At 60.8% G+C, this 54,947-nt stretch carries 55 protein-coding genes (1 of these 55 running past the window's edge); 38 read left to right on the forward strand and 17 right to left on the reverse strand.

Features of this window, described 5'->3' with window-relative positions:
• Window positions 1-215, forward strand: partial view of a TetR/AcrR family transcriptional regulator gene (locus SSARUM2_RS12730; protein WP_052475417.1) — the end only. It extends 418 nt beyond the left edge of the window; 215 of the gene's 633 nt are visible here — the last part of the coding sequence; its start codon lies off the left edge, out of view; its stop codon occupies window positions 213-215.
• Between the two features lie 75 nt (window positions 216-290).
• Here the strand turns inward: SSARUM2_RS12730 and SSARUM2_RS12735 are convergent, their stop codons facing one another.
• Window positions 291-1,223, reverse strand: a complete 933-nt coding sequence (locus tag SSARUM2_RS12735) for a LysR substrate-binding domain-containing protein (RefSeq protein WP_039565997.1) — start codon at window positions 1,221-1,223, stop codon at window positions 291-293.
• A 169-nt stretch (window positions 1,224-1,392) separates the two neighbouring features.
• Between SSARUM2_RS12735 and SSARUM2_RS12740 the strand changes: the two genes are divergently transcribed.
• The 9 genes from SSARUM2_RS12740 (at window position 1,393) to SSARUM2_RS12780 (ending at window position 8,824) form a co-directional block, all read left to right on the forward strand.
• The gene (locus tag SSARUM2_RS12740; RefSeq protein ID WP_033634620.1) at window positions 1,393-2,343 is read left to right on the forward strand and encodes a branched-chain amino acid ABC transporter permease; all 951 of its coding nucleotides are present in this window, start codon (window positions 1,393-1,395) and stop codon (window positions 2,341-2,343) included.
• A gap of 10 nt (window positions 2,344-2,353) precedes the next feature.
• Window positions 2,354-3,466 (forward strand): ABC transporter ATP-binding protein, encoded by a 1,113-nt coding sequence (locus SSARUM2_RS12745; protein WP_033648403.1) that lies wholly within the window; start codon window positions 2,354-2,356, stop codon window positions 3,464-3,466.
• Window positions 3,463-4,233: an ABC transporter ATP-binding protein gene (locus SSARUM2_RS12750; protein WP_060452626.1), complete on the forward strand. Its 771-nt coding sequence runs from the start codon at window positions 3,463-3,465 to the stop codon at window positions 4,231-4,233. Before SSARUM2_RS12745 ends, SSARUM2_RS12750 begins: the two co-directional genes overlap by 4 nt.
• A complete protein-coding gene (locus SSARUM2_RS12755) occupies window positions 4,226-4,939 on the forward strand; it encodes an ABC transporter ATP-binding protein (RefSeq protein WP_060452625.1) in 714 nt (237 codons plus the stop codon). The genes SSARUM2_RS12750 and SSARUM2_RS12755 overlap by 8 nt, the downstream gene beginning before the upstream one ends.
• 34 nt (window positions 4,940-4,973) lie before the next feature.
• The gene (locus SSARUM2_RS12760; RefSeq protein ID WP_033634624.1) at window positions 4,974-6,125 is read left to right on the forward strand and encodes a branched-chain amino acid ABC transporter substrate-binding protein; all 1,152 of its coding nucleotides are present in this window, start codon (window positions 4,974-4,976) and stop codon (window positions 6,123-6,125) included.
• Window positions 6,126-6,143: 18 nt separating this feature from the next.
• Window positions 6,144-6,635, forward strand: a complete 492-nt coding sequence (locus SSARUM2_RS12765; protein WP_033634625.1) for an L-2-amino-thiazoline-4-carboxylic acid hydrolase — start codon at window positions 6,144-6,146, stop codon at window positions 6,633-6,635.
• On the forward strand, window positions 6,632-7,858 hold the full coding sequence (locus tag SSARUM2_RS12770) for a Zn-dependent hydrolase (RefSeq protein ID WP_041035231.1): 1,227 nt from the start codon (window positions 6,632-6,634) through the stop codon (window positions 7,856-7,858). The genes SSARUM2_RS12765 and SSARUM2_RS12770 overlap by 4 nt, the downstream gene beginning before the upstream one ends.
• A gap of 81 nt (window positions 7,859-7,939) precedes the next feature.
• The gene (locus SSARUM2_RS12775; protein ID WP_033634627.1) at window positions 7,940-8,287 is read left to right on the forward strand and encodes a metalloregulator ArsR/SmtB family transcription factor; all 348 of its coding nucleotides are present in this window, start codon (window positions 7,940-7,942) and stop codon (window positions 8,285-8,287) included.
• A 3-nt stretch (window positions 8,288-8,290) separates the two neighbouring features.
• Complete coding sequence (locus SSARUM2_RS12780) at window positions 8,291-8,824, forward strand: SRPBCC family protein (RefSeq protein ID WP_033634628.1); 534 nt, start codon at window positions 8,291-8,293, stop codon at window positions 8,822-8,824.
• Here the strand turns inward: SSARUM2_RS12780 and SSARUM2_RS12785 are convergent, their stop codons facing one another.
• The gene (locus SSARUM2_RS12785) at window positions 8,825-9,853 is read right to left on the reverse strand and encodes a transporter (protein WP_039565992.1); all 1,029 of its coding nucleotides are present in this window, start codon (window positions 9,851-9,853) and stop codon (window positions 8,825-8,827) included. It lies immediately after the preceding gene.
• A gap of 186 nt (window positions 9,854-10,039) precedes the next feature.
• On the opposite strand from SSARUM2_RS12785, the gene SSARUM2_RS12790 reads away from it, so the two are divergent.
• The 5 genes from SSARUM2_RS12790 to SSARUM2_RS12810 all read left to right on the forward strand — a co-directional run bounded on the left by SSARUM2_RS12790 (window position 10,040) and on the right by SSARUM2_RS12810 (window position 15,192).
• Complete coding sequence (locus tag SSARUM2_RS12790; RefSeq protein WP_125460733.1) at window positions 10,040-11,650, forward strand: inorganic phosphate transporter; 1,611 nt, start codon at window positions 10,040-10,042, stop codon at window positions 11,648-11,650.
• Between the two features lie 26 nt (window positions 11,651-11,676).
• The gene (ppk2, locus tag SSARUM2_RS12795) at window positions 11,677-12,591 is read left to right on the forward strand and encodes a polyphosphate kinase 2 (RefSeq protein ID WP_033648410.1); all 915 of its coding nucleotides are present in this window, start codon (window positions 11,677-11,679) and stop codon (window positions 12,589-12,591) included.
• A 120-nt stretch (window positions 12,592-12,711) separates the two neighbouring features.
• Complete coding sequence (gene nudI / locus SSARUM2_RS12800; RefSeq protein ID WP_060430305.1) at window positions 12,712-13,137, forward strand: nucleoside triphosphatase NudI; 426 nt, start codon at window positions 12,712-12,714, stop codon at window positions 13,135-13,137.
• A 93-nt stretch (window positions 13,138-13,230) separates the two neighbouring features.
• Window positions 13,231-14,067, forward strand: a complete 837-nt coding sequence (pbpG, locus tag SSARUM2_RS12805) for a D-alanyl-D-alanine endopeptidase (protein ID WP_033634633.1) — start codon at window positions 13,231-13,233, stop codon at window positions 14,065-14,067.
• A gap of 138 nt (window positions 14,068-14,205) precedes the next feature.
• Window positions 14,206-15,192 carry an MsnO8 family LLM class oxidoreductase gene (locus SSARUM2_RS12810; protein ID WP_060452623.1) on the forward strand — a complete coding sequence of 329 codons (987 nt, stop codon included), beginning with the start codon at window positions 14,206-14,208 and terminating at the stop codon, window positions 15,190-15,192.
• Here SSARUM2_RS12810 and SSARUM2_RS12815 read toward each other — a convergent pair.
• Window positions 15,189-16,493, reverse strand: coding sequence for an aminotransferase class I/II-fold pyridoxal phosphate-dependent enzyme (locus SSARUM2_RS12815; RefSeq protein WP_049195508.1), 1,305 nt, complete (start codon window positions 16,491-16,493; stop codon window positions 15,189-15,191). The genes SSARUM2_RS12810 and SSARUM2_RS12815 overlap by 4 nt on opposite strands.
• A 66-nt stretch (window positions 16,494-16,559) precedes the next feature.
• On the opposite strand from SSARUM2_RS12815, the gene SSARUM2_RS12820 reads away from it, so the two are divergent.
• The 3 genes from SSARUM2_RS12820 to pdxY are packed head-to-tail and all read left to right on the forward strand — an operon-like array spanning window position 16,560 to window position 18,373.
• Window positions 16,560-16,814 carry a hypothetical protein gene (locus tag SSARUM2_RS12820; protein ID WP_033634636.1) on the forward strand — a complete coding sequence of 85 codons (255 nt, stop codon included), beginning with the start codon at window positions 16,560-16,562 and terminating at the stop codon, window positions 16,812-16,814.
• A complete protein-coding gene (locus SSARUM2_RS12825; RefSeq protein WP_047567319.1) occupies window positions 16,811-17,527 on the forward strand; it encodes a glutamine amidotransferase in 717 nt (238 codons plus the stop codon). The genes SSARUM2_RS12820 and SSARUM2_RS12825 overlap by 4 nt, the downstream gene beginning before the upstream one ends.
• Window positions 17,528-17,530: 3 nt before the next feature.
• Complete coding sequence (pdxY, locus tag SSARUM2_RS12830) at window positions 17,531-18,373, forward strand: pyridoxal kinase (protein WP_049233180.1); 843 nt, start codon at window positions 17,531-17,533, stop codon at window positions 18,371-18,373.
• 43 nt (window positions 18,374-18,416) lie between these two features.
• On the opposite strand, the gene SSARUM2_RS12835 is transcribed toward pdxY, so the two are convergent.
• The 4 genes from SSARUM2_RS12835 to SSARUM2_RS12850 form a co-directional block, all read right to left on the reverse strand.
• Window positions 18,417-19,130 carry a flagellar brake protein gene (locus SSARUM2_RS12835; RefSeq protein WP_033634639.1) on the reverse strand — a complete coding sequence of 238 codons (714 nt, stop codon included), beginning with the start codon at window positions 19,128-19,130 and terminating at the stop codon, window positions 18,417-18,419.
• A gap of 76 nt (window positions 19,131-19,206) precedes the next feature.
• Window positions 19,207-19,989 carry an N-formylglutamate amidohydrolase gene (locus tag SSARUM2_RS12840; RefSeq protein ID WP_033634640.1) on the reverse strand — a complete coding sequence of 261 codons (783 nt, stop codon included), beginning with the start codon at window positions 19,987-19,989 and terminating at the stop codon, window positions 19,207-19,209.
• Window positions 19,990-20,090: 101 nt separating this feature from the next.
• Window positions 20,091-21,812, reverse strand: coding sequence for an ornithine lipid synthase OlsF (gene olsF, locus SSARUM2_RS12845; RefSeq protein WP_043147518.1), 1,722 nt, complete (start codon window positions 21,810-21,812; stop codon window positions 20,091-20,093).
• A gap of 155 nt (window positions 21,813-21,967) precedes the next feature.
• Entirely contained in the window at window positions 21,968-22,240 is a 273-nt protein-coding gene (locus SSARUM2_RS12850) for a hypothetical protein (RefSeq protein WP_125460732.1), read from the reverse strand.
• Between the two features lie 261 nt (window positions 22,241-22,501).
• Between SSARUM2_RS12850 and SSARUM2_RS12855 the strand changes: the two genes are divergently transcribed.
• The 6 genes from SSARUM2_RS12855 to uspE all read left to right on the forward strand — a co-directional run bounded on the left by SSARUM2_RS12855 (window position 22,502) and on the right by uspE (window position 28,030).
• Window positions 22,502-23,668 carry an SIS domain-containing protein gene (locus SSARUM2_RS12855; RefSeq protein WP_060438619.1) on the forward strand — a complete coding sequence of 389 codons (1,167 nt, stop codon included), beginning with the start codon at window positions 22,502-22,504 and terminating at the stop codon, window positions 23,666-23,668.
• 9 nt (window positions 23,669-23,677) lie between these two features.
• On the forward strand, window positions 23,678-24,532 hold the full coding sequence (locus tag SSARUM2_RS12860) for a tagatose bisphosphate family class II aldolase (RefSeq protein WP_033634643.1): 855 nt from the start codon (window positions 23,678-23,680) through the stop codon (window positions 24,530-24,532).
• Between the two features lie 306 nt (window positions 24,533-24,838).
• Window positions 24,839-25,150, forward strand: coding sequence for a hypothetical protein (locus SSARUM2_RS12865; RefSeq protein ID WP_033648420.1), 312 nt, complete (start codon window positions 24,839-24,841; stop codon window positions 25,148-25,150).
• 219 nt (window positions 25,151-25,369) lie between these two features.
• Window positions 25,370-25,894, forward strand: a complete 525-nt coding sequence (gene ogt / locus SSARUM2_RS12870; RefSeq protein WP_041035243.1) for a methylated-DNA--[protein]-cysteine S-methyltransferase — start codon at window positions 25,370-25,372, stop codon at window positions 25,892-25,894.
• Window positions 25,895-26,175: 281 nt separating this feature from the next.
• Entirely contained in the window at window positions 26,176-26,940 is a 765-nt protein-coding gene (locus SSARUM2_RS12875) for an FNR family transcription factor (protein ID WP_033634646.1), read from the forward strand.
• A gap of 127 nt (window positions 26,941-27,067) precedes the next feature.
• A complete protein-coding gene (gene uspE / locus SSARUM2_RS12880) occupies window positions 27,068-28,030 on the forward strand; it encodes a universal stress protein UspE (protein ID WP_033648422.1) in 963 nt (320 codons plus the stop codon).
• A 53-nt stretch (window positions 28,031-28,083) separates the two neighbouring features.
• Here the strand turns inward: uspE and pntB are convergent, their stop codons facing one another.
• Together pntB and pntA are read right to left on the reverse strand one after the other, a co-directional pair.
• Window positions 28,084-29,478: a Re/Si-specific NAD(P)(+) transhydrogenase subunit beta gene (gene pntB / locus SSARUM2_RS12885; protein WP_033634648.1), complete on the reverse strand. Its 1,395-nt coding sequence runs from the start codon at window positions 29,476-29,478 to the stop codon at window positions 28,084-28,086.
• A 10-nt stretch (window positions 29,479-29,488) separates the two neighbouring features.
• A complete protein-coding gene (pntA, locus tag SSARUM2_RS12890) occupies window positions 29,489-31,018 on the reverse strand; it encodes a Re/Si-specific NAD(P)(+) transhydrogenase subunit alpha (protein ID WP_004938288.1) in 1,530 nt (509 codons plus the stop codon).
• A gap of 537 nt (window positions 31,019-31,555) precedes the next feature.
• On the opposite strand from pntA, the gene ydgH reads away from it, so the two are divergent.
• The 4 genes from ydgH to SSARUM2_RS12910 all read left to right on the forward strand — a co-directional run bounded on the left by ydgH (window position 31,556) and on the right by SSARUM2_RS12910 (window position 35,282).
• Window positions 31,556-32,506 (forward strand): DUF1471 family protein YdgH, encoded by a 951-nt coding sequence (gene ydgH / locus SSARUM2_RS12895; protein ID WP_004938291.1) that lies wholly within the window; start codon window positions 31,556-31,558, stop codon window positions 32,504-32,506.
• Between the two features lie 244 nt (window positions 32,507-32,750).
• Window positions 32,751-34,142, forward strand: a complete 1,392-nt coding sequence (locus SSARUM2_RS12900) for an amino acid permease (protein ID WP_041035248.1) — start codon at window positions 32,751-32,753, stop codon at window positions 34,140-34,142.
• 225 nt (window positions 34,143-34,367) lie between these two features.
• Complete coding sequence (locus tag SSARUM2_RS12905; RefSeq protein ID WP_033634651.1) at window positions 34,368-34,853, forward strand: hypothetical protein; 486 nt, start codon at window positions 34,368-34,370, stop codon at window positions 34,851-34,853.
• A 33-nt stretch (window positions 34,854-34,886) separates the two neighbouring features.
• On the forward strand, window positions 34,887-35,282 hold the full coding sequence (locus SSARUM2_RS12910; RefSeq protein ID WP_043147521.1) for a pyridoxamine 5'-phosphate oxidase family protein: 396 nt from the start codon (window positions 34,887-34,889) through the stop codon (window positions 35,280-35,282).
• 99 nt (window positions 35,283-35,381) lie between these two features.
• Here the strand turns inward: SSARUM2_RS12910 and SSARUM2_RS12915 are convergent, their stop codons facing one another.
• Complete coding sequence (locus SSARUM2_RS12915) at window positions 35,382-35,792, reverse strand: hypothetical protein (RefSeq protein ID WP_033648426.1); 411 nt, start codon at window positions 35,790-35,792, stop codon at window positions 35,382-35,384.
• A 184-nt stretch (window positions 35,793-35,976) separates the two neighbouring features.
• On the opposite strand from SSARUM2_RS12915, the gene folM reads away from it, so the two are divergent.
• The 4 genes from folM (at window position 35,977) to SSARUM2_RS12935 (ending at window position 40,335) form a co-directional block, all read left to right on the forward strand.
• A complete protein-coding gene (gene folM, locus SSARUM2_RS12920) occupies window positions 35,977-36,699 on the forward strand; it encodes a dihydromonapterin reductase (protein ID WP_033648427.1) in 723 nt (240 codons plus the stop codon).
• A gap of 75 nt (window positions 36,700-36,774) precedes the next feature.
• Window positions 36,775-37,500, forward strand: a complete 726-nt coding sequence (rstA, locus tag SSARUM2_RS12925) for a two-component system response regulator RstA (protein ID WP_033634655.1) — start codon at window positions 36,775-36,777, stop codon at window positions 37,498-37,500.
• The gene (gene rstB, locus SSARUM2_RS12930; RefSeq protein WP_033648428.1) at window positions 37,497-38,801 is read left to right on the forward strand and encodes a two-component system sensor histidine kinase RstB; all 1,305 of its coding nucleotides are present in this window, start codon (window positions 37,497-37,499) and stop codon (window positions 38,799-38,801) included. Before rstA ends, rstB begins: the two co-directional genes overlap by 4 nt.
• Before the next feature lie 34 nt (window positions 38,802-38,835).
• Entirely contained in the window at window positions 38,836-40,335 is a 1,500-nt protein-coding gene (locus tag SSARUM2_RS12935; protein ID WP_043147523.1) for a carboxypeptidase M32, read from the forward strand.
• Between the two features lie 169 nt (window positions 40,336-40,504).
• On the opposite strand, the gene SSARUM2_RS12940 is transcribed toward SSARUM2_RS12935, so the two are convergent.
• On the reverse strand, window positions 40,505-41,410 hold the full coding sequence (locus SSARUM2_RS12940) for an alpha/beta hydrolase (RefSeq protein WP_033648430.1): 906 nt from the start codon (window positions 41,408-41,410) through the stop codon (window positions 40,505-40,507).
• 185 nt (window positions 41,411-41,595) lie between these two features.
• Between SSARUM2_RS12940 and asr the strand changes: the two genes are divergently transcribed.
• On the forward strand, window positions 41,596-41,871 hold the full coding sequence (asr, locus tag SSARUM2_RS12945; protein ID WP_041035252.1) for an acid resistance repetitive basic protein Asr: 276 nt from the start codon (window positions 41,596-41,598) through the stop codon (window positions 41,869-41,871).
• 293 nt (window positions 41,872-42,164) lie between these two features.
• Window positions 42,165-42,977 (forward strand): serine protease, encoded by an 813-nt coding sequence (locus SSARUM2_RS12950; RefSeq protein WP_033634660.1) that lies wholly within the window; start codon window positions 42,165-42,167, stop codon window positions 42,975-42,977.
• 96 nt (window positions 42,978-43,073) lie between these two features.
• Here SSARUM2_RS12950 and hrpA read toward each other — a convergent pair whose 3' ends face one another.
• A complete protein-coding gene (gene hrpA / locus SSARUM2_RS12955; RefSeq protein WP_072270124.1) occupies window positions 43,074-46,961 on the reverse strand; it encodes an ATP-dependent RNA helicase HrpA in 3,888 nt (1,295 codons plus the stop codon).
• A 269-nt stretch (window positions 46,962-47,230) separates the two neighbouring features.
• Here hrpA and azoR point away from each other — a divergent pair, with 269 nt between their 5' ends.
• Window positions 47,231-47,836, forward strand: coding sequence for an FMN-dependent NADH-azoreductase (gene azoR / locus SSARUM2_RS12960; RefSeq protein ID WP_033634661.1), 606 nt, complete (start codon window positions 47,231-47,233; stop codon window positions 47,834-47,836).
• Window positions 47,837-47,955: 119 nt separating this feature from the next.
• Here azoR and SSARUM2_RS12965 read toward each other — a convergent pair whose 3' ends face one another.
• The 4 genes from SSARUM2_RS12965 to SSARUM2_RS12980 form a co-directional block, all read right to left on the reverse strand.
• On the reverse strand, window positions 47,956-48,279 hold the full coding sequence (locus SSARUM2_RS12965) for a YdbL family protein (RefSeq protein WP_033634662.1): 324 nt from the start codon (window positions 48,277-48,279) through the stop codon (window positions 47,956-47,958).
• A gap of 8 nt (window positions 48,280-48,287) precedes the next feature.
• Window positions 48,288-48,485, reverse strand: coding sequence for a YnbE family lipoprotein (locus SSARUM2_RS12970; protein WP_025302979.1), 198 nt, complete (start codon window positions 48,483-48,485; stop codon window positions 48,288-48,290).
• Window positions 48,485-51,094: a YdbH family protein gene (locus tag SSARUM2_RS12975; protein WP_060452622.1), complete on the reverse strand. Its 2,610-nt coding sequence runs from the start codon at window positions 51,092-51,094 to the stop codon at window positions 48,485-48,487. Before SSARUM2_RS12975 ends, SSARUM2_RS12970 begins: the two co-directional genes overlap by 1 nt.
• A gap of 317 nt (window positions 51,095-51,411) precedes the next feature.
• Window positions 51,412-52,242, reverse strand: a complete 831-nt coding sequence (locus SSARUM2_RS12980; RefSeq protein ID WP_060452621.1) for a LysR family transcriptional regulator — start codon at window positions 52,240-52,242, stop codon at window positions 51,412-51,414.
• Between the two features lie 139 nt (window positions 52,243-52,381).
• On the opposite strand from SSARUM2_RS12980, the gene SSARUM2_RS12985 reads away from it, so the two are divergent.
• The 3 genes from SSARUM2_RS12985 (at window position 52,382) to hslJ (ending at window position 54,286) form a co-directional block, all read left to right on the forward strand.
• A complete protein-coding gene (locus SSARUM2_RS12985) occupies window positions 52,382-52,672 on the forward strand; it encodes a putative quinol monooxygenase (RefSeq protein WP_033648435.1) in 291 nt (96 codons plus the stop codon).
• Window positions 52,673-52,814: 142 nt separating this feature from the next.
• Complete coding sequence (locus SSARUM2_RS12990; protein ID WP_060438612.1) at window positions 52,815-53,807, forward strand: 2-hydroxyacid dehydrogenase; 993 nt, start codon at window positions 52,815-52,817, stop codon at window positions 53,805-53,807.
• Window positions 53,808-53,857: 50 nt separating this feature from the next.
• Entirely contained in the window at window positions 53,858-54,286 is a 429-nt protein-coding gene (gene hslJ / locus SSARUM2_RS12995; protein WP_060438611.1) for a heat shock protein HslJ, read from the forward strand.
• A gap of 29 nt (window positions 54,287-54,315) precedes the next feature.
• Here hslJ and SSARUM2_RS13000 read toward each other — a convergent pair whose 3' ends face one another.
• Window positions 54,316-54,570, reverse strand: coding sequence for a DUF333 domain-containing protein (locus SSARUM2_RS13000; protein ID WP_015377999.1), 255 nt, complete (start codon window positions 54,568-54,570; stop codon window positions 54,316-54,318).
• Window positions 54,571-54,947: the final 377 nt, after the last annotated feature.

Below are 54,947 nucleotides of genomic sequence, written 5' to 3' on the forward strand. Positions count from 1 at the left end.
TGCGGCAGGCGGTGCAAGCCGGCGAACTGCCGGCCGGCACCGACGCCGACAGCCTGGGGGACTTTTTCGCGGTCTTCCTGCACGGCCTGTCGATTCAGGCGCGTGACGGCGTCACTGAAACACGACTGTTGGCGGCGGTAAAGGTGGCGCTGACGGCCCTGGGCAACGCTCAATCTTCCGGCAAATCGAAAATCACCAGCGCGCCTTCGCCGTAATCATGCTCTTCATCCTCAATGCGGCGCGCGCCCATGCGCAGCGCTTTGATGTTGGCCGCATCGACGGGTTGCAGATTATGCCCCGGCGTTCTGAGCCGCCGCCTCACGGCGCAACCACTGCCGCAGATTTTCGCCTTCCTGCGACAGTTCGCTATCCAGGCGAGCGCACAGGTAATAATCGCGGCCGTCGTCGATCGGCAGATCGAACATTTTGATTAACTCACCGCTCTCAAGGTAGTGGGCGATTAACGGCTCACGCATCAGCGCGCATCCCAATCCCGCCTGCACCGCCGCCAGCGTCAACAATCCGTCTTCGAACATCGGGCCGATACTGCGCAGCGGGCGTTTAACACCGGCCTGCTGAAACCATTGCATCCAGGTATTTCGCTCCTCGTCGTGCAGCAGCGGCAGCGTCGCCAGCTGATCCGGCGTATCGAGCAAACCATGCAGTTTACTGAACGCCCGGCTGCACACCGGCACCATTTGGCCGGACATCAGCTTTTCGCTGCGATAGCCGGTCCACTGCCCAACGCCGAAGCGGATCGACAGATCGGCGGCGTCACTCAGGTAATTGCGGTGGTTGGCGTAAACCACATTGATGTCGATATCCGGATTTTCGCGCAGAAAGCCGCGCAGCCGCGGAATGAACCATCCCATGCCGAACAGCGGGATCAGGCTGATGGTGACCTGCCGCGATGCGGACTGCTCGCGCACGTGTTCGGTCGCCTGGCGCAGCACGTTAAACGCCGAGCGGATCGAACGGTAATACTCCCGCCCCTCGCTGCGCAGCACCAGATGACGCCCCTGCCGTTCTGTCAGCGGCATCTGCAAAAACGCCTCCAGCGTTTTCAGCTGATGGCTGACCGCCGAAGGCGAAATCATCAGCTCCTTCGCCGCCGCGCTGATGCTGCCCAGGCGCGCGATGGCTTCGAACGCCCGCACGGCGCGCAGCGGCGGATCGTTCGGCAGCATCGGCAACGGCTCATCATACTGTTCTGTTTTTTTCATATATCTATTGTTTTATGGAAGTCACGGAGAGAGGATTTATTTAATATACATAAAAATCAACAAATTAAAATCACTCGTTTTTTGTATAAGAAAGTATTTTTCCGTATTTTACAATTTTTTTAAATTCTCTACTGTGAGCCTCCTGACTCATTATCTCCGGACTCTCCTTATGGATACGCTGGTACAGCAGACCGTCAACGGTTTGATGCTCGGCAGCATCTATGCGCTGATCGCGCTCGGCTACACCATGGTGTACGGCATCCTGCGCATCATCAACTTCGCGCATGGCGACGTGCTGATGGTCGGGGCGCTCAGCGCGCTGTCGGCGATCGGCGTGTTGCAGCATCATTTTCCCGCGCTATCGCCCTACGCCACGCTGCTGCTGGCGGCCCTGTTCGCCATGGCCGTCTGCGCCATCACCTCGATGGCGATCGAGCGCCTGGCCTATCGCCGGTTGCGCAATGCACCACGCCTGGCCCCGCTGATCAGCGGCATCGGCGTCTCGCTGCTGTTGCAAACCCTGGCGATGCTGATCTGGTCACGCAATCCCCTGATGTTTCCGCAGCTGTTGCCGATGGCGCCCATCGCCCTGACCGCAGGCAGCGCCGAACATGCGCCGGCGGTGATCACCGGCACCGCGATCGTCACGCTGGCAGTGGCCGTGGCGGTCATGGCCGGCCTCTGGCTGCTGGTCGAACACAGCCGTTTCGGCCGCGCCATGCGCGCCACGGCGGAAAACCCGCAGGTCGCCGGCCTGATGGGCATCAGTCCTGACCGCATCATCGTTCTGACCTTTGCGCTCGGCGGCGCGCTGGCGGCGGTAGCCGGCATCATGATGGCCAGCAACTACGGCAACGCCGGTTTCTCGATGGGCTTTCTGCCCGGCATCAAAGCCTTTACCGCCGCCGTGCTCGGCGGCATCGGCAACCTGCGCGGCGCGATGCTCGGCGGTTTGCTGCTGGGGCTGTTCGAATCGCTGGGCACCGGCTATCTCGGCGAGCTGACCGGCGGCGTATTCGGCAGCAACTACCAGGACGTCTTCGCGTTTCTGGTGCTGATCGCCGTACTGGTCTTCCGCCCCTCCGGGCTGTTGGGCGAACGCATCGCCACGCGCGCATAAGGACATCACGATGACCGTTTTAACTTCCACGCTTCCCCTGGCCACGCCTCGGCGCGCCAGGCTGGGGCTGACGCTGTTCATTCTCGCCCTGCTGCTGGCGCCCTGGGTTGCGGGCGCCGCCGGCGGCAACTACTGGGTGCGCGTCGTCGACTTCGCGCTGCTGTACCTGATGCTGGCGCTCGGGCTGAACATCGTGGTGGGCATGACCGGCTTGCTGGACATGGGCTTTATCGCTTTTTACGCCGTTGGCGCCTATCTGGCCGCGCTGCTGTCGTCACCGCATCTGACGCAGCAGTTCCCGCTGCTGCTGCAGTGGTTCCCCGACGGGCTTCATCTGTCGATGCTGTGGCTGATCCCGCTGGCGGCGCTGCTGGCGGCCGTGTGCGGCATTCTGCTTGGCGCGCCGACGCTGCGGCTGCGCGGCGACTATCTGGCGATCGTCACGCTCGGTTTCGGCGAGATCGTACGTATTTTGATGCGCAATCTCGATCGCCCGGTCAACCTCACCAACGGCCCCAAAGGCATTTCCGGCATCGACCCGGTCAGCCTGTTCGGCCTGAAGTTTTCCGGCATGCATGAGTGGTTCGGCGTGCGTTTCTCCGGTCTGTACCTCTATTACTACCTGTTCGCCGCCCTGCTGCTGGCGATCCTGTTTATCAGCCTGCGGTTGCAAAATTCGCGCATTGGCCGCGCATGGACGGCGATCCGCGAAGACGAGGACGCCGCGCGGGCGATGGGCATCAACACCCGCAACTTCAAGCTATTGGCCTTTGCCATCGGCGCCACCTTCGGCGGCGTGGCCGGCGCGCTGTTCGCCGCGTTTCAGGGCTTCGTGTCGCCGGAATCGTTCACCCTGCAGGAATCGATCGCCGTCCTGGCGATGGTGGTGCTCGGCGGCATGGGACACATCCCTGGGGTGATCCTGGGCGCGCTGCTGCTGGCCGCCCTGCCGGAGCTGCTGCGCAGCAGCATGGGGCCGCTACAGCAGGCGCTGTTCGGCCAGGTGCTGATCGACCCGGAAATCATTCGCCAACTGTTTTACGGCCTGGCGCTGATCCTGGTGATGCTGTATCGCCCGGCGGGCCTGTGGCCGGCACGCCATATAAGGGGGAACGCCGCATGACGCCTTTGCTCACTTTAAATCACGTCAGCAAACGCTTCGGCGGCCTGACGGCGGTGGATGACGTCAGCATGAGCATCCGCCAGGGGGAAATCTATGGCCTGATCGGGCCGAACGGCGCCGGTAAAACCACTTGCTTCAATCTGATCACCGGTCTGTATCGCGCCGACGCGGGCGAATTCCGCCTGTCGGGCCAGCGCTATAGGCCCCAGGCGATCGATAAAGTGGCGCAGGCCGGCATCGCCCGCACCTTCCAGAACCTGCGGCTGTTCAACGAAATGAGCGTGCTGGAAAACGTGATGGTCGGCTACCACGTGCGCACCCGCAACGGCCTGTGGGCGGCGATCGCCCGCCACCGCCGCGCCAGGGAGGAGGAACAGGCGGTGCGCGATAAGTCCCATGCGCTGCTGGAGTACGTCGGCATCGGCCAATTCGCCCATTACCGCGCCGGCGATCTCGCCTATGGTCATCAGCGCCGCCTGGAGATCGCCCGCGCGCTGGCGACCGAACCCCGGCTGCTGGCGCTGGACGAACCGGCGGCCGGCATGAACGCCGGAGAAAAAGTGGCGCTGCGCGAGCTGCTGCTGCGCATTCGCGACAGCGGCAAAACGCTGCTGTTGATCGAACACGACGTCAAGCTGGTGATGGGTCTGTGCGATCGCCTGACGGTGCTGGACTACGGCAAAGCGATCGCCGAAGGCGAACCGGCGCAGGTTCGGCGTGAACCGGCGGTCATTCAGGCCTATCTGGGAGGTGGCGCGCATGTCTGAAGCCCTGCTGAGCGTTAAACGACTCAAAGTGTCCTACGGCGGCATTCATGCGGTCAAAGGCATCGATTTTACGGTCAACGCCGGCGAACAGGTCACGCTGATCGGCGCCAACGGCGCGGGCAAGACCTCCAGTCTGCGGGCGCTGACCGGCCTGCAACCGTTCGAGGGCGACATCCTGTTCGACGGCCGTTCGATTCGCGGCATGGCGCCGCACCGCTTGCTGCAACAGGGGCTGGTGATGGTGCCGGAAGGTCGCGGCATCTTCACCCGCCTGACGGTGCGAGAAAACCTGCAGCTGGGCGCCTATGCGCGCCGTGACAAACCGGCGGTACGGCACGATTTCGAACGGGTATGCGCCACCTTCCCGCGCCTGAACGAGCGCCTGAACCAACCGGCCGGGCTGCTTTCGGGCGGCGAGCAGCAGATGGTGGCGATGGGCCGTGCGCTGCTCAGCCGCCCGCGCCTGTTGATATTGGACGAGCCGTCGATGGGGCTGGCGCCGATTGTGGTGGAAGCCATTTTTTCGGTCATCAAACAGCTGGCGTGTGACGGCGTCACGCTATTGTTGGTCGAGCAAAACGCCCGCCTGGCGCTGGAATCCACCGATCGCGCCTATGTGCTGGACAGCGGCAGCCTGAGCCACAGCGGCCGCTCCGCCGACATGCTGGACGATGAAAAAATCAAACAGATCTATTTGGGTGAATAACCGTTGTTACCTTTAACCGCACCAGGAGTATGACATGCAGCAGAACTTTCGCATCAAGCCGTTGGCGCTGGCCGCCATGACGATGATCCTGAGCCTCCCGGCGCTGGCGGACGACACCGTGCTGATCGGCCTGGCCGGGCCGCTGACCGGCCCTTCCGCGCGCATCGGCAAAGATCTCGAAAACGGCGCGCGGCTGGCGATCGCCGACGCCAACGCGCAAAAGCCGACGCTGAACGGCAAACCGGTCACCTTCAAATTGCTGTCCGAGGACGATCAGTCCGATCCGCGCACCGCCGTGGCCGTCGCGCAGCGTTTGGTCGACGAAGGCGTCGCCGGCGTGGTCGGCCACTGGAACACCGGCACCAGCATCCCGGCGGCGCGCATCTATCACGACGCCGGCATCGCCCAGGTGGCGCCGGTCGCCACCGGCCACGGCTACACGCAACAAGGCTTTGACACCAGCTTCCGCGTGATGGGCCATGACGACGACGGCGGCAACTATGCCGGGCAGTATGCGGTGAAAACGCTGAAAGCCCAGCGCATCGCGGTGATCGACGATCGCACCGCCTTCGGCCAGGGCCTGGCGGACGAGTTCATCAAATCGCTGCAGGCCCAGGGCGTGCAGCCGGTCACCCGCGAATACGTCGACGACAAGACCGTCGATTTCAGCGCCGTGCTGACCACCGTGCGCAGCAAAAACGCCGATCTGATCTTCTTCGGCGGCGTGGACTCCCAGGCGGCACCGCTGGCGCGCAAACTGAAACAGCTGGGCATGAACGCGCAGCTGATGGGCGCAGGCGGCTTTGTCAGCCAGACCTTCCTGACGCTGGCGCAGCGTGAAGGCGAAGGCGTCGTCGCGCTGGAGCCGGGGCTGCCGCTGGAACAGATGCCGGGCGGCAAGGCGTTTGAACAAGCCTACCGCGACCGTTACCACACCCACATCGAACTGCATGCGCCCTTCGCCTACGACGCCACCCGGGTGCTGATCGCCGCCATCGAACAGGCCGGTTCGGCCAATCCGGCCGATTACCTGCCGAAACTGCGCGCCATCCATTATCAGGGCGTGACCGGCGCCATCGCCTTCGATGCGCAGGGCAACCTGCAACAGCCGAGCTTCACCCTGTACCGGGTAGTGGACGGCAAATGGCAGCCGCAAACCGTGTTGGGCGGCGCCAAACCACAATAAATCAAGAGGAGCAAGGCGATGAGCTGTGCAAACAACGAGTTGGGCATTTTGGCCCGCAGAAAGATCGAAGCGGAGATCATCAAACCGATCTACCAGATCCTGGTGCGTGAAATCGGCAAGGCGCGCGCTCAGGCGGTGATCGGCGAAGCCATCGAGAATGCCGCCATCGAGGCGGGCAAACGGTTCGCCGCGCAGGAGCCGAACGGCGCGGATCTGCGCAGCTTCGCCGCCTTGCAGTATCTGTGGGAAAAAGACGACGCGCTGCGCGTTGAGGTGATCAACCAGGACGAACAACACTTCGACTATAACGTCACCCGCTGCCGCTACGCCGAGATGTACCACGAGATGGGGCTGGGAGAAATCGGCCACCTGCTCTCCTGCGCGCGCGACAGCCAGTTTATCGTCGGCTATGCGCCGGAGGTCGAGCTGCAGCGCAGCCAAACCATCATGTCCGGCGCCCCCTGCTGCGATTTCCGCTACACCGCCAAAACGCCGGGAGAAGAACAATGACGTATCGGGTCAACGGCGAGCGCCTGTGGCAAAGCCTGCACGCGATGGCGCAGTTCGGCGCCATCGCCGACAACGGCGTCACCCGCCTGGCGCTCAGCGAAGAGGATCGCCAGGCGCGCGACCAGCTGCGCCTGTGGGCGCTGGAGGCCGGTTGCAGCGTGCGCGTCGATCGGATGGGCAACATGTTCCTGCGCCGTGAAGGCGCGCGGCCCGAGCTGGCGCCGGTGGTCACCGGTTCTCACGGCGACTCGCAGCCCCGCGGTGGCCGTTTCGACGGCATCTACGGCGTGCTGGCCGGGTTGGAGGTGATTCGCAGCCTTAACGATCGGCAGATCGTCACCGAACGCGCAATTGAAGTGATCAACTGGACCAACGAAGAAGGCGCTCGCTTCGCGCCGGCGATGATCGCCTCCGGGGTGTTCGCCGGGGTCTTCGAGCTGGAATACGGTCTGACGCGCCGCGACGAGCACGGCGTCAGCCTCGGCGACGCGCTGGAACGCATCGGCTACGCCGGCGAACACCCGGTGGGCGGCACGCCGATCCATGCCGCCTTCGAGCTGCACATCGAACAGGGGCCGATTCTGGAAGCGGAGCACCTCGACATCGGCGTGGTAACCGCCGCACAGGGGCAGCGCTGGTACGAGCTGGAGGTCGTCGGCTTCAGCGCCCACGCCGGCACCACGCCGATGGATCGCCGCCGCGACGCCCTGCTGGGCTTCACCGAGCTGGTGACGGCGGTCAACCGCATCGGCTGGGATTTCGCGCCCGACGCGCGCGCCACGGTGGGCATGGCGCAAATTACCCCCAATTCACGCAACGTGGTGCCGGGCCGGGTCTTTTTCAGCGTCGAATTCCGCCATCCGCAGGAGTCAATTCTGGAACAGATGGAGCAGCGCCTGCTGGCGGCGGTAAACCACGTCAACGGCGGCGGCCTGACCGCTCGCGCCGAGCGCATTTTCCAGTATCCCCCGATCGCTTTTGATCGGGGCTGCATCGACAGCGTACGTCATGCCGCGCAAGCGTTGGGCTACCGCCATCGCGACATGATTTCCGGCGCCGGCCACGATGCCTGTTACCTTAACCGCGTCGCCCCAACCGCCATGATTTTCATTCCCTGCGTGGACGGCATCAGCCACAACGAGCGGGAAGACATCACCCCCGCCTGGGCAACCGCCGGCGCCGACGTGTTGCTGAACGCCCTGCTGGCGCACGCCGGCGCCTGATCCCCGCCCCGGTTTTCGCCGGGGCAAAAAATATTCAACAAAACGGTTGAATATTAGCCCGCCTGTTCTATATTCAACCATATGGTTGAATTATCTTCCTCACAGCTGGACGCCATTTTTCATGCGCTGGCCGACCCAACCCGCCGCTCGATGTTGCGCGCGCTGGCCGGCGGTGAGCGCAGCATCGGCGAACTGGCCGCGCCGCTGCAGATGTCGTTCGCCGGCGCCTCCAAGCACGTGAAAGCACTGGAACATGCGGGCCTGGTGCAACGCACCGTGCAAGGAAGAAACCATATCTGCCGGCTCGAACCCGAGCCTATGGCGCAGGCCATGCACTGGCTGCAAACCTATGAACATTTCTGGACTGAACGGCTGAATGCGCTCGAACAGGCGCTGCTGCAGCCCGAACAGCTTCCTCCCAAGGAGTGAACCATGAATGATTACGGCATGATTATCGAACCCGGTACGCTGCGCATCCAGCGGCTGCTGCCCGGCCCCATCGAGCGGGTGTGGGCTTACCTGACCGAATCCGACAAGCGCGCCACCTGGCTGGCGGCCGGCGCCATGACGTTGGAGAACGGCGCGCCGCTGGAGCTGGAATTTCGCAACTCCGATCTGGCGGGCGAGCACGAACCCCCGCCGGCCAAGTACAAACAGCACGGCGGCTGCGTCAGCAACCGCGGCCACATCACCTGCCTGTTCCCGCCGCGCCTGCTGAGCTTTACCTGGGCCGAACAGGATCAGGGCCGCCCTTCCGAAGTGACCTTCGAACTGACGGAACAGGGAAGCGCCGTGCTGCTGACGGTCACCCACCGGCGCTTGGCCAACCGCGACGAGATGCTCAGCGTCGCCGGCGGCTGGCACACCCATCTGGATATCCTGCAGGATCGCCTGCACGATCGGGCGCCGCAGCCGTTCTGGAGCACCCATGCCCGGCTGGAAGAAGAGTACCGCGCCCGCCTGTAACTACGACTCGTCCCTGCGCCTGAACGCCAGATAACCGGCGATCAGCGTAAAACTGCCGACCAGCAACACCAGCAGGATAAAACCGTGGTGATTGCTGGCCAGCGGGATCCCCCCCACGTTCATGCCGAAGAAACCGGCGACGATATTGATCGGCAGCGCCAGCACGGTGATTACCGTCAGCGTGTAGAGCGTGCGGTTGTTCTGCTCCATCAGCTTGGCGCCCAGCTCCTCCTGCAGCAGCCGGATGCGTTCGGTCAGGCTGGCGAGATCGTTCAACACCACGGTGAACTCTTCGGTAAACTGCCGCAGATCCTGCACCACCTCACGGCTCAGCCAGGTCGGCGGCCGGTTCAACAGGCGAAACAGCGCGGCCGGTTCGGGCGCCAACAGGCGCTGAAAGCGCAGCAGCATGCGGCGCATGCGCCCCAGCTCGGCGCGATTGCGTTTCACGCGGCGGGTCAGCAGGCGATCCTCGATGGTATCGACATACTGGTTGGCCTGCCGCACCACCTGCTCCAGCACGTCCTCCTGCTCTTCCAGCAGGTGCGCCAGCAGTTCGGTGGACGAGGCCAGCTGCAGCGCCGTCAGGCGGCCGAGCAGCCGTTCAATCAGCCGCACCGGTTTATGGCGCACGGTCACCACCAGCCCGCGGCAGCAATAGAGCCACAGCGTCGCCGTTTCCGGGTTGCTGTCCTCGGGGTGGAAGATCACATCGTTGAGCACCGCGAACAGATCGTCGCCCTGGCGCTCAATGCGCGTGGTGTGCGAACCGTGGCGAATCTCGTGGAAGAAAAAATCGGAAATGGCAAAATGATTTTTCAACCACTTCTCCGCCGCCGCGTGGTTGAGATTGAGGTGCAGCCAGATAAAACCGTCGCCGGGCGGCAACGTCTGATAGGCCTGGCAGACCTGCTGCGAGTTCAGGCGCCTCGGCGGCTCACCGGAACGAAACACATGGCCGTAGATCAGCCCGGTCACTTCATCATCAAAATCCAGCTTGTGCATCTTTTCCGCTAACCGTTGCACCATAACGCCCTATCCTGCCTGTTGCCGTTAACCCAAGACCGTCCCCGCTGTTATAACAATCTTTATTTATCGGCGTTAATGATTTTCGCCGTTCCCGATGATTAATATTTTCGTCATAAAAAAGCCACATTCATTCAGAATACTTTTCAGGCGACAGCTACCGCATCCAATCCTCTCAGGAAGGTCATTATGAGCGATAACAGCGCCGTTCAACCGGACATGCCGGCCGCCTCCAGCCTGCCCAAACTGCATCAAAAGAACAGTCGACTCACTGTTCTTTTTTTTGTGTTCTTATTAATTCTGGGGATCGCGTTCGCCGGGGTGAACTTATTTAACGACGTCAGCGACGCCGGCGCCGTCTATACCAGTTACGTTCCGTTTTTATTATTGGGGCTGGCGCTATTGATTGCGCTGGGCTTTGAATTCGTCAACGGCTTCCACGATACCGCCAATGCGGTCGCAACGGTGATTTACACCCACTCGCTTTCGCCGATGGTCGCCGTGGTGTGGTCCGGTTTCTTCAACTTTCTCGGCGTGTTGCTCTCCAGCGGCGTGGTGGCCTTCGGCATTATTTCGCTGCTGCCGGTCGAGCTGATCCTGCAGGCCGGCACCGGCACCGGTTTCGCCATGGTGTACGCCCTGCTGTTCTCCGCCATCATCTGGAACCTCGGCACCTGGTGGCTCGGGCTACCCGCCTCGTCGTCGCATACGCTGATCGGCTCGATTATCGGCGTCGGCGTCGCCAACGCCCTGATCCACGGCCGCACCGGCACCAGCGGCGTGGACTGGGGCCAGGCGATCAAGGTGGGCTACGCGCTGCTGCTGTCGCCGGTGATCGGCTTCGTGTTCGCCGGCCTGCTGCTGCTGGCGCTGAAGCTGTTCGTCAAGAACCGCCAGCTGTACAGCGCCCCTAAGGGCAATACCCCGCCGCCGCTGTGGATCCGCGGGCTGCTTATCCTCACCTGCACCGGCGTTTCCTTCGCCCACGGCTCCAACGACGGCCAGAAAGGCATGGGCCTTATCATGCTGATCCTGGTGGGCACCATGCCGATCGCCTACGCCCTGAACCGTTCGATGCCGCCGGAGCAGATTCCCCGGGTGGCGGCGCTGGCGGAGGTGACCCAAAACCAGCTGCTGCGCCAGTTCCCGGCCGGCGGCCAAACGCCGCCGCGCGAGGTGCTGACCGGCTATGTGCGCACCAGCGAGCTGACGCCGGAGGTGGTGCCGGCGTTGGCGCAGCTGGCCGGCGCGATCGGCGATCAAATTCGTCAGTACGGCTCGGTCGACAAGATCCCGGCGCAGGCGGTGTCGAACACCCGCAACGACATGTATCTGGCGTCCGAGACCATCAAGCACCTGAAGGCAGAGCATCAGCTGCAGATCAATCCCGACACGCAGCGCAACCTCGACGCGCTGAAGGGCGAACTCGACAACGCCACCCGCTTCATTCCCTTCTGGGTGAAGGTGGTGGTGGCGATTGCGCTGGGGCTCGGCACCATGGTCGGCTGGCGCCGCATCGTGGTGACGGTGGGCGAAAAGATCGGTAAATCGCACCTGACCTACGCCCAGGGCGCCAGCGCCGAACTGGTGGCGATGACCACCATCGGCGCGGCCGACGCCTTCGGCTTGCCGGTTTCGACCACGCACGTCCTGTCGTCCGGCATCGCCGGCACCATGGCCGCCAACCGCTCCGGGCTGCAGATGGCCACCCTGCGCAATCTGCTGATGGCCTGGGTGCTAACCCTGCCGGCCTCGGTGCTGCTGTCGGCGGTGCTGTACTGGATCTTCAACCATTTCTAACACCGGGCCGATACGGAGAAAATCTGATGACCATGCATGAAGTCAACCGCGATGACGGTTTCAACCAGCGCCTGCTGCAAGAGTTTTACGACAGCTACGACGAAGAGCTGGAAATGGAGCTGGACGACCTGCGCTTCGACGCAGCAGAAGTCGACAGCGACGCGAAAAAAGCCTGGCGCAAGCAATACTTCCGCGAGTTGCTGCGCCTGCAGGGCGAGCTGGTGAAGCTGCAGGATTGGGTGATGCGCACCGGCCACCGGCTGGTGATCATCTTCGAAGGCCGCGACGCCGCCGGCAAGGGCGGCGTGATCAAGCGCATCACCCAGCGCCTCAACCCGCGCACCTGCCGCGTGGCGGCGCTGCCGGCGCCGAACGATCGCGAACGCACCCAGTGGTATTTTCAGCGTTATATCGCGCATCTGCCGGCCGCCGGCGAAATGGTGCTGTTCGACCGCAGCTGGTATAACCGCGCCGGCGTGGAGCGCGTGATGGGCTTTTGCAACGACGAAGAGTATGAGGAGTTTTTCCGCAGCGTGCCGGAATTCGAAAAAATGCTGACGCGCAGCGGCATCCAAATCGTCAAATACTGGTTTTCAATCACCGATGAGGAGCAGGAGCTGCGTTTCCTCAGCCGCATTCACGATCCGCTCAAGCAGTGGAAGCTCAGCCCAATGGATCTGGAAAGCCGCCGCCGCTGGGAGGACTACACCGAGGCCAAAGAAATCATGTTAGCGCGCACTAACATTGCCGAAGCGCCCTGGTGGGTGGTTCAGGGCGTCGACAAGAAAAAGGCCCGCCTGAACTGCATCACCCACCTGTTGCAGCAGGTGCCTTATGAGGAAGCCGAAGGCAACGTCATCACGCTGCCGCAGCGCAAACGCAGCCCGGAATACCACCGTAGCCCGGTGCCGGACAACATGGTGGTGCCGGAAATCTACTGACCTTAGCGCAGAGAGGCGGCTACCGCTTCTCTGCGCTAATACAACGCTTTGATTTCTCTCACGCTAAAGGGCTAAACCCCATGTTAAAGTGGTTGCTTTCCATTTTGACAGGAGTCTTCCATGCGCCAGCGCATCATTGTCTGCCCGCTGATTGAAAACGATAACGCCTTCCTGCTGTGCAAAATGGCGGCGCACAAGGGCGTGTTCCCCGGCCAGTGGGCGCTGTCCGGCGGCGGCGTCGAGCCGGGTGAACAGATAGAACAGGCACTGCGGCGCGAAGTGCGCGAAGAGCTGGGCGCCGCGCTGATCCTCGACGCCATCACGCCTTGGACCTTCCGCGACGACGTGCGCATCAAAACCTATGCCGACGGCAGCCGGGAGCAAATCTATATGATTTACCTGATTTTCGACTGCCATGCCGCCAACCGCGACGTGACAATCAACGACGAGTTCGATGACTACGCCTGGGTGCCGCGCGAGCGTCTCGCGGACTACGATTTGAACGAGGCCACCCGCTTCACGCTGCAACAAAAGGGATTGTTGTAACAGTTTGAGCGATTATCGCCCTATTTTCTTCACATTTGCCGGGCAGACTCTTTTGATATTTTTTAATCACTTAGGGTCACTATTGCCGCCGTTATGCTTTTATCTCACGCTTTTCTCCGTCTGCCCGCCCGGCGCTTCGGCGCCGCCCTCCTGTTCAGCCTGCTGTTCGTTTTGGCGCCCGTGCATGCCGCTGCGCCGCCGCTGGTGCTGAACGCCAAATCGGTGCTGGTCGTCAATCAACGCACCGGAAAGACGCTCTATCAGAAGCAGCCGAACCGCGTGCTGCCGATCGCCTCGCTCACCAAGCTGATGACCGCCATGGTCGCCCTGGACAGCAAACGCCCGATGGGCAGCAGGCTGAAAGTCACCGCCGCCGATCGCGATCTGCTGAAGAAAACCCACTCGCGCCTGACCATCGGCTCGGTGCTCAGCCGCCGCGACATGCTGCACATCGCCCTGATGTCTTCGGAGAACCGCGCCGCTGCGGCGCTGAGCCGCAGCTATCCCGGCGGACGCAAGGCCTTCGTGGCGAAAATGAATCAGAAAGCGCGCGCCATCGGTATGAAACGCGCCCGCTTCTACGATCCGACCGGGCTGACGCCGCGCAATGTGGCGACCGCCAACGATCTGCTGAAGATGGTCAATCACGCCTATCGCTATCAATCGATTCGCCGCTTCAGCACCGACAAGCAGCAGATCGTGCGTCCTGGCCGAGGCCAGTTGGTCTACCGCAGTTCCAACGGCCTGATCAACAACCCAGCCTGGAAGATCCAGCTGCAGAAAACCGGCTTTACCGACGAGGCCGGCCACTGCCTGGTGATGCGCACCACCATCAAAGGGCAGCCGGTGGTGATGATCCTGCTCGGCGCGCAGTCGCGCTACGGCCACTACCGTGACGCCATTCGTCTGAAGGCCTGGCTCGAAGGATAATATCGCGGCGCTTTACCGATCTGCGCATATCCAAATTCGTTTTGGATCAATGGAATATCCTATCGCCAATCAGTATTAAGGCGCGCGCCGCCCGCATGGTATTTGTCAGGCATATCTGATGAGGAAAGGAGCGGGAAAATGGCTTATGCCTTGAGCATATTGGAAAAGAGTCCGATCGCCGACGGGGAAAGCGCCGCCCAGGCGCTGGCGCGCACGCTGCATCTGGCGCAACAGGCGGAACGCTGGGGCTATCGGCGTTTCTGGCTGGCGGAGCACCACAACACGCCGCAGCTCGCCTGCCCGTCGCCGGAAGTGCTGATCGGCTACCTGCTCGGCCAGACGTCGCGCATCCGCATCGGCTCCGGCGGCGTAATGCTGCAACACTACAGCGCCTACAAGGTGGCCGAAAACTTTAACCTGCTGGCGGCGTTGGCGCCGGGGCGCGTCGATCTCGGGGTGGGCAAAGCGCCCGGCGGCCTGCCGCTCGCCACCCAGGCGCTGCAGGCTGCCCATGACCGGCAACACAAGCCGGCTTTCCCGCAGCAGCTGTCGCAGCTGACCGCCTATCTGAACGACGACGCCGAGCCCGGCCTGAGCGCCACGCCGCTGCCGCCGCATGCTGCCCAGCGCTTTCTGCTCGGCGCCAGCAAAGAGAGCGCGGCGCTGGCGGCCGAATCCGGCTGGATTTTCGTGTTCGCCGCGCATCTGAACGGCAATCCGCAAGATATCAGCGCGGCGCTGGCGCACTACGCCGCACACAGCGGCGGCCGCAAGGCGCTGCTGGCGGTAGCGGCGATCGTGGCGCCAAGCGCGGAACAGGCCGCGGCGCTGGCGGCGGATATTCAGCAATACCGCGTGCACGTCACCGGTGAGCAGAGCGTGACCGTCGGCAGCCTGGCGCAGGCCGAGAGTTTCGTGCAGCAGGCCGGCGCCACCGACTACCGCATCGAGCCGCGGGAAAGCCATATCCTGCTCGGCACCGCGCCGCAGGTGCATCAACAACTGGCGCAGCTGCAGCAGCGGTACGGCGTGGACGAGTTCATCATCGACACGCCGATCGCCGAACCGAGCGCCCGGCTCACCTCACTGCAGCTGCTGGCGGAGGAGAGCCTGACGCCGGCCTAGTTGATCGCCGTACTGGCCCGCATGGCGTCGGCCAGATCCTGCACCAGAGCCGCCAGTTTCGCCGGCGCCACGTTGGCCAGGCTGACGCGGATCGCAGGATCGCTCTTCAGACGAAAAGGCTCGCCGCCCTGCACCAGCCACCCCCGCTGCGCCATCAGCTGCGCGGCGGCGGTTTCCGACCGCACCGGCAACCACAGGTGCAGCCCTTCACCTACCGCCAGCGCCGTGTGATTCAGCGCGTTGAGCCGTTGCACCAGTTCATCCCTTCTGGCCTGATACGCCTGCTGCGCCCGCTGCAGCTGCCCTTCCTGCAAGGCCTGCCCCCACAGCCTGGCGGCGATCTGCTGCAAGATATGGCTGACCCAGCGCTCGCTGATGTACTGATCGGCGCGCATTGCCTGCAGCAACGTCGGGTTGCCGCAGGCCAGCGCGATGCGCAGATCCGGGCTGAGAAACTTGCTCAGCGACAGCACGTACAGCCCGCGATCGCCGTCGAACGGCAGATGCAGCGGCAGCTGCGACAGCGGCCCCCAGAAGTCGTCGACGATCGCCAGACACTGCGGATTTGCGCTGAGAAAACGCCGCCACTGCTGCGCGCGTTGCGCAGAGAGCGAGGCGCCGGTCGGATTGTGGGCACGCGGCGTCAGGATCACCGCGCCCGCCGCTCCGCTTTCCGGCAACCGACACCCCTGTTCATCCATCGCCAGCGGCAGCGGCCGCAGACGCAGGTGGCGCAGCAGCGTCAATAGCGGCGGCCAGCAGGGATCTTCCACCCACACCGCCGCGCCCGGCTGCATATGGCAGCGCAGCGCCTTTTCCATCGCGTCCAGCGCGCCGGAGAACACCGCCGGTTCCCCCAGCGTGATGCCCTGGCGGCCGAGCCACTCGCGCCCCAGGCCGGTCAATACCGGCAGATCGCCGCTGATGTCATAGCCGTTTTGCTGCGGGAACGCCTCCGCCGCGCCCAGCGCCAACGCCGGCAACAATGCGGCATCGAGGTTGCCGCTGGCCAGATCGCACATCCCCGCCGGCACCTGGCGCGGCGCATAGGCCGCACTCACCGCCGCCAGCGGCGGCTCCAGCACCACCGTTCCCGCCCGCCCGCGCGTCACCACCAGACCGGCATCGCGCAATCGGGCGTATGCGCTGGCGACGGTATTCGGATTGACCTCCAGCTCCGCCGCCAGCTGGCGTACCGGCGGCAACAGCTCGCCCGGCCGCAGCGCGCCGTCTTTGATGCGTGCGGCGATCTGCTCGGCAATCTGGACAGCGCCGCCGCCTTTTGCATACAATGAAGTCATACATAAATCCTTTTGTACTAGTTCAAAATAGATTAACAGCTTCTGCGGCCAAAAGTAAGGGGTTCCATGGATAAACATTACGTGCTCGACATTCAGTATGCAGGAAAGGCCTTTGCCCGCCTGCAGATGTTCACGCCCTGGGCGGCCGATCAGCTGGAGCAGGCGTGCGCGCTGTTCCCGGCCGCGCAAGGTTATCAGGTGCAGCTCAGCCAGGTCAGCGAACGCCGCATCGTCTACCAGAGCGGCGCGCAAGGCATCGCGGTGCTGGGCGAGTCGCTGGCGCTGACGCCGTTCACCCACGCTCACGAGGTTAAACAATGAAGAAAGCCGTCGCCATTCGACACGTCAATTTTGAAAACCTGGGCATCCTCGGTTCCCTGCTCTCGCTGCGCGGCTATCAGATCGACTATTACGATGCCGGCCGCGATGATATTCGTGCTATCAATAATGAAGAGACCGATCTGTTGGTGGTGCTCGGCGGGCCGATCAGCGCCGCCCAACACTTTTCCGGCGCGCAGCGCTATGATTTTCTCGACCATGAATTGGCGCTGGTCAAACAGCGGCTGGCGCAGCGGCGGCCGACCCTTGGGGTGTGTCTCGGCGCGCAGGTGATCGCCCAGGCGTTGGGCGCCGACGTGATCTCGCTCGGCGTCAAAGAGATCGGTTTCGCCCCGCTGACCACGCTCACGGCGCAAGACGACTCGGTGCTGGCACCGCTGGCCGATACGCCGGTGCTGCATTGGCACGGCGATATGTTCACGATCCCGGAGGGCGCCCGCTGCCTGGCCGGCACGGCGGTTTGCCCGCATCAGGCCTTCGACTATCAGGGGTTCGCGCTCGGCCTGCAGTTCCATCTGGAGGCGGATCATCGCGATATCGAACGCTGGCTGATTGGCCATGCCTGCGAACTGGAACTGGCCGGCATCGCGCCCCAGAGCCTGCGCGAACAGGCGGCGCGCCACGGCGCACAGCTGGAACAGCGCGCGCGGCAGGTGTTCGCCCGCTGGCTGGATAATAACGAACCAAGGATGTAACTCATGCAACAGACTTCACCCTTGCGATCACCGTCCATCGACGTGATCAGCATTCAATCTCAGGTGGTCTACGGCAGCGTCGGCAACGGCATCGCCTACCGCGCCCTGCTGAAAAAAGGGCTGGAAGCGCTGCAGGTGCCCAGTGTGCTGTTCGGCTGCCCGCCCTATTACGGCAAGCCGCACGGCGGCGTCATCTCCGGCGAGTGGTTCGGCGGCTTTCTCGACGATCTGATCGCCCGCGGCGTGATGAAGCGCGCCCGGGCGGTGATCGTCGGCTACCTGGGCGACGTGATGCAGTGCCATATTCTGGCCAACTGGCTGCAGCGGGTGCGCGCCCTCAATCCGCAGATAAAGATCTATATCGATCCGGTGATGGGCGATTACGGCGAAGGGATCTACGTGGATGAGCGCATCGTCAACTGCTATCGCTCACCGTTCCTGCGGCTGGCCAACGGCCTGACGCCGAACGGTTTCGAACTGGAGCAGCTGTGCGGCCGGCAACTGAGCAGCCAAGAGCAGACGCAGCACGCCGCGCAGGCGCTGTTGAACGACACCACCGAATGGGTGCTGGTCACCAGCGCGCCGGGTGTGGCGCAGCACGAAGACGAAGTGGGATTGATGCTGGTCACCCGGCAGGAAACGCGGTGCTTTACCCATCCGAAGGTCAAATCGGCGGTCAAAGGCACCGGCGATCTGTTCGCCGCACTGCTGGTGAGCCATCTGCTGCACGGCGCCGCGCTGGACGCGGCCGTGGTCGCCGCCGGCGGCGAAGTGTGCGACGTGCTGGCCGAAGCGGCGCATTTCGGTTGGGAAGAGATCGGCAGCCTGCGGGCGTTACAGCCGTAAGGCCAGTGGAGAGTCAGGGGCAGCGTGCCGCCCCTGATAAATATCAGCGTTTTTTCTTTTTGTTGAAATCCAGCTCGAAGGCGAACACCGCGCTTTGAATTTTGCGCTCCATCGCCAGCCCCAGCTTGAGGAAACGGCACGACAGGCGCGAGAAGTGCACCACCTGATCGTTATCGTCGGTTTCCTGATCGTCGTTGACTACCACCAGCTCCATGTTGACCTTGAAGCTGCCGTAGCTGCCCAAATCCAACTCCGCTTTCTTGAACTGCAGGCCCGGCTGGAAGAAATCCGGCAGCGGGCCGTCGAAACGCAAACCGACGCCGCCGGCGGACAGATCGTGGATCCGCAGCTCATAAGGCGTGCCGTTCGGGTATTCGCCGGTACAGAAGAATTGGCGCCAGTGCGGCGTGGTGATGCGGAACTGGCGGCGGCGCTGGATGTAAACCAACTCCTGCGGCAGCCGGGTCGAGCAGGCCTGGACGCCCTGATGTTCGGTCAGCTCCGCCTGGCCGACGGAAAACTCGATTTTGGCGTCGTTGCTTTCAATCACGATGGTGCAGGCGCCGTCGATGGCGTTTTCCGCTTCCTCACCGCTAAACACGATATTGTCCGGCCCGACGCTCAATAACAGACTTTGAAACCGGTGCTGCTGATTTTCTACGCGCAGCGGCGTGCGTTGTTTGCAAATTTCACGCAGAATCGCCAGAACTTCAAAACGCTCCCGTTTGATAAACAGTCCGTTATCGCTGTGCTCCACACGTCTCTCCTGACTTTTTTTCTAATGACGTATTACGTATTCCTTACGGTTATCATCTCTGGGAATATTCCTAAAGTCAAATTTGCCAGCGCTGCCAGGCCTGCGGCAGCAAGCGTGCGAAACGTTTCGCCCACGCCTGTTGCCCACGTTCGTCGGCGATCAGATCCTGGCGGATTTCGATGCCGACATAAGGCAAACCGCGGCGTTCCGCATGGACCGGCAACGTGTAGTCGGTGGCATCGGTCATCGCATAGGGTTCGTTGATCCCCACCTGCAAATCTCCCTCTTCGCGCAGCAGCTCGGCCAGCAGATGGGCAAATTCCGGGTAACGGTTAAACAGCAGCCCCACCTGCCAGGGGCGCGATGCCCCTTTGAACACCGGCGTGAAACTGTGCATGGCGATCACCGCCGTCGGCAGTTCGCGCAGTTGGCGTTGCCCCAGATGATCGTCGATGGCGTGGTGATACGGCAAAAACACCTCGCGCTCGCGCGCCAGCGCGTGCTCGGCGTCGATACCGATATTGCCGGGGATCGGCGTCAGCTCGGACAAATGCGGGATCGAGCTGGCGATGCCGGGCGCCCGGTTGCAGTCGATCACCAGCCGTGAGTAACGCTGGTGGATCAGCGTGGCGTCCAATTGGCGGCTCAGATGGCGCGACACGCTCAGCGCGCCGATGTCCCAGCCGATGTGGCGTTCGATCTCCCCCGGCGGCAAACCGAGGTCGCCGAGGGATTGCGGGATCGCCTTGCCGGCGTGATCGCACAGCAGCAAAAAGGGCGCTTTGCCGCGCGGGATTTCAACGGCGGCGGCAGAGGGTTCGTCGGCGGACAATAACGGCGGGATAAACGAGTGAGGCATGACGGGCTCCGGCGGTGGAAAGCAAAACGTTTATCGTAGCGCTATCCCGTCGCCGGCCCCAAGGTCGTGCTTAGATCAAAAAGGCATGAGTCAGACTGTAGTCATGCCGTCTCGGCTGGCTGCGGCTGGTGCACCGCGATATAACGCTGATACCGCGACGGCTTGAGCCGCGTGGTATCCACCAGCACCAGCCCGTCGATGCAGTTGTTGAAAGCCGGATCGGTGCCGAAGTCGATAAACTGTACCCCGCCCGGCTCGCACAGTTCGGTGTACTGCTTGTACAGCGTCGGGATCGAGCAGCCGATATTGCTGAGCAGGCTCTTCAGCCGCACCAGATCTTCCTGGTAGTTATCCCCGGCAAACTGCGCCAGCACCTGCGGCAGCGACGCCGGATAAGGCCGGCGCGATTGCGCGAAAGCGTGGTCCGGCGAGAAATAGAGCCGATAGAAGGCGATCAGCAAATCGCGCGCCGCCAGCGGCATGCCGCCGGAGATCGACACCGGGCCGAACAGATAGCGATACTGTGGGTATTTCGCCAGGTAGGCGCCGATGCCCAGCCACAAATAGTCCAGCCCGCGCTTGCCCCAATAGGCCGGCTGAATGAAGCTGCGCCCCAGCTCGATGCCCTGCGCCAGGATCGGCTCCATATCGCGATCGTAGTGGAACAGGCTGTTGCTGTAGATGCTTTCCAGCCCTTTGCGTTCGATTTGTTCGGCGGTGGGGATAAAGCGATAGGCGCCGACGATCTCCAGCTCCTCCTCATCCCACAGCACCAGGTGGTAGTAATCGTCGTCATAGCTGTCCAGATCGCGGCGGCGGCCGGAGCCTTCACCTACCGCGCGGAAGGCGATCTCGCGCAGACGCCCCAGTTCGCGCAGGATCGGCGTGCGCGCTTCGTCGTGGCGGCGATAGAGGTAGATGGTTTTACCGTCCGGCGTTACCCCCAAGCGTTCGCAGTTCGCCAACGCCTTTTTCAGCTCCAGACGCTCTTCCGGCAGCGCGATCGGCGACTCGCTGGCGAACAGCCCCGGCTTGCCCTGGCCCAGGCGATACACGTGGCGGCGAAAACGCTCCGCCAGATCCTTGGCGCTGGTGTGGCCGTCGTGCCAGCTGGCGAACGGCACGCGGCCGCCGACGCGGATCTTGATGCGCCCGCCCCGCTGCTGGAACATTTCGCGCACCAGCAGCAGCGTCGACAGCGGCCGGTAGACCAACGAGGTAAAGTAGAACAGGTTGCTGTTGCGCGCGCTGATGTGTATCGGCACGATCGGCGCGCGCGCCTTGGCGGCCAGGCGCAGAAAACCGGTATGCCAGTGGCCGTCGCGGATGCCTTTCGGGCTCATGCGCGACACTTCGCCGGCCGGGAACAGGATCAGCGCGCCCTGATTGTCCAGCTGCCGCTGCATGCCTTCAATCTGTTTGCGGCTGGTTTTATAAGCGACGTTATCCACCGGCACGAACAGGTTGCGCAGCGGTTCGATGTAGGTCAGCAGCTGGCTGGCCACCACTTTCACATCCGGGCGCACCGCCGCGACGGCGCGCAGCAGCACCAGGCCGTCGAGCGAGCCGATCGGGTGATTGGCCACCAGCACCACCGGCCCCTGGCTCGGGATGTTTTCCAGATCGCCGTCCACCAGCTCGCAGCTGAGGTTGAAGTAGTCCACCACCTGCTCGATCAGATCGAGCCCTTTCAGGTGGGGATAGTCGGCGGCGAACTGTTTGAATTCTTTTTCGAAGAGAAGGGTTCTTAGCAGGCTGCGCTGCCAGGCAGGGGTATTGCGGTGTGGAAATGCATCTTGCAACAGAGAATCCAGGCTGAACATCGCGTTATCTCCTGACGTAGTCGCTGCAAACTTAAGCCAGAGCCGTGACTCTGACGTGTCAGTTACATGACAATAAAATGAATCCATCGACTATCAGGTATAGCAAAGTAATGAAGAATTGGGAGCGAAAGACGCATTTTCGTCCCCACTTGCCTTCACATCGGCGCCGGTAGCGGCGTACGCGGAACAGCACGGTTACGCGCGCCGGCATAAAAAAAACAGTGAAAGCCCGGCGATTGTCGAATTACCGCTGCGGCTTTCGTCATCGGCAGACTGAATAAATAGACGCCGAGAATTGTCGACTGATAAATAACGAATTTGCCGTTTTCACTTTGCGTTGACACCGCTTTCGCTTGCCGCTCAATCGAAAGCAAAAATAAATATAACCAACTGATAGATATAAGTATTTTTAAAATAACCGATTGCATTTCAGCGTTTCGTTTGCTGTAATTCGCCATAACTAACTGAAAGCGTTCCGGTCGGTATCGCCGCGGCTTATTAAGCCGTGGTCGGGCACGGCTACCGGTAAATCCGGAGTTTGCGTTAATGCCCAATACCGCAACACGCCGGGAATTAATTATCGACCCGCAGCAGTGCAGGATCGGTGCTTGCCTACAGGCGCTGCACCATTAGAGGGAGCGACGTGATTATCGCCGACCGTTAACCAAGGCTTTTAAGGAGTTGTCATCATGAACGCGTATTTCTCTTACGAGGCGGATTGGCTGAAGCAGCGCAACGCCTGGCACACCGCCGCAGAGATTTGGCAGCAGCCGGATCTGTGGGCCGCGCTGCACCGGCAATTGCAGGATCAACAGGCGCAGTGGCAGCCGTTCCTGGCGCCGCTGCTGGCCAATCCGCACCTGCAAATCGTACTGTGCGGCGCCGGCAGCTCGGCGTTCGCCGGCCGCGCCCTGGCGCCCTGGCTGCGCGAACGAACCGGCCGCGACGTGGCGGCCTACGGCACCACTGATATCGTCGCCAATCCGCTGCAGTATCTCGACCCTGAGCGGCCGACGCTGCTGGTCTCCTTCGCACGCTCGGGCAACAGCCCGGAGAGCGTGGCGACGGTGGAGCTGGCCGACCAGCTGCTGCCGGAAAGCTATCACCTGATGCTGGTGTGCAACCCGGACAGCCGGCTGGCGCAGTATGCGCATCAGCGTGGTAACGTCTGTTCGCTGGTGATGCCGCAAGGCTCCAACGATCAAAGCTTCGCCATGACCTCCAGCTTCAGCTGCATGATGCTGAGCGCCGCGCTGTTGCTCGGCCCGGCTTCGCTCGAGGCCGCCCAGGCGCCGCTCAACGCCATGGTGCAGCGCTGCCGTACACTGCGCGAAACGCTGCAGCCGCAGGTGAAGGCGTTGGCCGCCAGCGGTTTCCGCCGTTATATCACCCTCGGCGGCAGCTGCTTTACCGGCCTCGCCGAAGAGGCCTCGCTCAAGATGCTGGAGCTGACCGCCGGCCGCATCGTTACGCGCTACGACTCGCCGCTCGGCCTGCGCCACGGCCCGAAATTCATGGTCGACGGCCAGACGTTGGTGGTGCTGATGTTCTCCCACGGCGACTATGCCCGCCAGTATGACCGCGATCTGTGGAACGAACTGCAGCGCGACGGGCTGGCGATGCAGTTGGTCGGATTGACCGGCGAGCGCCAACCCCTGTCCGATGCCCTGCTGCCTATGCACGACGCGGCCGACGATATCTGGCTGCTGTTCCCGTATCTGCTGTTCACCCAGATGCTGGCCTTCGAGAGTTCGCTGGCGCTGGGGCTGACCCCGGACAATCCTTGCCCGACCGGCGAGGTCAACCGGGTGGTGAAAGGCGTGACGATTTACCGTTTTCCTTCCCCGGTGCTGTAAGGAGATCCCATGTATCTGATAGCCAACCGAGAAATGCTGCTCAAGGCGCAGCGTCAGGGTTACGCCGTCCCGGCGTTTAACGTCCACAATCTGGAAACCGTGCAGGTGGTGGCGGAAACCGCCGCCGAACTGCGCTCCCCGGTGATCATGGCCGGCACGCCCGGCACCTTCAGCTATGCCGGCACCGACTACCTGATCGGCATTTGCCAATCGGCCGCGCACCGCTACGATCTGCCGTTGGCGCTGCATCTGGATCATCACGAAGCGCTGGACGACATCGAGCACAAGGTGAAAAGCGGCATCCGCTCGGTGATGATCGACGGTTCCCATTTGCCATTCGAGCAGAACATCGCCAAGGTGGCCGCCGCAGTGGCCCTGTGCCATCGCTACGGCGCCAGCGTGGAAGCGGAGCTGGGGCGCCTGGGCGGGCAGGAAGACGATCTGATCGTCGATACGGCGGACAGCTTCTATACCGACCCGGCGGCGGCACGCGAGTTCGTCGCCGCCACCGGCATCGATTCGCTGGCGGTGGCGATCGGTTCCGCCCATGGCCTGTATCACGGCGAGCCGAAGCTGGACTTCGAGCGCCTGGCGCTGATCCGCGAACAGGTGGACGTGCCCCTGGTGCTGCACGGTGCCTCCGGCATTCCGGAAGCGATGGTTAAGCGCGCGATCTCGCTCGGCGTCTGCAAGGTCAACGTCGCCACCGAATTGAAAATCGCCTTTGCCGATGCGGTGAAAAGCTACTTTTCACAGCACCCGGATGCCAATGACCCGCGCAAATACATCGTCCCCGGCAAGCTGGCGATGAAAGAAGTGGTGGCGGAAAAGATCCGCATCTGCGGCAGCAGCGGTATGCTGTAATCCCCCGCTCGCCCCCGGTTCCTGCGGTTGCGCCACGGGGGCGAAAACATCCCGCCCTTTCCCGCTTTCCTGAGAGAACGATCACAGCCTTTACCCTGCCCGCGCCGGAAACCATTAACCGGTCTTCACTATGATCCAAATCATGGTTTTACTCACCCTACCTCCTTACTATCAAATTCATTGAATGCAGGCAGTAGGATTTTTGCCCATTCGTTTTTATTTCGTCAGGCGAAATAGCTTATTTTATGAAAACAAGGGTGCTTGTTTTTTAATTGGCAGTGTTTTTTACTCTGAGAGGAACAGCGTATGAACCATTACTTAGCCGTATTAAGCGCATTGGTCATTCTGCCCTTCGCTCTGCAAGCAAAACCGCTTTCCGGCAGCCAGGTCGCCTCCGGCGTTGTGCGCTTCACCGGCGCCATTACCACCCCGGCCTGCACCATCACACATCAGGATGAACAGCTTGTCTCCAACTGCTTCGGCAAAGTGACCGAATATCAGAACGGATATATTTCCTCTTCGTTAAAAGAGATGCCAAAAGAATTAGTCTCTGCCGTCACCAGCGAAATAGTGAATAACGATCCCCATTTAAAGCGCGTGACCATCAGCTATAAGTAACGCCAACGCGTTAATGCCTGATTAAATAATAAACAGAACACAACTTGCCTTGATTAATTATAAATTTATTTTATAAATTCATCGGGCAATGACTACCCGGCTTACCCTGAGCCGGCTATTTGGGCAACCCTGCGGTTGCCCATCAGCATGTCCGAAATCCGCCATCGCTTCCCCCGCTTTCGTGCGATAATCGCCATACCAAACCGAGGAGTGATCCAGATGCAGACTTTTTTGATTGATCGTACCGCCACGCCGGTGGGAGAACTGGTGCTGATTGCCGATGAACAGGGGCGCCTGCGGGCGATTGACTGGACCGATCACGAAGCGCGCCTGATGAAGCTGCTGAATACCCACTACCGCACCGATCGCTTCACCCTGCGCGAGCAGCGCGATCCCGGCGGCCTGACCGATGCGATGCAACGCTATTTCGCCGGTGAGCTGAGCATTATCGATCGGCTGCCGGTGATGACCGCCGGCACCGAGTTCCAACGCACCGTATGGCAACAGCTGCGCCAAATCCCGTGCGGCGAGATCCTGACCTACGGCCAGCTGGCGCAACGCATCGGCCGTCCGACCGCCTCGCGCGCGGTCGGCATGGCCAACGGTTCGAATCCGATCAGCATCGTGGTGCCCTGCCACCGGGTTATCGGTTCGCAGGGCGCGCTGACCGGCTATGCCGGCGGCGTACAGCGCAAGCAGTGGCTGTTGCAGCATGAAGGCTACCTGCCGAAAAGTTTGCTGTAGCCGCGGCGATGAGCTCATCCAGCGCCATTGTTTGGCGCTGCTTAATAAAGCACGTTGCTCAACGCCGCGCTCATGCCCGCTTTGGCACTATCAATAACTTGTGTGAATAAAACGCATAAGTCACAAATAATACTCATAACTTCAGTCCCATACAGAATAATCGGCGGCATGTGTGCGCAAAATTCGCACACAATACCCCTATTCATGCTAATGCCACCCTTATCAGCTGCTGCAAAAGATGTTAAAATTGACTCATATCAATTATTGAATGAGCGTAATCTATGATCCCGGAAAAACGCGTGATTCGTCGTATCCAGTCTGGTGGTTGTGCGATCCATTGCCAGGACTGCAGCATCAGCCAGCTGTGCATTCCTTTCACCCTTAATGCCCACGAGCTGGACCAGCTCGACAACATTATCGAGAGGAAAAAGCCCATCCAGAAAGGCCAAACCCTGTTCAAGGCCGGCGACGAGCTGAAGTCGCTGTACGCGATCCGTTCCGGGACCATCAAAAGCTACACCATCACCGAGCAAGGCGACGAGCAGATCACCGGCTTCCACCTCGCGGGCGATCTGGTGGGCTTCGACGCCATCGGCGGTCTGAAGCACCCGAGTTTTGCCCAGGCGCTGGAAACCTCGATGGTGTGTGAGATCCCGTTCGAAACCCTCGACGATCTGTCCGGCAAAATGCCTAACCTGCGTCAGCAGATCATGCGGCTGATGAGCGGCGAGATCAAAGGCGACCAGGACATGATCCTGCTGCTGTCGAAGAAAAACGCCGAAGAGCGCCTGGCGGCGTTCGTTTACAACCTGTCGCGCCGCTTCGCGGAGCGCGGCTTCTCACCGCGCGAGTTCCGTTTGACCATGACCCGCGGCGACATCGGCAACTACCTCGGCCTGACGGTGGAAACCATCAGCCGCCTGCTGGGCCGCTTCCAGAAAAGCGAAATCCTCAGCGTGAAAGGCAAATACATCACCATCGAAAACGCCGACGCCCTGTCGGTGCTGGCCGGTACGCCGCGCATCAACGTGTCCGTTAACGCCTGATTCTCCTGCCGGATCAACATTTCACTGAAATTGTTGATCCGGCGCCGCTTCTGTTGTTGTTCTGTTTTTCAATGTTGGGTTACTCTGTAAATTAACAGACTGTTGATTTCAGCTGTAAGGAGGCCCTATGGCGAAGTATCAGAATCTTCTGGTGGCTATTGACCCCAATCAGGACGACCAGCCGGCATTGCGCCGCGCCGTGTACCTGGTAAAACGGAACGGCGGGCGCATCAAAGCCTTCCTGCCCATTTATGACTTCTCTTACGAAATGACGACCCTGCTCTCCCCGGACGAAAGAACGGCGATGCGGCAAGGTGTGATCAGCCAACGCGCCGCCTGGATCAACGAGCAGTGCCGCTTTTACCTCAACGACGGCGTGCCGATCGAAATCAAAGTGGTCTGGCATAACCGCCCCTTCGAAGCCATCATTCAGGAAGTGCTTTCCGGCCAGCATGATCTGCTGCTGAAAATGGCGCACCAGCACGACCGGCTGGAGTCGGTGATCTTCACCCCCACCGACTGGCACCTGCTGCGCAAATGCCCTTGCCCGGTGTGGATGGTGAAAGACCAGCCCTGGCCGGAAGGCGGTAAAGCGCTGGTGGCGGTCAACCTGGCCAGCGAAGAACCCTATCACGATCCGCTCAATATCAAACTGGTGCAAGAAACCGTCGAACTGGCGCAGAACGTCAACCAGACCGAGGTTCACCTGGTCGGCGCCTATCCCGTTACTCCAATCAACATCGCCATCGAGCTGCCCGATTTCGATCCGAGCGTCTACAACGACGCCATCCGCGGCCAGCATCTGATCGCCATGAAGGCGCTGCGGCAGAAATTCTGCATTAAGGAAGAGTTCACCCACGTGGAAAAAGGCCTGCCGGAAGAAGTGATCCCCGATCTGGCCGAACACCTGCAGGCCGGCGTGGTGGTTCTGGGCACGCTGGGCCGCACCGGCATTTCGGCGGCCTTTATCGGCAACACCGCGGAACATGTGATCGACCATCTGAAATGCGATCTGCTGGTGATTAAGCCGGAGAACTTCAACTGCCCGATTGAGACGGATGAAGACGATGAGCACGACGACGAAGATTAACCCTCGCGCATAAAAAACGGGCCGCTTAGCGGCCCGTTTTTTTGGTTGCTCACTTACTTCTGCAATGCCCGCAGAATCGCTTCCACGCTGTCTTTGGCGTCGCCGAACAGCATCTGGGTGTTCTCCTTGAAGAACAGCGGGTTCTGCACGCCGGCGTAGCCGGTGTTCATCGAGCGTTTGAACGCGATCACGTTCTGCGCTTTCCACACTTCCAATACCGGCATGCCGGCGATCGGGCTGCGCGGATCCTCCAGCGCCGCCGGGTTCACCGTGTCGTTGGCGCCAATCACCAGCACGGTGTCGGTATCCGGGAAATCTTCGTTGATTTCATCCATCTCCAGCACCACGTCGTACGGCACCTTCGCCTCCGCCAGCAGCACGTTCATGTGGCCCGGCAAACGCCCCGCGACCGGGTGAATGCCGAAACGCACCTTCACGCCGCGCGCCCGCAGTTTCTCGGTGATTTCCGCCACCGGATATTGCGCCTGCGCCACCGCCATGCCGTAGCCCGGGGTGATGATCACCGAGGTGGAGTTCTTCAGCTGCTCGGCCACCTCTTCCGCCGTGGTTTCACGGTATTCGCCCATCTCTTCGGCGTCGCCGGTAGACGAACCGTCACTGCCGAAACCGCCGGCGATCACGCTGATAAACGAGCGGTTCATTGCCTTGCACATAATGTAAGACAGGATCGCACCCGAAGAGCCCACCAGCGCGCCGGTGACGATCAGCAGATCGTTGCTCAGCATGAAGCCCGCCGCGGCGGCCGCCCACCCCGAGTAGGAGTTAAGCATCGACACCACCACCGGCATGTCGGCGCCGCCGATCGAGGCCACCAGATGCCAGCCGAACGCCAGCGCGATCGCCGTCATCAGCAGCAGCGTCACCACCTGCCAGCCCACGCTGTCGGTACGCACGAACGCCACCAGCAGCAGGAACGAGATCACCAGCGCCGCCAGATTCAGCTTGTGGCGGTTCGGCAGCATCAGCGGCTTGGAAGAAATGATGCCGCGCAGCTTGCCGAAGGCGACGATCGAACCGGTGAAGGTGACCGCGCCGATAAAGATGCCGAGGAACACTTCGGTCAGATGGATGTTCGCCATCACCGGCTCCATCGGCGCGCCGTGATCCAGGTAGCTGTTGAAGCCGACCAGCACCGCCGCCAGGCCAACGAAGCTGTGCAGCACCGCCACCAGTTCCGGCATTTCAGTCATCTCGACCTTCCTGGCCAGATAGACGCCGATTGAGCCGCCGATGATCATGGCGATGATGATCCAGCCGACGTTGCCGGAATCCGGCCCCAGAATGGTGGCGATCAGCGCGATCGCCATGCCGGCGACGCCGAACAGGTTGCCCTGCTTCGACGTTTCATGGCGCGACAGGCCCGCCAGGCTGAAAATAAACAAAATAGCGGCAACAATGTATGCAGCTGTAACCAATCCTCCAGACATTTGCTACCCCTTAGTTCTTGCGGAACATCTTCAGCATGCGCTGAGTGACGGTGAACCCACCGAAAATATTGATGCTGGCGATCAGCACGGCGATAAAGGAGAGGAAACTAACCCAGCCGCCATGGCCGATCTGCAACAGCGCGCCGACCACGATAATCCCTGAGATCGCGTTGGTGACCGACATCAACGGGGTATGCAGCGCATGGCTGACGTTCCAGACCACGTAGTAACCGACCACGCAAGCCAGCGCGAACACGGTAAAGTGCGACAGGAACTCTTTCGGCGCCGCGTCCGCCAGCCAGCCGAACAGCAGGATTGCCAGAGCCATCAGGCCGTACTTCAGCCACGGCGAGGTCGGTTTGGCTTCGGGTTTGGCGGCCGGTGCGGCGGCGGGCGCCGCTTTCGGCTGGGCGGAGACCTGGATCGGCGGCGCCGGCCAGGTGATTTCACCGCTGCGCACCACGGTAACGCCGCGGATCACCGTATCGTCGAAATCGATGTCGATCTCGCCGTTTTTCTCTTTCGACAGCAGCTTCAGCAGGTTGACCAGGTTGGTGCCGTACAGCTGCGAAGATTGGGTCGGCAGGCGGCTCGGCAGATCGGTATAGCCGATGATTTTCACGCCGTTGTCGGTCACGGTAATGGTGTCGGCCACGGTCAGCTCGCAGTTGCCGCCGGTTTGCGCCGCCAGATCGACGATCACGCTGCCCGGTTTCATCGACGCCACCATCTCTTTGGTGATCAGTTTCGGCGCCGGTTTACCCGGGATCAGCGCGGTGGTGACGATGATATCGACCTCCGCCGCCTGCGCGGCGAACAGCGCCATCTCGGCCTTGATAAAGGCTTCGGACATTACTTTGGCGTAACCGTCGCCGCTGCCCGCTTCCTCTTCAAAATCCAGCTCGAGGAATTCCGCGCCCATGCTCTGCACCTGCTCTTTCACTTCCGGGCGGGTATCGAAGGCGCGCACGATGGCACCGAGGCTGCCCGCGGCGCCGATCGCCGCCAGGCCGGCCACGCCGGCGCCGATGATCATCACCTTGGCCGGCGGCACTTTGCCCGCGGCGGTGATCTGGCCGGTGAAGAAACGGCCGAACTCATGCGCCGCTTCGACGATCGCGCGGTAGCCGGCGATGTTGGCCATCGAGCTCAGCGCGTCCATCGACTGGGCGCGCGAGATGCGCGGCACCGAGTCCATCGCCAGCGCGGTGACATTGCGCGCCGCCAGCTTGGCCATCAATTCGGGGTTTTGCGCCGGCCAGATAAAGCTGACCAGCGTGCTGCCTTCGCGCATCAAGGCGATCTCGTCGTCTTGCGGCGCGTTGACTTTCAGAATCAGATCCGACTGCCACACTTCGCTTTCGTCGACCAGCGCCGCGCCGGCGGCTTCGTAGGCGACGTCCTCAAAACTGGCCAGTTTGCCCGCCCCGCGTTCAATCGCGACGGTAAAACCCAGCTTCAGCAGTTGTTCCACCGTTTTCGGCGTGGCTGCGACCCGGGCTTCATTGGCCAACCGCTCTCTTGGTACACCAATACGCATAATGTTCCCTTCTCACCTGTCTTGGATGATGTTTATTATTTTCCTGCCCATAGCACGGCGTCACCGGCGGGCGTGGCATTAACTTGCCCGCACTGATTTCAGACGCCAACTATAACCTACTGAAAATAAGGTCGATGATCCATAATTGCTTACGCATTCAGCTCTGTTTTTACATAAAAACGCCGCGCGTGATATGACAAATCGCAATTTACTGTGAAAAAATCCATACAGAACAGCGCATTCTGCGTGACAAGAGATTTACGCCCGGCGTAACGATTTATGGCCATGCGCGGTGTAAAAGCATAAAAGTTATCATTTTGTGAATAATTAACATTAATGACACCAAAGCCGTTATTATGGAAACTTATGGCTATGGCGCCATCCGTGCGCCCGGCGTCACCGTCGGCGATTTGTCGCACGGGATAACATAAAATGCTGAGACAGTTTTCAGAATTACATGTAATAATCGACGGCTGAATTACACTTAAACAGTTCAGTACGTTATAAACGTTAATGCGCTAGGCGAAAGGATTTTTTATGAAGCTGAAGACCACGATCATCGCGTCAGCCTTGTTATCACTCACCGCGCTGTCTGCTCATGCGGCGCAAGAGTTAACTCCTGAGAAAGCAGCGGCGCTGAAGCCGTTTGATCGCATCACGATTACCGGCCGCTTCAATGCCATCAATGAAGCCGTCGACGCCGTATCCCGCCGTGCAGACAAACTGGGTGCCGATTCCTTCTATATCCAGGACAGCAACAACAGCAACAACGGCGGCAACTGGCGCGTCACCGCAGACCTTTATCATAAAGATGCGCCAGAAGTGAGCAAAACACCAAAATACCGCGTATTTAACGGCGTGAACGAACTGCCTAAAGAGGAAGCCTATCTGCTGGAGCCTTACGATACCGTGAGCGTCAGCGGTTTCTACCGCAGCCAGCCGGACATCAACGACGCCATCTCCAAAGAAGCGAAGAAAAAAGGCGCCGCCTCGTTCTTCATCGTGCGCCAGGTTGACGCCAACTCCGGCGGCAACCAGTTCGTTACCGCCTACATATATAAGGCCGATGCGCCAAAACGCCGCGTGCAGAGCCCGGACGCCATTCCGGCCGATTCTGACGCCGGTCGCGCCGCGCTGGCCGCCGGCGGCGCCGCTGCCGCGAAAGTCGAAATTCCTGGCGTCGCGTCTTCCGGTTCGCCAAGCCGCGAAGTGGGCCGTTTCTTTGAAACCCAGTCTTCTACCGGCCAACGCTATACCGTCACGCTGCCTAACGGCACCAAGATCCAGGAAGTGAACAACGTGACCGCCGCGCAGATGGTGCCGTTCGATTCCGTCACCTTCACCGGCCACTTCAACAGCATGACCGATGTCTCCACCGAAGTGGCGAAACGCGCGGCCGAGAAAGGCGCCAAGTACTACCACGTCACCCGCCAGTGGCAGAACAAGAGCGGCGGCAACCTGACCGTCAGCGCCGATCTGTTCAAATAAAACCCGCTTTTCGGTTTACCATCGGGCAGCCCTTGAGCTGCCCGTTTTTATTGCCGCTTTTTTCATCACGCGTTGAATAGTTTTTTGTAAATTCCGCATATTCAATCATTGCATCTCTAATCATCCCTCCGTAAAATTTGCGCCAATTTTTAGGGCTATTGTCTATTCGCGCAGTGGTAGTTAATACATTGTTGCCACCAAGCAGTTCCCTTCCAGTTGTTTATTCTGCGTTCAGGATCCGTCATTGGAAAAAAAACTCGGTCTTACCGCGCTAACCGCTTTGGTGCTCAGCTCAATGCTGGGTGCCGGCGTGTTCAGTCTGCCGCAAAACATGGCGCAGGTCGCCAGCCCCGCCGCGCTGCTGCTGGGTTGGGGGATCACCGGCGTCGGCATTCTGTTTTTGGCCTTCGCCATGCTGTTGCTTACGCGTTTGCGTCCGGATCTGGACGGCGGCATTTTCACCTACGCCAAGGAAGGGTTCGGCGAGCTGGTGGGCTTCTGCTCCGCCTGGGGTTACTGGCTGTGCGCCGTGATCGCCAACGTCTCGTATCTGGTGATCGTGTTCGCGGCGCTGAGTATCTTCACCGATCGCGGCGGCAGCGTGATTCTCGGTGACGGCAATACCTGGCAGGCGCTGATCGCCGAATCCGCCCTGCTGTGGATCGTGCACGCGCTGGTGCTGCGCGGCGTGCAAACCGCCGCCAGCATCAATCTGGCGGCCACCCTCGCCAAGCTGTTGCCGCTGGGAATGTTCGCCGTTCTGGCGGCAATCGCCTTTAAAATGGACGTGTTCACGCTGGATTTCAAAGGCATCGCCCTCGGCAAGCCGGTGTGGGAACAGGTCAAGGACACCATGTTGATCACCCTGTGGGTGTTTATCGGCGTGGAAGGCGCGGTGGTGGTTTCCGCCCGCGCCCGCAATAAGAAAGACGTGGGCCGCGCCACCATGCTGGCGGTGCTGTCGGCGCTGGCGGTGTATCTGATGGTGACGCTGCTGTCGCTGGGCGTGGTGCCGCGCAGCGAACTGGCCGAAATGCGCAATCCGTCGATGGCGGTGCTGATGGTGGAACTGATTGGCCCGTGGGGAGACGTGATCATCGCCGCCGGCCTGATCATTTCCGTATGCGGCGCCTACCTGAGCTGGACCATCATGGCGGCGGAAGTGCCGCTGCTGGCCGCGCAGCACGGCGCATTTCCACGCGTATTCGGCAAGCAGAACCGCCATCACGCCCCGTCCTCTTCGCTGTGGCTGACCAACATCGCGGTGCAGCTGGCGCTGGTGCTGATCTGGCTGACCGGCAGCAACTATAACTCGCTGCTGACCATCGCTTCGGAAATGATCCTGGTGCCTTACTTCCTGGTTGGCGCGTTTCTGTTCAAGGTGGCTTACCGCCGCCGCGACAAACGCCTGATCTTCGCCGCCACCGGTGCCTGCGTCTATGGCCTGTGGCTGCTGTACGCTTCCGGGCTGATGCACCTGCTGATGTCGGTGCTGCTGTATGCGCCTGGGCTGTTGGTGTTCATGTATGCCCGCCGCGGCCATCGGGACATCAATCTGCTCAACCGGCTGGAAAAGAGCAGCATCTTCTTGCTGCTGGCGGCCACGCTGCCTGCCGGTTGGCTTATGCTGCACTAAAATCGCCTGTCAATGCGGCTGCCCGTCAGCCGCATTTCGTTTCCCCCTTCTTTCTTCTTTCCCCGTTACCCCGCTACCCGTTGTTGATCCGTCAGTTGCTCCTCTTGCGATCTTAAATGCAATTAATTATCATTATCATCTGAGCGTTAACGGCAAGACGCGAGCGCCCCCTGCCGAGAGGCGTCAGGAGGCGGGTTTAGACCGGCTGAAAATGGAAGGCATTTCATGGCTGAAAAACTGCTGCACGCATTACCCTTGTTTACCGCCTGGGAAGCGCTGATCGCCGAGGGCAACACGGCATTCAATCAGCGGCGCGATCGCCTGGCGATGGCGCACTACCAGCAGGCGCTGGAGGCCGCTCAGGCGCTCGTCGCCGAGCGGCCCTGGCAAAACGCGGAATATACCGAACGGTTTGACGCACTGCATCTTTTCGAATCCGCCCTGGCCGCGCTGATCGTCACGTTCAACAACATCACCCATCTGCGCCTGCGGCAAAAGCCGCTTCGCGGCGTAGAACCCCACGTGCATCAGGCCCGGCTCGCCATCGAGCAACTGATGGACGACACCTCGCTGTGCGAACAGATGCAGCAGATCGCCGAACGGCACCTGCTGCGGTTCCGAATTGAAACGCTGCAGGCGCTGCGCGAGCACCGGCTGCCGGAAACCAGCGTCTGCGCGCCCGCGGCGAACCATTCCGCCACCGTGCATTAACAACGCCACCACGACCTGAGGGGTAATCTGCCAATGAATGAATTGAATGATGAGATGAAAAAGATGCTGGCCAAACAGCTGCCTGTGCAGGCGACCAGCAGCCCAAGCGGCATGCCCGATATCGGCCCCAAGCGCTCTTTGCGCCTGTATGACGACCGTACGCTGATTTACAACGAAAATACCGGCGGCCAGACGCTGCAAAATATCAGGGAAGGATCGAAAATGGCCGTCGTGGTTATCGATCGCGAGGCGCTGGACGGTTACCGCTTCGTCGGCACCCCGGAACTGTTCCTGGCGGGCAAGCCGTTTGACGATGCGCTGGCGTTTGCAGAAAAAAATGGAATGAAGCCGCCGAAATACGCAGTGCTGATTCATATAGACGGCATTTATACCCTACGCTCCGGCCCCAATGCCGGGACCCGGCTTTAAAGGCAGGCCGCTACGCGGCGCGGAATATCACGTTCATGGTTAGGCTATCGCGGCAAGTCAATTGCCTAACCATCAACGAGTGGCCGGGTTGATTCCCGGTCAGCTTTTAGGGGGAATGGTGACGGTCATGCGCTCACCCACCAGGGCGATCGCGATGCCTTCCGCGCACTCTTTCTGAATGGCCGCCAGCTGCTGCGCCTCCAGCTCATAGGGCAGCTGAATATCAAATACCGTCAGACCCTGCTGCTGCGCCAGGTCAATCAGGCGCACGATATTGGTTTCATCGCTGACCTGGGTTGACACCACCTGCAGCGCCAGCTCTTTCAACTGCTCTTTGCGCGTTTGTGACGTGGTCACGCGCGATTTCAACACCATGCCGAAGATCGGCATCACACCATAAATAGCATCAACAAAGCGCCAGTGCTTCCTGCACGATGCGGACAGAAAATCCATATAGTCGAAACAGATTTTCTCACTGCGCGCGATGGATGCAAGGTGATTGCTGTTCATCCCCTCATTCCTCTCATGGCCAGTGTTAACCCGTGGTCTTTCAAGCCGCCGCCGGGCGACAACCTGAAATGCATTGGGGATCTTACATCCAGAAATGGATAATCATGCGAAGCTTTAACGACTTTCCGCCGTATGATGGCATAATTCCCCTATTGTTTGCCAGTCTGTCCAGGAGCTTTAATCAATGGAACACCCCAACTCTGCCCCGGTGCTGATTACCGGCGGCGCGCGGCGCATCGGGCTGGCGCTCGCCAGAGCGTTTCTCCAGCGCGGCGTTCCCGTCATCATCGCCTATCGCAGCGAATATCCGGCGATGGCCGAGTTGAAAGCCTTGGGCGCCTGCTGCATTCAGGGCGACTTTTCCACGCACGAAGGCATCTACCGTTTCGCCGACCAGGTGCGGCAGGTGGCGCCCAAATTGCGCGCGGTGATCCACAACGCCAGCGCCTGGCAGGCAGAGTCGCCGCAGGTGCCGCCGGAACAGGTGATGGCGGCGATGCTGCAAATTCACGTCTATACGCCCTATTTGCTCAACCAACTGCTTGAAACCTGCCTGACCGGCCAGGGCCAGGCCGGCGCGGACATTATCCATCTCACCGACTACGTGGTGGAAAAAGGCAGCGACAAACATATCGCCTACGCCGCCAGCAAGGCCGCGCTGGACAATATGACCCGTTCGTTCGCCCGCAAGCTGGCGCCGGAGGTCAAGGTCAACGCCATTGCGCCGGCGCTGATCATCTTCAATCCTGGCGACGACGAGGCTTATCGCCAGCAGGCGCTGGCGAAATCGCTGATGAAGGTCGCGCCGGGCGAGAGCGAAGTGGTCAACCTGGTGAACTACCTGATGGAGAGCCGCTACGTCACCGGCCGCACCCACGGCGTCGACGGCGGCCGGCCGCTGCGCTGAGGCCAAGATCCGCATGGCGCATCGCCTCGGGCCGCGCTATGCTGAAATCCGCTTTTCTTATTAAAACACGGGCATATGCATAAAATTGTTTTTGTGGAAGACGATCCCGAAGTCGGCAAACTGATCGCCGCCTATCTGGGCAAACACGACATCGAGGTGTTGATCGAACCGCGCGGCGACAGCGCGCAGGCGCGCATCGCGCACGAGCAACCCGATTTGGTGCTGCTGGACATCATGCTGCCCGGCAAAGACGGCATGACGCTGTGCCGCGATCTGCGCCCCACCTTCCCCGGCCCGATCGTGCTGCTCACCTCGCTCGACAGCGACATGAACCATATCCTGTCGCTGGAGATGGGCGCCAACGACTATATCCTGAAAACCACGCCGCCGGCGGTGTTGCTGGCACGCCTGCGTTTGCACCTGCGCCAACACGGCCAACAGCCGAAAGAAGAGTCGGTTCAGCCGCTCACCCAGCACAACGCGCTGCATTTCGGGCTATTGTGCATCGATCCGGTCAACCGGCAGGTCACGCTGGGCGAAGAAACCGTCACGCTGTCCACCTCGGATTTCGATCTGCTGTGGGAGCTGGCGACCCACGCCGGGCAGATCATGGATCGCGAGGCGCTGCTGCAAAACCTGCGCGGCGTGAGCTATGACGGTATGGACCGCAGCATCGACGTGGCGATCTCCCGCCTGCGCCGCAAGCTGTACGACAATGCGCTGGAGCCGTTCCGTATCAAGACCGTGCGCAATAAAGGCTATCTGTTCGCCCCTAACGCCTGGGCATCGGTGCAACAATGAGAAAACTTTTCGTCCAGTTCTTCCTGTTGCTGTTCGTCTGTTTTCTGGTGATGGCGATGCTGGTCGGTCTGGTGTACAAGGTGACCGCCGAGCGCGCCGGCCGCCAGTCGATGGACGATCTGATGAAAAGTTCGCTGTACCTGATGCGCAGCGAGCTGCGCGAAATCCCGCTGAAGGACTGGAACAAGACCATCGCCACGCTGGATCTCAACCTGTCGTTCAAGCTGCATATCGAGCCGCTCGGCAAACAGGAGCTGAGCGAGGATCTGAAAAAACGGCTGCGGCTGGGGGAAATCATCGCCCTCGACGATCAGTACACCTTTATGCAGCGCATTCCGCGCAGCCACTATGTGTTGGTGGTCGGCCCCATTCCTTATCTGTTCTACCTGCATCAGATGCGCCTGCTGGATCTGGTGTTGCTGGTGTTTATCGGCATGTCGCTGGCGCTGCCGGTGTTTCTGTGGATGCGGCCGCACTGGCAAGACCTGCTCAAGCTGGAAAACGCCGCCCAGCGGCTCGGCGCCGGGCATCTGGATGAACGCACCCACTTCGATCCCACCTCCAGCCTGAGCCGGCTCGGCGTGGCGTTCAACCAGATGGCCGACAACGTCAATACCCTGATCGCCAGCAAGAAACAGCTAATCGACGGCATCGCGCACGAGCTGCGCACGCCGCTGGTGCGCCTGCGCTACCGGCTTGAAATGAGCGATAACCTGTCCGACAGCGAGCAGCAGGCGCTGAACCGCGATATCGGCCAGTTGGAGTCGCTGATCGACGAGCTGCTGACCTATGCCCGTCTGGATCGTCCGCAGGTTGCGTTAAACATTGAACCCATCGATCTGCCAAAGTGGCTCGAGGACAAGGTCGATGATATCCGCCTGATCCATCAGGATCGCGACATCCAGCTCGATATCCCGCACGTCGGCGACTTCGGCGGCGTCGATCTGCGCCTGATGGAGCGCGTGCTCGACAACCTGGTCAACAACGCGCTGCGCTATTCCGAACAGCGGCTGCGCGTTGGCCTGTGGTTTGACGGCGACCTCGCCTGCTTGCAGGTCGAGGATGACGGGCCGGGTATCCCGCCGGAAGAGCGCGAACGGGTGTTTGAACCTTTCGTCCGTCTCGATCCCAGCCGCGATCGCGCTACCGGCGGTTGCGGGCTGGGGCTGGCCATCGTCCATTCCATCGCCGTCGCCCACCAGGGACAGGTGTTCGTCGAAGGCAGTTCGCTCGGCGGCGCCAGCTTCCGTTTCTGCTGGCCGGTGAAGCCGACATTCAGTTTAAAAGCCGATCTGGCGTAATGCCGCCAGACCTTCTCATTGGAGCCGAATAATAATGACATCTGCACATTCCAACACGTCTGCTTACGATCACCTGCGCGCCCTGTTCAGCCGGCTGTCGCGTTTCGGCCACCTGTCCGCCATCGCCGGTTGGGACATGCAAACCATGATGCCGCCGGGCGGCAGCAAGGCGCGCTCCGAAGCGCTGGCCGAGCTGAGCGTGCTGCAGCACCAGATTTTAACGGCACAAAGCACCGGCGCGCTGTTGGATCGCGCGCAGCAAGAGACGCTGGACGAAATCGACCGCGCCAACCTGCGCGAAATGCGCCGCCAATATGAAGACGCCGTGCTGCTGCCGGCCGCGCTGGTCGAAGCCAAATCGCTGGCCGGCGCGCGCTGCGAACACGCCTGGCGTGCCCAGCGCCCGGCCAACGACTGGGACGGCTTCGCCGACAACCTGCGCGAAGTGGTCAAGCTCAGCCGGGAAGAAGCGCAGATCCGCGCGCAGGCGGCCGGCACCAGCCGTTACGACGCCCTGCTAAACCTGTATGAACCGGGCATGCGCAGCAGCGATCTCGACCGCATCTTCGGCGATTTGAAAACCTGGCTACCGGATCTGCTGCAGCGCGTGGTGGCCAAACAGGCTAACGAGCCCTGCCAGGCGCCGCAGGGTCCGTTCAATGTGGACACCCAGCGCCAGCTTAGCCTCAGCGTGATGAAGCTGCTCGGTTTCAACTTCGACAACGGCCGCGTCGACGTCAGCGCCCACCCGTTCTGCGGCGGCGTGCCGGAAGATGTGCGCATCACCACGCGTTACAACGAGAAAGAGTTTTTGACCGCGCTGCTCGGCATCGTGCACGAAACCGGCCACGCCCGCTACGAGCAGAACCTGCCGCGCGATCTGCTCGGCCAGCCGGTCGCCTTGGCTCGTTCCACCGCTATCCACGAATCGCAAAGCCTGCTGTTCGAAATGCAGCTGGCGCGCGGCAATGAATTCCTGAAGATCTTGCGTCCGTTGGTCACCGCGCAGTTTGGCGAACAGCCGGCGCTGGAAGAGGCCAACTTTATTCGCCTCAACCAGCGCGTTAAACCGGGCCTGATCCGCGTCGACGCCGACGAGGTGAGCTATCCTGCCCACGTCATCCTGCGCTACGAAATTGAAAAAGCGCTGATCGAAGGCGATATCGAGGTGGAAGACATTCCGGCGCTGTGGAATGAGAAGATGCAGGCTTATCTCGGCCTCGACACCATCGGCAACTACCGCAACGGCTGCATGCAGGATATTCACTGGACCGACGGCGCCTTCGGCTACTTCCCGACGTACACCCTCGGCGCGATGTACGCCGCGCAGCTGTTCCACAGCGTGCGTCAGGCCCTGCCTTCGCTGAGCGAAGATATCGCCGCCGGCAACCTGCAGCCGCTGTTCCACTGGTTGCAGCACAATATTTGGCGCCACGGCAGCCGTTTCCCGACCGAAACGCTGATCGCCAACGCGACCGGCGAAGCGCTCAACCCGCGCTACTTCCGTCAGCATTTGGAAACCCGCTACCTGTAATCTCTCCTGGCGCGGCCCCGGCCGCGCCCTTTTCCCGCCTGCATGACCGGATAATGTTTCATAGCGCGCATTCCTTGCCGACAACGCCTTGGCCACAGAGTGGCGGCTGGCTACTCACCAAAAGTATGTTGTAACTAAAATGGCAAAAAACGCCGGGCTTTCCGGCCTCTCATCCCAGCGCATGACGGGCGATCATCGCCGCCAGCTGCGGCCTCAATGGCGCGGGCAGGTCATGCCCCATGCCCGGCATGATATGCAATTTGGCGTTGGCGACCGCACGGGCGATCGCAACCCCACCCGCCTTGCGCACCAGCCGATCGCGATCGCCGTGAATAACCAGCGTCGGCGCGGCTATGCGCCGGCTATAACGACGCAGATCGCCGCTGCCGAGCAACGCGGAAAGTTGCCGCTGCATGCCTTCCGGATCCACGCCCCGCTTCAGCAACCGCGTCACCAGCGTATCCAGCTCCGCCTCCTCCGGCGGATAAAATCGGGTGCCGAGCGCGCGCAGGAAGGTTTTCATCCCCTCGTGGCGCTGCTGCAGCGTCAAATCGGCCGCAGGCCGGCGCACCAACAGCCATAGCAGCGAAGGGGCCGGCGGCGGTAACAGCGGTTGATTGGTGCTGGAGAACAAGATGCATAACGATGCGACGCGCTGCGGGTATTCGGCGGCCAGCACCTGGGCGATCATCCCCCCCATCGAAGCGCCCAGTACGTGAGCCTGCGGAATGCGTAAATGATCGAGCAGATGCGCCGCGTCCGCCGCCATGTCCGCCAGGGTATAAGGCACCGGCGTTTGCCAACCGAGCTGGGCGCGCAACATCAGCAGCCACAACGGCTGCGTACGTTGTGCCTGCGTTTTGCCGGAAAGGCCGACGTCTCGGTTGTCATAGCGGATCACCCGAAATCCCTTGGCCACCAGGGCGCGGCAGAAGTCGTCAGGCCACAGCAAAAGCTGTGCGCCGATCCCCATGATGAGCAGCAGCGGCGGGTGCGCCTCATCACCCCAGTCCTCATAGGCCAGCGGCACCTCGCCCTGTTCGGTCACGCCACAACGAATTGATATCTCGTTCATGTTAAATCCTTTTTGCCGTGCCTGGCGGTCATTATAACAGCAATCCCACTCCCCACCGCCGCCCTGTACATTAGGTTACATGCCGAAACCAATCACTCACGGAAAGGCGGACGCCGTTTGCCTACTATCATTTCAACGGCCCCGCAGTGGGGTTGATACCCAAAAGCCATATTGAGGATTCTGCGATGAAAAAAGTATTAGCTCTGGTTGTTGCCGCTGCAATGGGTCTGTCTTCCGTAGCTTTCGCTGCCGAGGCTGCCACCACCGCACCTGCGGCTAGCGCAACCACCGCCACCGCTACGCCGGCTAAAGCCCAGGTGAAACACCACGGCAAGAAAGCCCCGGTTCAGAAAGCTCAGGCGGCCAAAAAGCATCACAAAAAAGCCGGTGCGAAAGCCCCGGCCCAAAAAGCCCAGGCGGCTAAAAAACACCACAAGAAAGCCAGCCACAAAAAGGCGTAACAACGTGAGGGTCCCCTCACCGTTTCAGGCTTGACGTGTACGACACCCGGTTCGCCGGGTGTTTTTTCATCGGGGGTTCGCATTGATGCTGCGCCGCTACCTGTTCGAGATCGTTCTGACCGCCCTGATCCTTTGCGGACTGATCGCCGTCTTTTTTTACCTGTAGCCTGCCGCATCGCCGGCGGGAAATTATTGAAAAATCAATTATTGCCCATCCACACGGATGCTAAATCAGTCTATAGTTAGCATTCAGTGTGTTTATGGATGATCCGTATTTGTCAGGCAAGAGATCTATGCGCAAATCCGTTTTACTGTTGCTGTGCTCACTCCCGCTCATCGCTGCTCAGGCGGCACGCGCCGACGGCCCGTCCAAGGCCGAGCAAACGCGTCTGTTTTTCGGCAAAGATGAACGCATCAAGGTCACGGATACCACCGCCCAGCCCTGGCAGGCCATCGGCCAGGTCGAAACCGCCAGCGGCAATCTGTGTACCGCCACGCTGATCTCCCCACACCTGGCGTTGACCGCCGGCCACTGCGTGCTGGCGCCGCCGGGGCAACTGGATAAAGCCATCGCCCTGCGCTTCGTGGCGGGCGATAAATCCTGGCGGTATCAAACCGACAATATCGAAACTCTGGTCGACAGCAAGCTGGGCAAAAAGCTGAAGCCGGACGGCGATGGCTGGATCGTGCCGCCCGCCGCCGCCGCTTATGACTTTGCGCTGATCCGTCTGAAAGACAAAAAGCCGCTGCCGATCGCACCGTTGCCGCTGTGGCAAGGCGACAGCAAGGCGCTGACCCAGGCCCTGAAACAGGCCAAGCGGTTGATTACTCAGGCGGGTTACCCGGAGGATCATCTGGATGACCTCTACAGCCACCAAAACTGCAAGGTCACCGGCTGGGCCCAGCAAGGCGTACTGTCGCACCAGTGTGATACCCTGCCCGGCGACAGCGGCTCACCGCTGCTGTTGAAAACCGCCGACGGCTGGCAGTTGATCGCCATCCAAAGCTCGGCACCGGCGGCGAAAGATCGCTACCGCGCCGATAACCGCGCCCTGGCGGTGCCCGGCATCCGCGAAGCGCTGGACGCCCTGGCGGCAGGCAAGTAGCTCTCATAACGGCGCATCAAGCGCCGTTGCTGTTTCTCTGTTCTCTGAATTTCAACTTGCGCTGCGCCGGCCGTTTGCCGGCCGGCGCGCCCGAACTTAGCCCGAAAGCTGCTCGATAGTTTGCAGAATGCGCTTGTCGGAGATCGGGTACGGCGTGCCCAGCTGCTGCGCGAACAGGCTGACGCGCAGCTCTTCGATCATCCAGCGCACCGCTTTCACCTCTTCCTCCTGCTGTCGCTTCGGCGGCAGCTTGTTCAGCCACTGCTGCCACGCCTGCTGCACCTGCTCAACCCGCAGCATCTGCGCGCGATCGCGATGCGGATCGATGGCCAGTTTTTCCAATCGGCGTTCGATCGCCTGCAGGTAGCGCAGCGTGTCCGGCAGGCGTTTCCAGCCGTTGCCGGTGACGAAACCGCGGTAGACCAGGCCGCCGAGCTGGGTTTTGATGTCTGACAACGCCAGCGCCAACGACATATCCACCCGGCCTTTCAGCCGTTTGTTGATGTTGAAGACCGCCGTCAGGATCTGCTCAACCTGCCTGGCCACCTCGACGACCGTGTCGTTCAGCTCGGCGCGGATCTGCTCCTGCAGGCGCGCAAAGCCTTCCTCTTGCCAGACCGGGCCGCCGTGTTCGGCGATCAGCTTGTCGATACCGCACGAAATGCAATCGTCAATCAGCTCCAACACCTTGCCGTACGGGTTGAAGTAGAGCCCCAGCTTGGCCTTGTTCGGCAGCTTTTCATGCAGGTATTTGATCGGCGAAGGAATATTCAACAACAGCAGGCGGCGCGTGCCCTGCCACATCGCCTGTTGCTGCTCGCTTTCGCTGTCGAACAGGCGGATCGCCACGCTGTCCTTTTCATCCACCAACGCCGGGTAAGCCTTCATCGAATAGCCGCCGCGCTTCTGCTCGTAAAACGCCGGCAGTTGGCCAAAGCTCCAGACATGCAGATTGCTCTGCTCCAGCCCATCGTCGGCCACCGCCGACAACGTCTCCTGCACCTTCTCTTTCAGCTGCAGGCGCAACGCGGCCAGGTCTTTGCCTTCGCGCAGCGTCTGGTTTTTCTCGCCCACCACGCGGAAGGTCATCTTCAGGTGATCGGGCACCTGATCCCACTGCCAATCATCACGTGACACGGTCACGCCAGTCATGCGCCGCAGCTCGCGCTCCAGCGCGTCCAGCAGCGGCAATTCCAGCGCAGTGACGCGGCCAAGGAACGCCTCGGCGTAGTTCGGCGCCGGCACGAAGTTGCGGCGCACCGGTTTCGGCAACGATTTGATCAGCGCAATCACCAGCTCGCGGCGAATGCCGGGGATCTGCCATTCGAAGCCCTGCTCCTCCACCTGGTTGAGGATCGGCAGCGGAATGTGCACCGTCACGCCGTCGGCGTCGGTGCCCGGTTCAAACTGGTAGCTCAGCCGCAGCTTGAGGTTGCCCTGATGCCAAAAGTTCGGGTAATCGAGCGCGCTGATCTTGTTGGCGCCGTCCTTAATCAGCATCTCTTTTTCGAAGTTCAGCAGATCCGGCTGCTGTTTGGCCGCGCTCTTCCACCAGCTGTCGAAATGACGGCCGGAAACCACGTCGTTGGGGAGACGGCGATCGTAGAAGCCGAACAGCGTTTCGTCATCCACCAGAATGTCGCGGCGGCGTGATTTATGCTCCAGCTCCTCCACTTCGGCGCGCAGCTTTTGGTTGTCGCGGAAGAAGGCGTGGCGCGTCTGCCAGTCGCCCTCCACCAGCGCATGGCGAATAAACAGCTCACGGCACAGCAGCGGATCGATGGAGCCGTAGTTGACCTGGCGCGCCGCGACGATCGGCAGGCCGAACAGCGTGACCTTTTCGCTGGCCATCACCGCCCCCTGCGACTTCGACCAGTGCGGTTCGCTGTAGCTGTGTTTCACCAGGTGCTGAGCCAGCGGCTCGATCCATTCCGGTTCGATGCGCGCGGCGATGCGCCCCCACAGGCGGCTGGTTTCCACCAGCTCGGCCACCATAGTCCACTTCGGCGGCTTCTTGAACAGGCCGGAGCCGGGGAAGATGGAGAAGCGGGCGTTGCGTGCGCCGGTGTATTCCTGCTTGTCCGCATCCTTCTGGCCAATGTGCGACAGCAGGCCGGTCAGCAGCGCGGTGTGCACGCTGCGGTAGTCGGAAGGCGTGCTGTTGATCGGCAGCCCCAGCTCTTTCACCACCTGGCGCAGCTGGGTGTAGATATCCTGCCACTCGCGCACCCGCAGGTAGTTGAGGAAATCGTTGCGGCACAGCCGGCGGAACTGGCTGGAGGAGTTCGCCTTTTGCTGCTCCTGCAGATAATCCCACAGGTTGACGAACGCCAGGAAGTCGGAGTCCTTGTCCGCGAAGCGGCGGTGTTTTTCATCCGAGGCCTGCTGCTTGTCCATCGGGCGCTCACGCGGATCCTGAATCGACAGCGCGGCGGTGATGATCATCACCTCGCGCACGCTGCCGCTCTTCTGCGCTTCCAGCACCATGCGCGCCAGACGCGGGTCGATCGGCAACTGCGCCAGCTGGCGGCCCTGCGGCGTCAGCTGATAGTGGCCGTTGTCGGCGGTGGCGATCGCCCCCAGCTCTTCCAGCAGGCGCACGCCATCCTGAATGTTGCGCTTGTCCGGTGCCTCGACGAACGGAAACGCGGCGATGTCGCCCAGCCCCAGCGAGGTCATCTGCAGAATGACCGACGCCAGGTTGGTGCGCAGAATTTCCGGATCGGTAAACGCCGGCCGCGACAGGAAATCCTGCTCGGAGTACAGACGGATGCACACCCCTTCCGACACGCGGCCGCAGCGCCCTTTACGCTGGTTGGCAGAGGCCTGCGACACCGGTTCGATCGGCAGGCGCTGCACCTTGGTGCGGAAACTGTAGCGGCTGATGCGCGCGGTGCCCGGATCGATAACGTACTTGATGCCCGGCACCGTCAGCGAGGTTTCCGCCACGTTGGTGGCCAGCACGATGCGGCGGCCGTGGTGCGACTGGAACACCCGGTTCTGCTCGCTGTTCGACAGGCGCGCATACAGCGGCAGCACCTCGGTGTGCGGCAGATTGAGGCGGTTCAGGGCGTCGGCGGTATCGCGGATCTCGCGCTCGCCGCTCATGAAGATCAGAATGTCGCCCGGCCCTTCGCGGCCAAGCTCGTCCACCGCATCGAAAATCGCCTGCAGCTGGTCGCGATCGGTATCGTCGCCGTCGTCGACCACCGGGCGGTAGCGCACCTCCACCGGGTAAGTGCGGCCGGAAACCTCGATGATTGGCGCATTGTTGAAATGGCGCGAGAAGCGCTGCGGATCGATGGTCGCCGAGGTGATGATCACCTTGAGATCCGGGCGCTTCGGCAGCAGTTCGCGCAGGTAGCCGAGAATAAAGTCGATGTTGAGGCTGCGCTCGTGCGCTTCATCGATGATCAGCGTGTCGTACTGCATCAGCAGGCGGTCCTGCTGAATTTCCGCCAGCAAGATACCGTCGGTCATCAGCTTGACCAGGGTATTTTCTCCTACCTGATCGTTGAAGCGCACCTTGTAGCCGACGCTGCCGCCGAGCGGGGTTTCCAGCTCGTCGGCGATGCGGTTGGCGACGGTGCGCGCCGCCAGGCGGCGCGGCTGGGTATGGCCGATCAGCCCTTTCACCCCGCGCCCCAGTTCCAGGCAAATCTTCGGCAGCTGGGTGGTTTTCCCCGAGCCGGTCTCCCCGGCGACAATCACCACCTGGTGATCGCGGACGGCGTTTAATATGTCCTGCTTTTTTTGGCTGACCGGCAGGCTTTCCGGATAGGTAATGCGCGGGCAAGACGCGGCGCGCTCCTGCACTTTTTGCCGCGCCGCCGCGATGTCGCTTTCTACTTCGGCGGCCACCGCCAACTGGGCATCGGGATTTTTGATTTTTCGTGCGCCCTGCAGGCGACGACGCAGACGTTGTTGATCGCGGAGCATCAGCTCACCCAGTTGGGCTGACAGTGCCTCGAGCGGAGATTTCACGTTCGGTGTTCCTTGTTTCTTCGCCGCCAAGGCCAGGCTTGGCAACGGTTTGATGTTTTTTTAGCGATTTTTTTGCTTTAGCCGCACAGCCTATCACAAACGGCTTTCTCCCCCTACTTCCACGAGTAAAGCCTCGCCATGTCATTCAATAAAATCGAACGAAGATCTCGAAATATTGCGCTATCACTGTTGGAGGAATGTGAATAGCATGTACTCCATGCAAGGGACGCTGAGTCCTGATGTCACTGTCACAACGTAAGGAATTATCGATGAGCAACGTATTGGTTCTGAAATCAAGCATCCTGGCGACCTACTCTCAGTCTAACCAACTGGCCGATTTCTTCGTAGAGCAATGGAGCAACGCCCACAGCGGCGACACCATCACCGTGCGCGATCTGGCCGCACAGCCCATCCCGGTGCTGGACGGTGAACTGGTCGGCGCGCTGCGTCCTTCCGATGCTCCGTTGACCCCGCGTCAACAAGAAGCGCTGGCCCTGTCGGACGAGCTGATCGCCGAGCTGCAGGCCAATGACGTCATCGTGATTGCCGCGCCGATGTACAACTTCAACATCCCGACCCAGCTGAAAAACTATTTCGACCTGGTTGCCCGCGCCGGCGTGACCTTCCGTTACACCGAAAACGGTCCGGAAGGCCTGGTGAAAAACAAACGCGCGGTGATCCTGACCAGCCGCGGCGGCATTCATAAAGGCACCCCGACCGACCTGGTGGAACCTTACCTGCGTCTGTTCCTGGGCTTCATCGGCATCACCGACGTGGAGTTCGTCTTCGCGGAAGGCATCGCCTACGGCCCGGAAGTGGCGACCAAAGCACAGGAAGACGCCAAGGCGGCCCTGTCTCAGGTGGTGTCTGCCTAAGATCCTGCGCAGGGGCGCCGCGCCCCTGCCGGACAAGAAGCAAGTCCTGTCAAACCTGCACTACCCTCATAATAATCATCTATCCGTATCTCTTGGCGCACCAGACGGCGCGCTTTTTTTTATTTCTTCAGCCACTGGCCGTTGATGCCGCGCACATACTCGCCGCTCTGCGCCCGCGTCACCAGCTTCTGCCCGGCCATGCGCGCCACTTCGTCGACGGCGATATGGTTGCCGTCCGCCACTTCCTGATACTTCTCGGCGCGGCCGGCGTTGATGCGCTTCACCAGCGCCAGCGTTTCCGCGTCCTGCTTCACCGGGGCGATATAGCCGCTCAGGGTTTCGCCCACCCGCCCTTGCTGCTTCGCCTCATCCAGCGTCAACGCCATCGCCACGCCGCTGAACAACCAGGCGGCGCCGGCCAGCCACAAATAACGTTTTTTCATGTCGGCTCCTAGAACAGACCGCTTTGGGTTTTCAGCAGGTTTTCGACGTCCTTATCCACCTTGATATGAATTTCATGCTCGATCTTGACGTTCATATTGATGGTGATCGGATCCTTCGGCGTCGCCACCTCGATGCGCGGCACGCAGCCGCTCAGCAGCGAAACGCACAGCACCGCTGCCAGCGTCGACACACTCATGATTTTCATTATTGCTCCCCAGGTTGTGAGAGGGCCTGCTCCAGCCACTCCTGTAAATTGTCGCCGAAGCGCAAACTGCGCCACAGCTGAAACACGTTTTCCTGATGCCGATAGTTCAGGATCACCTCGCGCTTGGCGTTCTTCTGCGGGTTGATGCCGTCGATACGCGCGCTCAGCGTCAGCTCGCCCAGGTTGTCGAGATCGACCCGGGCGTGCGAACGGTTGATTTCCATGTAGCGCAGCCAGTCGATCGCCGCGCCGGTCGCCAGGTTGTTGCTGCCGATGGCGTCGGCCATGTCTTTGTCCAGCCGCAGCGTCAGGGTGCCGGCGTTGGCGATCCAGCCGTTCTGCACCAGCCATTTCGGGTGGTTCAGGAACAGCGGCAGCTCACCGTCGACCCGGCCGGACATGGCGAACTGCTTCGGCTTCAGGGCGGTAAACAGCGCGCTGAGATCGACCTTGTCCAGCTTCAGCACCGCGGCGTCATGCTGCGGCAACCGCAGCGCCGACAGGCTGATATGCCCGTTGAGCATGTCCACGCCGACGTTGCTCAACGTCAGCGGCTGCCCTTCGCTATAAGGATAGGTGCCCTGCAGATCGGCGGAAATGTTCTGCATCTCGAACAGGTTGCTGAAAGACTTGATGCGCAGCGACACCGGTTGTTTGGCCCCCAGCAGCCACTGATGCTGCTTGAACCGGTACGAAAGGATAAAGTCCAGGCCGCTCATTTCGCCGTCTTTCAGCCACATGCCGCCGTTTTTCACTACCCAGTGGCCGCCGGCCTCGAAGCCCTGCTCGCGGGCGGCGGAAAACGCCGACTGCGCATAAAACTCGCCGTCGCGCAGCGTGAGATTGAGATCCGGGGCGAGCAGCGGCTGGAAGACCTTCAGCGACTGTTTCGGCCACCAGGCTTCACCGCGCAGGCGTTCGCCGTCCCAACGGCCGCGCAGCGCGATCGGCCCGATCTGCTGTGCCTGCAGTTTGCCCTGCAGCTGGAAACTGTCCGGCGAAAGGCCGTTCACCTGCAGCGCCAGCACCGGCGCCGGCAGATGGCCGCCGTCGCTGAAGCTGACCTTATCCGCCGCCAGTTGCAGCTCGCCGTTGAACTGCGGGCTTTGTTCATCACGCCGCCAGCGCAGCGGCCGGTTGAGGCTCAGGCGCGGCGCGGCGACCGTCACCAAACCATACTTCAATTTATCGAAACCGGTGGAGAGCTTGTCGAGCACCAGCTCGCTGTCCTGCCAGCGCCCGCTGCCGGCGACGTCCCAGGCGGCCTGCAGCGGCGGCAACCGGCCGTTGCCCCAGTAACGCCACTGCCAGTCGCCCTTGTCCGGCCAGAAATCCTGCGCCTGGCCGTCCAGGTGCAGCTTGAAGCGCCCCCAATAGCTGTCGCTGGCGTTCAGAATCGCCTGCAGGCGGCCGGTGATACCGGCGGCGGTCACCTTCACGCCCGCCAGCGGCAAACGCGCCTCTTCCAGCGTCATTTCCGGCGTCACCTTGCCCCACAGGCGCAACAGCGACCCCGGCTGCAGCACCAGCGTCGGGTTGAGAATGCTGCCGCCGATCACGCCCGGAATCGACGCGGTGGCGGAGAAGTCGGCCAGATTGGCCTGACCGGTCAATTGGAAGCGCAGATCGCTGTCGGTCAACCCTACCTTGCCCGGCCCGAGGGTGAGCACCGCATTGCCCTTGCCGTTGTGGCCGGCGGTGATCACGTTCAGCCGCGCGCTGATCTCCGTTTCATCCCACCCTTTGCTCCAGTCGTGCAGCGCAACGCTCAGGCCGCCGTTCAACGGCTGCCCGCTGTACGGCCAACGCCACTCGCCCTGCCTGATGCTGACCCGCTGCGGCGCGACTTCCCACGGCAGCACCGCCAGCGGCCGATCGTCGCCTTTTTCGCTTACCGTCAACACGCCCTGCCGCTGTTGCCAGCGCATGTCCAGCAATACCGGTTTTTCCAGATAGGCGGTCTGCATTTCCCCCTGCAGCGCGCCCTGCGTCGGCAGGCTGGCCAGATCCAGCGGAATGGTTATCTTGCCGGCGAGACGCAGCGGTTGCGCGCTGTTGGGCGGGACGACGGTCAGGCTCTGCAACGTCAGTTGCTGTTTTTCATCCAGCTGCGCCTCGGCGCTGAGATTCGGCCCCTGATAATGCAGGCGTTGCCCGTCAGGGCCGGAGGAAAGCTGCAGCTTGCCGGCATAGCGCTGCCAGGGAACCAGCGTCAGGTCATTAATGGTGAGATCCAGCGGCGGCAGCTGTTGCTGCAGCTGATCGAGCGCCAGCGGCGCGCTGTTGGCGTCGCCGGCCGGCAGTTTTGACAAACAGGCGCTATCGACGCTGACCTTATCGCTTGACAGCTGCCAGCGGCCCTGGCGGTAAGCCAACCGCGTCGGCCCGACGTTGGCCAGCAGGCAATCTTGCGCGGTGAAACGCGCCCCCGCCAGCGCCAGGCCGCCCTGGCGCCAGTGCAATTTGCCCTGCAACTCCAGGCGGCTTCCCGCCGGCAACCAATGCGATAACACGCCCGGCAGCCAGCGCGGCAAAGTTTGCCACAACGCCAGCACCAGAATTGCGCAGCCCGCCACCGTCCCTATGAATACTTTTAATCGCCTGGTCATTAAATGATTGCTTCGTTCCTGAGTTAGGCATTGGTTAAGTCTATGCCTGAATTGACAATAATGATGGCATGAATTTGACATAGGGTGAAGCTGAGCGGGGTCGCAGCGGCGATTTGCACCTTTTTGGCGCAAACGTGTGCGGAGTTGTAGATTTTCGTTACATATGCATCACATAAACAGGACAGTTTTCAGACTTTTGTTATTGTCGTTGCCTTTGATGATTAATAGTCTTGCAACCATTCTAATAAAAGTTCAGCTGCTAGCTAACTGTGTACTAGAGAAGCCATTCCCCACACCCCCGTGGGGATTTTTTTGCCTTAATGCCGAATCACGGCGTCAATAAAATCGTGCAATATGCGGCTGTCGCTCGCTTTACGCCAGATAGCATAAATATCGCTGCGCATTTCATTCCCGCATTCTATGTATGCAACCTTTCGCTGCCGCGCCAGGCTTTCGGGCACAAACGCATAGCCTAATCCCGCTGTTACGCAGGCAAATATCACGTCGTAGCATTCCACCTCCAGCAGCGCGGCGGGGATGACTTGCTGCTTCTGCAGCCAGGCGTCCACCAGATGGCGATAGTGGCATTGCCGCGAATAAACATAGAGATCGCTTTTTGCCAACAGCGCCGGCCGATATGCCCCGCCAATGAAGACCAAACGCTCCTGGAAAGCGCGCCGGCTCTGCATCTGCGGATGTTCGAGCGGCCCATCTGAAAACACCACGTCCAGCGCCCCTTTTTGCAGCTGAAACTCCAGATCCAGCGAATATCCCTGCACCACACTCAGCTGAACGCGGCGATTCTGCGCACGGTAATGGGCCAACTTTTGCGGCAAATGATGACTCAAGGCGATATCCAGCGCGCCAAGCCTCAGTTCGCCCTGCACCGGATCCTGTTCAAACTGCGCTCGCGCCCGCTCTTCGATAGCCAAAAAGCGCTTGGCCTTATGGTAAAGCGCCCGGCCTTCCGGCGTGAGCGACAGCCGATTGCGCTCACGCTCGAACAGCGTGACGCCGCACGCCATTTCCAGCTCTTTTAATTTCTTGGTCACGTTAGAGGGCACGCAAAACAGCCGCTCCGCCGCGGCCGTGAGACTCTCCGACTCCACCACCATGCAAAAGGTGGCTAACTGGGCACGTTTAAACATCTTAAGCCCTCACCAAAAGTGAACGATTTACGAACTTTATTTCACTTTTAGTCAGCCATCAAGTCCGTAAAATCCTCGCTGTCAGCACAATGCTGCCCCTGGAGATATCCAGTTTCATTACCGACCGAGGAAATCAATCATGATTACGCTCAACGTCTTTTTTCAGGTCAATCCGGCCAAGCGGCAAGCGTTTCTGAGCCTGCTCAACACCATGGTGCAGGAATCCAATAAAGAAACCGGCTGCTCTTTTTACCAGCTTTGGCAATGCCAGAGCGATGAGAACAGCTACGCGCTGATCGAAAACTGGGACGATAAGGCGGCGCTTTCAGCACACCAGAAAACGCCTCATTGGATCGCCTTTAACGATGTCGTTAACAGTTATTTGACCCATGATTACGATGAGCATCATTACACGGAAATCGCTCGTTAAAACCGCGTGAACCGGCCCAAGGCGGGCCGGTTTCACTCCCCTGTCTGATAGAACAAGCCCCGCGCGGGACAAACTGCTAACCAATTGTCGAATTTACTAAAATCTGTTAAATTGATCACAAAATCACGGTGGAGAAACCACGATGAAATTGGCGATATACAGTACCAAACAGTATGACCGTAAATATCTCGAACTGGTGAATCAGCAGTTTGGCTATGAGCTGGAATTCTTCGACTTTTTACTCAGCAAAAAAACCGCCAAAACGGCCGCCGGTTGCAAGGCGGTGTGTATCTTCGTCAACGACGACGGCAGCCGTGAAGTGCTCGAAGAACTGGCGGCGCTGGGCGTCGAAATTCTCGCCCTGCGCTGCGCCGGTTTCAATAATGTCGATCTGGACGCCGCCAAAGAGCTGGGCATCAAGGTGGTGCGCGTGCCGGCCTACTCACCGGAAGCCGTGGCGGAGCACGCGGTAGGCATGATGATGTGCCTGAACCGCCGTATTCATCGCGCCTATCAACGCACCCGCGACGCCAATTTCTCGCTGGAAGGGCTGATTGGCTTTAACATGCACAACCGCACTGCCGGCGTGATCGGCACCGGTAAAATCGGCGTGGCGACGATGCGCATTCTGAAAGGCTTCGGCATGAAGCTGCTGGCTTACGATCCGTTCCCGAGCGAACAGGCGCTGGAACTGGGCGCGGAGTATATCGACCTGAAAACGCTGTACGCGCAGTCCGACGTGATCACCCTGCACTGCCCGCTGACGCCGGAAAACCACCATCTGCTGAATGCCGACGCCTTCGCGATGATGAAAAACGGCGTGATGGTGATCAACACCAGCCGCGGCGCGCTGATCGACTCCACCGCCGCCATCGACGCGCTGAAGCAGCAGAAAATCGGCGCGCTGGGAATGGACGTTTACGAGAACGAACGCGATCTGTTCTTCGAAGACAAGTCTAACGACGTGATTCAGGACGACGTGTTCCGCCGCCTCTCGGCCTGCCACAACGTGCTGTTTACCGGCCATCAGGCCTTCCTGACCGAAGAGGCGCTGACCAGCATTTCGCAAACCACGCTGCAGAACATCAGCCAGTTGGAACGCGGCGAAGCCTGCCCGAACCAGTTGAACGCCTGAGCGTCACCTCGGGGCGCCCTTGCGGCGCCCTGTTTATTTGAGAGAACGCGATGAGAAAAACCACGGTAGCCGCCCTTGCGGCGCTGGCTTTAGCGGGGTGCAGCATGAAACCACATACGGCCGTCACGCCAGGCGATCTGCTGCATCACAACTTCGTGTTGCAGAGCGTGGATGGCGAAACGGCGAAGTCACCGGCGGGCGGCGGCCTGCTCAATCTGGAGTTCGGCGAGAACCTGCATGTCTCCGGCGCGATGTGCAACCGCTTCTTCGGCCAGGGGCAATTACGCGACGGCGTGCTGACGGTGAAACCGCTGGCCACGACGCGCAGGCTGTGCCCTGATGAACAGCGCAACCGCTGGGATCGGGTGATCGGCACCGTGCTGGAAAACGGCGCCGAAGTGACGCTAAACGCCCAGCAGCTGACGCTCAACGGCAGCGGCCACACGCTTATCTATACCCTGCGCGATTGGGTGTATTGATCCTGCGCGCCAGGCCTGGCGCCGCGGACTTACCCGGCGCAGCTGCCCAGGCCCAGCGTGCGTTCTTCGCACTGCTTGCCGTTCGGCATCTGGCACATGCGCAGCGCTTCACCGTTCAGGTTGTGCGCGATGGTGGTGACGCCGCCGACCGCCGCGCAACCGGCGCTGGTCTGCAACGTATTGATTCTGGCACTGTTGCCCTGCTGTACTGGTTCTTCGTTATTGCTGCTGCAGGCGGCTAAAAGCAGCACGGCGCTGGCAAGCAGCCATTTTGATGTCGTCATTATCCCACTCCTGAACCCGGAACTGCGCTGTGTAAAATCGCCATTGCTGATAACGCGCGTCACTTGGCGGACACGTTTCGCTATCTTTGATGCAAACTTGTTTAATCTAGCTCGATATATAAATAATGAAAATATATTCCAGCCATTATTTGTCGTTTTTTTGCGTCGGCCGGACATTTATTTTGTTTGCAGAATATTTCCGCACCGGCGCGCGGTGCCAAACGTGACGGCGCCACCCGCTGCCAAGCTTCGGCCGCACGCAGAAAGTGATAACGTCACCGCTGCCGACCAGGAAGTTTTTCCGGCGATATCGCTATTCATTATCTTCGCGTGCTTTCAGTGAAACGGCGCATTTTTTGCTACCGGAGAGGACGATA

It is taken from the genome of Serratia sp. K-E0102, from assembly GCF_029962625.1.
In the GTDB taxonomy this organism is placed as follows: Bacteria; Pseudomonadota; Gammaproteobacteria; order Enterobacterales; family Enterobacteriaceae; genus Serratia; species Serratia sarumanii.

Excerpts from the sequence above, each read along its gene's own strand:
- SSARUM2_RS12790 (WP_125460733.1), top strand. The coding sequence starts at position 10,040 with ATGAGCGATAACAGCGCCGTTCAACCGGACATGCCGGCCGCCTCCAGC.
- SSARUM2_RS12820 (WP_033634636.1), top strand. The coding sequence starts at position 16,560 with ATGGATAAACATTACGTGCTCGACATTCAGTATGCAGGAAAGGCCTTT.
- SSARUM2_RS12865 (WP_033648420.1), top strand. The coding sequence starts at position 24,839 with ATGAACCATTACTTAGCCGTATTAAGCGCATTGGTCATTCTGCCCTTC.
- SSARUM2_RS12785 (WP_039565992.1), bottom strand. The coding sequence starts at position 9,853 with ATGGTGCAACGGTTAGCGGAAAAGATGCACAAGCTGGATTTTGATGAT.
- SSARUM2_RS12760 (WP_033634624.1), top strand. The coding sequence starts at position 4,974 with ATGCAGCAGAACTTTCGCATCAAGCCGTTGGCGCTGGCCGCCATGACG.
- SSARUM2_RS12825 (WP_047567319.1), top strand. The coding sequence starts at position 16,811 with ATGAAGAAAGCCGTCGCCATTCGACACGTCAATTTTGAAAACCTGGGC.
- SSARUM2_RS12975 (WP_060452622.1), bottom strand. The coding sequence starts at position 51,094 with ATGACCAGGCGATTAAAAGTATTCATAGGGACGGTGGCGGGCTGCGCA.
- SSARUM2_RS12770 (WP_041035231.1), top strand. The coding sequence starts at position 6,632 with ATGACGTATCGGGTCAACGGCGAGCGCCTGTGGCAAAGCCTGCACGCG.
- SSARUM2_RS12775 (WP_033634627.1), top strand. The coding sequence starts at position 7,940 with ATGGTTGAATTATCTTCCTCACAGCTGGACGCCATTTTTCATGCGCTG.
- ydgH (WP_004938291.1), top strand. The coding sequence starts at position 31,556 with ATGAAGCTGAAGACCACGATCATCGCGTCAGCCTTGTTATCACTCACC.
- SSARUM2_RS12860 (WP_033634643.1), top strand. The coding sequence starts at position 23,678 with ATGTATCTGATAGCCAACCGAGAAATGCTGCTCAAGGCGCAGCGTCAG.
- SSARUM2_RS12970 (WP_025302979.1), bottom strand. The coding sequence starts at position 48,485 with ATGAAAATCATGAGTGTGTCGACGCTGGCAGCGGTGCTGTGCGTTTCG.
- rstA (WP_033634655.1), top strand. The coding sequence starts at position 36,775 with ATGCATAAAATTGTTTTTGTGGAAGACGATCCCGAAGTCGGCAAACTG.
- SSARUM2_RS13000 (WP_015377999.1), bottom strand. The coding sequence starts at position 54,570 with ATGACGACATCAAAATGGCTGCTTGCCAGCGCCGTGCTGCTTTTAGCC.
- SSARUM2_RS12780 (WP_033634628.1), top strand. The coding sequence starts at position 8,291 with ATGAATGATTACGGCATGATTATCGAACCCGGTACGCTGCGCATCCAG.
- SSARUM2_RS12915 (WP_033648426.1), bottom strand. The coding sequence starts at position 35,792 with ATGAACAGCAATCACCTTGCATCCATCGCGCGCAGTGAGAAAATCTGT.
- ogt (WP_041035243.1), top strand. The coding sequence starts at position 25,370 with ATGCAGACTTTTTTGATTGATCGTACCGCCACGCCGGTGGGAGAACTG.
- SSARUM2_RS12905 (WP_033634651.1), top strand. The coding sequence starts at position 34,368 with ATGGCTGAAAAACTGCTGCACGCATTACCCTTGTTTACCGCCTGGGAA.
- pntA (WP_004938288.1), bottom strand. The coding sequence starts at position 31,018 with ATGCGTATTGGTGTACCAAGAGAGCGGTTGGCCAATGAAGCCCGGGTC.
- SSARUM2_RS12910 (WP_043147521.1), top strand. The coding sequence starts at position 34,887 with ATGAATGAATTGAATGATGAGATGAAAAAGATGCTGGCCAAACAGCTG.
- nudI (WP_060430305.1), top strand. The coding sequence starts at position 12,712 with ATGCGCCAGCGCATCATTGTCTGCCCGCTGATTGAAAACGATAACGCC.
- SSARUM2_RS12765 (WP_033634625.1), top strand. The coding sequence starts at position 6,144 with ATGAGCTGTGCAAACAACGAGTTGGGCATTTTGGCCCGCAGAAAGATC.
- SSARUM2_RS12735 (WP_039565997.1), bottom strand. The coding sequence starts at position 1,223 with ATGAAAAAAACAGAACAGTATGATGAGCCGTTGCCGATGCTGCCGAAC.
- SSARUM2_RS12940 (WP_033648430.1), bottom strand. The coding sequence starts at position 41,410 with ATGAACGAGATATCAATTCGTTGTGGCGTGACCGAACAGGGCGAGGTG.
- asr (WP_041035252.1), top strand. The coding sequence starts at position 41,596 with ATGAAAAAAGTATTAGCTCTGGTTGTTGCCGCTGCAATGGGTCTGTCT.
- SSARUM2_RS12965 (WP_033634662.1), bottom strand. The coding sequence starts at position 48,279 with ATGAAAAAACGTTATTTGTGGCTGGCCGGCGCCGCCTGGTTGTTCAGC.
- SSARUM2_RS12740 (WP_033634620.1), top strand. The coding sequence starts at position 1,393 with ATGGATACGCTGGTACAGCAGACCGTCAACGGTTTGATGCTCGGCAGC.
- olsF (WP_043147518.1), bottom strand. The coding sequence starts at position 21,812 with ATGTTCAGCCTGGATTCTCTGTTGCAAGATGCATTTCCACACCGCAAT.
- SSARUM2_RS12810 (WP_060452623.1), top strand. The coding sequence starts at position 14,206 with ATGGCTTATGCCTTGAGCATATTGGAAAAGAGTCCGATCGCCGACGGG.
- SSARUM2_RS12855 (WP_060438619.1), top strand. The coding sequence starts at position 22,502 with ATGAACGCGTATTTCTCTTACGAGGCGGATTGGCTGAAGCAGCGCAAC.
- hslJ (WP_060438611.1), top strand. The coding sequence starts at position 53,858 with ATGAGAAAAACCACGGTAGCCGCCCTTGCGGCGCTGGCTTTAGCGGGG.
- rstB (WP_033648428.1), top strand. The coding sequence starts at position 37,497 with ATGAGAAAACTTTTCGTCCAGTTCTTCCTGTTGCTGTTCGTCTGTTTT.
- SSARUM2_RS12990 (WP_060438612.1), top strand. The coding sequence starts at position 52,815 with ATGAAATTGGCGATATACAGTACCAAACAGTATGACCGTAAATATCTC.
- ppk2 (WP_033648410.1), top strand. The coding sequence starts at position 11,677 with ATGACCATGCATGAAGTCAACCGCGATGACGGTTTCAACCAGCGCCTG.
- pdxY (WP_049233180.1), top strand. The coding sequence starts at position 17,531 with ATGCAACAGACTTCACCCTTGCGATCACCGTCCATCGACGTGATCAGC.
- SSARUM2_RS12745 (WP_033648403.1), top strand. The coding sequence starts at position 2,354 with ATGACCGTTTTAACTTCCACGCTTCCCCTGGCCACGCCTCGGCGCGCC.
- SSARUM2_RS12850 (WP_125460732.1), bottom strand. The coding sequence starts at position 22,240 with ATGCAATCGGTTATTTTAAAAATACTTATATCTATCAGTTGGTTATAT.
- folM (WP_033648427.1), top strand. The coding sequence starts at position 35,977 with ATGGAACACCCCAACTCTGCCCCGGTGCTGATTACCGGCGGCGCGCGG.
- SSARUM2_RS12985 (WP_033648435.1), top strand. The coding sequence starts at position 52,382 with ATGATTACGCTCAACGTCTTTTTTCAGGTCAATCCGGCCAAGCGGCAA.
- SSARUM2_RS12750 (WP_060452626.1), top strand. The coding sequence starts at position 3,463 with ATGACGCCTTTGCTCACTTTAAATCACGTCAGCAAACGCTTCGGCGGC.
- SSARUM2_RS12875 (WP_033634646.1), top strand. The coding sequence starts at position 26,176 with ATGATCCCGGAAAAACGCGTGATTCGTCGTATCCAGTCTGGTGGTTGT.
- SSARUM2_RS12815 (WP_049195508.1), bottom strand. The coding sequence starts at position 16,493 with ATGACTTCATTGTATGCAAAAGGCGGCGGCGCTGTCCAGATTGCCGAG.
- SSARUM2_RS12935 (WP_043147523.1), top strand. The coding sequence starts at position 38,836 with ATGACATCTGCACATTCCAACACGTCTGCTTACGATCACCTGCGCGCC.
- azoR (WP_033634661.1), top strand. The coding sequence starts at position 47,231 with ATGAGCAACGTATTGGTTCTGAAATCAAGCATCCTGGCGACCTACTCT.
- SSARUM2_RS12755 (WP_060452625.1), top strand. The coding sequence starts at position 4,226 with ATGTCTGAAGCCCTGCTGAGCGTTAAACGACTCAAAGTGTCCTACGGC.
- uspE (WP_033648422.1), top strand. The coding sequence starts at position 27,068 with ATGGCGAAGTATCAGAATCTTCTGGTGGCTATTGACCCCAATCAGGAC.
- pbpG (WP_033634633.1), top strand. The coding sequence starts at position 13,231 with ATGCTTTTATCTCACGCTTTTCTCCGTCTGCCCGCCCGGCGCTTCGGC.
- SSARUM2_RS12840 (WP_033634640.1), bottom strand. The coding sequence starts at position 19,989 with ATGCCTCACTCGTTTATCCCGCCGTTATTGTCCGCCGACGAACCCTCT.
- pntB (WP_033634648.1), bottom strand. The coding sequence starts at position 29,478 with ATGTCTGGAGGATTGGTTACAGCTGCATACATTGTTGCCGCTATTTTG.
- SSARUM2_RS12950 (WP_033634660.1), top strand. The coding sequence starts at position 42,165 with ATGCGCAAATCCGTTTTACTGTTGCTGTGCTCACTCCCGCTCATCGCT.
- SSARUM2_RS12980 (WP_060452621.1), bottom strand. The coding sequence starts at position 52,242 with ATGTTTAAACGTGCCCAGTTAGCCACCTTTTGCATGGTGGTGGAGTCG.